Source organism: Azospirillum sp. TSH100 (assembly GCF_004923295.1).
GTDB lineage: Bacteria > Pseudomonadota > Alphaproteobacteria > Azospirillales > Azospirillaceae > Azospirillum.
Map to the genome: position 1 here is coordinate 114,546 of NZ_CP039634.1, position 54,960 is coordinate 169,505.

Sequence of the window (54,960 nt, forward strand, 5' to 3'; positions counted from 1 at the left end):
GCGGTGTCGGGCGAGGACCGCAAGGCCTTCCTGCAAGGGCTGGTGTCCAACGACGTGCTGCGGGTCACGCAAGACCATGCCGCCTATGCCCTGTTCCTGACCCCTCAGGGGAAGTTCCTGCATGACTTCACGCTTGTCGAGTCGGGCAGCGGAGAGGACGCCGCCCTGCTGCTCGACCCGGAGACGGACCGCCGCGCCGACCTGCTGCGCCGGCTGAAGATGTACAAGCTGCGCTCCAAAATCACCCTGGAGGACCGGGCGGAGCAGCTGCGCGTGGCCGTCGCCTTCGGCGTCGGCGCATTGGAAGCGCTGGGGCTGCCGGCCGAACCGGGCGCGGCGCGGCCCTTCGGGGGGGGCGTCGCCTTCACCGACCCTCGGCTGCCGGCGCTGGGCGCCCGCCTGTTCCTGCCGATTGACGGGATATCGGCGCTGGTGTCGTCCGGGTTAACGCAGCGTGAAGTGGCGGACTATGACCGTCTGCGCCTGTCACTCGGCGTGCCCGACGGCACGCTGGACCTGATCCCGGAGAAGTCGATCCCGCTGGAAAGCCGGATGGACGCGCTGAACGCCATATCCTGGGACAAAGGCTGCTATATGGGGCAGGAGCTGACCGCCCGCACCAAGTACCGCGCCCTCATCAAGAAGAAGCTGTTCCCGGTCACCTTCGACGGCACTGCGCCGGAGGCCGGCACCCCGGTGACGCTGGACGGCAAGGACGCCGGCGAAATCCGCAGTGGCCGCGATGGCGCGGCGCTCGCCCTGCTGCGGCTGGAGGATGTCCAACACGCGACCGAGTCCGGGCTGACCTTCCAGGCAGGGTCGGCAGCCCTGACGCCACGCGAACCCGAGTGGGACCATACCACGAAGGGTTAGTCCCTCACCGAAAGAATTCCCGGAAGGAGAGATCAAACTGGCTGCGCTCCTGTTGTTCTGATGTCTTCAGACACAACGCAAAAGGAGCCACCCCATGCGTCGCACCCTGATCGTCACCGCCGCCTCGCTGGCTCTGATGACCGGCGCCGCCGTCGCGCAGACCTCGTCGCCGACCGTGGGCAACCCGTCCTCGTCGACCTCCAGCATGTCGAACACCGCGTCGCCGGACAGCGCCACCAGCAGCGGCATGACCAAGTCCGGTCCGACGGGAGGCCAGCTCGCCAGCGCCGACGAGCTGATCGGCAAGAACGTCTACGGCCGCGACAACAACAAGATCGGCGAGGTCGACGACGTGATCCTCGACGCCAACGGCCAGGCCAAGCAGCTGGTGATCAGCTCCGGCGGCTTCCTCGGCATCGGCGAGAAGCAGGTCGCGGTCGATTACAGCGCCGCCAACTGGGATTCGCAGAACAACCGCCTGAACCTCGCCGGCATGAGCCGCGACGACGTCAAGGCGATGCCGGACTTCAAGTACGACGACACGATGACGTCGCTGAACAAGAACCGGAAGCCAGCGGAGAAGGAAACGGTCGCCCCTGGCGCCGCCCCGACCACCGGCAGCAGCACGGTGAAGTAACGTTCTTTACAGCTTGAGGTGGGGGCATGACGCCCCCGCCCATCATCCCCGCAGCAAATCCACGAACCGCCGGCAGGCCACGATCTCCGCGCGCACGTTCGCGCGGCGCTTCGTGGCCTCGGCGTCTTCGCCCCATTGCTCGATCTGGTAGGTCTCGTCCAGCTGCGAGACCTCGAACGCCTCTTCGGCACTCAAGCGGCCCTCCAGCAGAGCCAGCGCGACGATGATCGACCCGCAGACCCCGGTGGCGGTCTGGAGCGCCGACAGAGTCCAGTCGTCCGTGCGCTCCACGACCCGGCGCAGGGCGGCCAGCGCCTCCTCGGGCTGCGGCTTCGGCATCAGGCCGGCGCAGACATGCAGCGGTGCGTCATAGGTCAGCGCCGCCCAATCCAGCAACGGCTGCCAGACCTGGGCCTGCCGCTCCACCAGCGGCTGGGGATGCTCGGCGCGGTAGCACAGCAGATCGGTGCCGGCATAGGCGCTGATGGCATGCACGATGTCCGGCCGCTTGGCCGGGATCAGGTCGACGGCGGTGCTCGACAGCTGCATCAGCGGCATGGAATGGGCATCGATCTGGTCACCCTGTGCATCCCATTCATCCGCCACGCCCTGGGCCAGCGGCCGGCTGGGAAAGACCAGTGGCGCCTTGGCCGGGCTGCGCACCGGACGGCCGTCCAGCTCGACCCGGAAGCCGCCCTCGGCCTCGCCGACACCCGCCGCCTTGTAGAAACGCTTCATCGCTTACCCTTCCAAAAGCTCCAGCACCGCAGTGGCGACATCGCGCCCGCGGTGTACGATGCGGTCGGCCCCGGCCCTCTCCAGCTCCGGCACCGCATGATAGCCCCAGGAGACGCCCACCGATCGCACCCGCGCGTTGCGGGCCATCTGAATGTCGTAGGTGGTGTCGCCGATCACAACCGTTGCCGCCTCTTCCGCGCCGGTCTCGGCCAGCGCCCGCTGCACCATGTGCGGGTTCGGCTTGCCAGGACCGACGTCGGCGGTCTGCAAGGTGACGAAGCGGCCGGTCAGCCCATGGCCCTTCAACACCGCGTCCAGCCCGCGCCGCGACTTGCCGGTGGCGACCCCCAGCAGCACCCCCGCCGCCTCCAGCGCCTCCAGCGTGTCGAGGATGCCGGGGAACAGCGGCTCGTCCACCTCGCCCCGGCTGCGGGCGCCGGAGAAGGCGCGCTTGTAGCTCTCCGCCACCGAGACATGCAGTTCCGCATCGCGCTGCGGCAGCAGAAGGACCACCGCCTCGACCAGCGACAGCCCGACCATGCGGCGGACATCCGCCGGGTCGGGTTCGCCCAGCCCATGTTCGGCCCAGGCCTGCGTCATGGCGTCGATGATGGCGAACTGGCTGTCGACCAGCGTGCCGTCACAGTCGAACAGAGCCAGTCGCAGCGGCGATTTCCCTTCAGGCCCCATCACTCGAAATCCTCGAACGGGTCGTCGCGCAGGTTGGGGCTGAAGCCGAAATACTTCCAGGTCGCCTGCATGTGGTCGGGCAACGGCGCCGTCACGTCGATGGTCTTGCCGCCGCGCGGGTGGGGCAGGATCAGCCGGCGGGCATGCAGGTGCAGCTTCTTCGCCACCTCCGCCCCGGCCAGGAAGGCGCCCTGCCCGGCATATTTGCCGTCGCCCAGGATCGGCGTTCCGACGGCGGCCATGTGGACCCGCAGCTGGTGGGTGCGGCCGGTCAGCGGCCACATGGCGACGAAGGCCGCCTGCTTGCCGACATTCTCCTGCACCGAATAGACGGTGACGGCGCGCTTACCCTCTTCCTTGTTCTCCGCCACCCGCTCGCCATGCGGGCCGCCTTCCTTCGCCAGCGCCAGATCGATCTTGCCCTGGTAGGGCGTCGGCACGCCGACGGTGACTGCCCAATAGATCTTCCGCACGGCACTGCCGCGGAACAGCTCGGTCAGCTTGCTCGCGGCGAATGTGGTGCGGGCCAGCAGCAGGACGCCCGAGGTGTCCTTGTCCAGCCGGTGGACCAGCTTCGGCCGTTCCTTGCCGTCGAAGCGCAGGGCGTCCAGCATGGCGTCGAGATGCTTGGAGGTGCCGGTGCCGCCCTGCACCGCCAGACCGGCCGGCTTGTTGATGGCGATCACGTCGGCGTCGCGGTAGAGCACCAGCGCCTGCAGCTCTGCGATCTGCTTGTCCGACATGCCCTTGGGCTTGCCCGGTCCCTGGTTCGGCCCCTTGACCGGGGCGGCCCAGGCGGCCAGCGGCGGGATGCGCACGCCCTGCCCCGCCGCCAGCCGCGACGACGTCTCCGCCCGCTTGCCGTCGATGCGGACCTGACCGGTGCGCAGCAGCTTCTGCAGGTAGCTGTGGTTCACGTCGGGGAAATGCCGTTTGAACCAGCGGTCGAGCCGCATGTCGGCCTCGTCGGCCGTCACGATGCGGGTTTCAACCTTGCTGTCGCCCTTGGCTTCGGTCGAAGCGTTGTCGGCGGTATCGGGAGAGTCAGTCATCAGAGGGACACCGAAACAAGAGAACGCACGGCCCACAGGCCGGCAAAGAAGCCCACCACGCTGAACAGCGTCGAGGCGAGGAAGTAGCCCGCCGCCGCGGCGATCTCGTCACGGGCGACGAGGACGCCGATGTCCAGCGTGAAGGAGGAGAAGGTGGTGAAGCCGCCCAGGATGCCGACCAGAAGGAAGGCCCGCAGTTCCGGCGACGGCGACCATGTCAGCGCCGACAGTTCCGACAGCACCCCCATTACCGTGCAGCCGATGATGTTGACGATGATCGTCCCCACCGGAAAGCGGGTGCCGACGGACTGCGCGATCACCATCAGCAGCAGGTAACGCGCCACCGAACCGGTGGCACCGCCGACAGCGACGGCGAGCAATGACAGGGGGGATGCGAGCACGACGCCTCCGGACGAGCGCTGGAACGGGGAAACAGGGGTGAAGCGCCGGATTAGAGCCAGAAACCGGCGGACTTGTCACGCGATGGACAATCGCGGCAGGATCGCAGGTATGGAAACCTTGCCCCCCAACGCCGCATTGCTGATCGTCGACCTGCAAAAGGCCGTCGACGATCCATACTGGAGCCGGATCGGCCCGCGCAACAATCCGCAGGCGGAGGCCAACGTCGCCGCATTGCTGGCCGCCTGGCGACGGGAAGGACGACCGGTTGTCCACATCCGCCATGATTCTGTGGAGCCGGACTCCACCTACCGGCCCGGCGGCCCTAGCCATGCCTTCAAGGCGGAGGCGATGCCGTTGCCCGGAGAAACCGTGTTCGGCAAGCGGGTGAACAGTGCCTTTATCGGCACCGGGCTCGACGAATGGCTGCGCGGCCGCGGCATCGCCACGCTGGTGGTGGCCGGCGTCATCACCAACAACAGCGTCGAGGCCACTGTGCGGATGGCCGGCAACCTCGGCTACGACGTGCGTCTGGTCGCCGACGCCTGCTTCACCTTCGCCAGGCTCGACCGCTCGGGCCGGCTGCGCACGGCGAACGAGGTCCACGACCTGTCGCTTGCCAACATGGACGGCGAGTATGCGACGGTCGTGGACACGGCGGAGGTTCTGGGCTGAGGCCCTCTCCCAGAGAGGAGAGGGATATGTCAGGCCAGTTTCGCCTTCAGGAACTCCACCGTCCGCTTCCAGGCGAGATCGGCGGCGTCCTTGTTGTAGCGCTCGGCCGAAGTGTCGTTGTGGAAGGCGTGGTTGACGCCGTCATAGACGTAGATCTGGTGTTCCACACCGGCCTTCTTCAGCGCCTCGTCATAAGCGGGAATGCCCGCGTTGATGCGCTGGTCCAGCCCGGCATAATGCAGCAGCAGCGGCGACTTGACCGTGGTGACCAGCGCCGGGTCGGGAATCGGTCCGTAGAAGGCAACGCCGGCCTTCAGGTCGGGCGCCTTAATCGCCAACCGGTTGACCATACCGCCGCCCCAGCAGAAACCGACAGTCCCGACCTTGGCCGAGGAATAGCGGTAGGCCATCAGATAGCTCATGGCCGCGATCAGATTGTTGACCGTCTTGTCGGCGTCGAGCTGGCCGATCATGTCGCGGGCCTTGTCGGCGTCCTGCGGCGTGCCGCCCAGCGGCGACAGCAGGTCGGGCGCCAGCGCGACGAAGCCTTCGGTGGCAAGGCGGCGGGTGACGTCCTCGACATAGGCGTTCAGGCCGCGGTTCTCGTGGATGACCACCACCGCCGGCGCCTTGTCGGCCAGTTTCGGCCGGGCGAGATAGCCCGAAACATCGCCGGTTGCCCCTTGGAAAGAAACCTTCTCGGCCGCCAGACGGCTGTCATCTTCGGCAACCACGGCGGCGCGGGCATAGTTCGGTTCGATCGCCGCCAGAATAGCGGGAATGGCTGCCGCACTGCCGGCCAGCGCCGCCAGCCGTTCCAGGAAGACCCGGCGCGGCAGCGGCGCATGGGTGTATTCGTCATAGAGGTCGATAATCCGCTGATCCATCCCCGTTGCCCCCTGTTTTGCCTGATGCCGCAGCTCAGCCGGTGCGGTCGCGCAAGGAGAGTGGGGGCACGGCGCCGGCTTGGCAACCGGGGGGAGGCTCCGCTTTCGGCCTATGACGCTTCCGGAACGGCTTCGCTCAGCGGAACGAGCTCGGACGGCTGGTATTCGACCAGATGGCCGTCGCGCATCTCCAGCACCCGGTCCATGCGGCGGGCGAGGTCAAGATTGTGGGTCGCCACCAGGGCGCCGACCTTGGCCTGACGGACGATGGCCGACAGCATGGCGAAGACATGCTCTGCCGTGTGGGGGTCGAGGTTGCCGGTCGGCTCGTCGGCGATCAGCAGCGACGGGGCGTTGGCCAGAGCGCGGGCGATGGCGACTCGCTGCTGCTCGCCGCCGGACAGGCGGGCCGGGCGGTGGGTGCCGCGCTGCTCCAGCCCGACCATGCGCAGAAGCTCGTCAGCCCGCTGGCGGGCGACCGACTTCGACACCCCGGCGATCATCTGCGGCAGGACGATGTTCTCTCGCGCCGAAAATTCCGGCAGAAGATGATGGAACTGGTAGACGAAGCCGATGGAGCGGCGGCGCACCTCGGTCCGCTTGCCGTCGTCCAGGTTGGAGACGTCGGTGCCGGCGATGCGCACCGTGCCGCCGGTGGGGCGTTCCAGCAGGCCGGCAATGTGCAGCAGCGTCGATTTGCCGGCCCCCGACGGACCGACCAGCGCCACCAGTTCGCCGGCGCCGACGGTCAGATCGACACCGCGCAGCACCTCCAGCGTCTCGCCCGCCTGCTCGAAGCGGCGGACGATCCCCTTCAGTTCCAGCATCGGCTGCATGATCGCATCACTCATAGCGCAGGGCCTCCACCGGGTCGAGCCGGGCGGCGCGCCAGGACGGGTAGATGGTGGCGGCGAAGGACAGGCCCAGCGCCATCAGCGTCACCTGCACCACCTCGCTCCAGTCGATCTTGGCCGGCAGGTGGGACAGGAAATAGATCTCGGCGTTGAACAGGTTGGTTCCGGTCAGCCCCTGGATGACCTGACGGATGCTCTCGATGTTCAGCGCGAAGGACACGCCGAGCGCCAACCCCAGCAGTGTCCCCGTCACGCCGACGCTGGCGCCGGACAGGAAGAAGATGCGCATGATCATGCCGCGCGTCGCGCCCATGGTGCGCAGGATCGCGATGTCGCGCCCCTTGTCCTTCACCAGCATGATCAGGCTGGAAATGATGTTGAACGCCGCGACCATGATGATCAGAGACAGGATCAGGAACATCACGTTGCGTTCAACCTGGAGCGCCGTAAAGAAGCTGGCGTTGGACTGCTGCCAATCGACCACCCGGCCCTCGCCCGCCACCGCCGACTGGACGGCGGCGCGTGCGGCTCCGATCTGCATGGGATCGCTGACGAACACCTCCAGCGAGGTGACCGCGTCCCCGGTGCGGAAGAAGGCCTGCGCCTCCTCCAGCGGCAGGAAGATGAAGCTGTTGTCGTATTCGAACATGCCGACGTCGAAGATCGCGCCGATGGGATAGCTGCGCATCCGCGGCACCGTGCCGAAGGCGGTGACGTTGCCCTGGGGGGCGATCAGCGTGATCTGGTCGCCGACCGACAGGCCAAGCCGCTGGGCCATGCGCACACCGATGGCGACACGGTCCTCGCCGAATTCGTCGACCGAACCGCGGACGATGTTGCTGGCGAGCGTCGGGCGCACCTTGAAGTCTTCCGCCCGCACGCCGCGGATGACGGCACCGGACGCCGCGCCGCGCACCGACACCAGCGCCTGCCCCTCCACCGTCGGGGTGACGTTGACCACGCCCGGCGTGTTGCGCAGCTTGCCGGCCAGGATGTCGAAGTCCGGCAGCGGCCCGCCGCGCGAGCTGTAGACGTTGAGGTGGCCGTTGAGACCGAGCACCCGGCCCAGCAACTCCGCCCGGAAGCCGTTCATCACCGCCATCACGATGATGAGCGTCGCCACGCCGAGCGCGATGCCCAGCAGCGAGAAGCCCGCGATGACCGAGATGAAGCCTTCCTGGCGGCGCGCCCGAAGGTAACGCATCGCGACCATGCGTTCGAAGGCGTTGAAGATCATGCGGCTGGGATCCTGTGGGGAAGGTCCTGTGACGGGGCGGCCCGATGGATGGGCGGAACCGAAGCCCTACATAAGAACGTGGGCGTGGCGGGAAAAGGGCAAAGCCCGGATCGCCAGCTTCGGCGATCCGGGCTTCCTTTTCGGGCTAGGCCGATCAGCCCAGCAGCTTCGCCAGCGCCGCCTCGACCGGCAGCTCTTCCTTCTCGCCGGTGGCGCGGCGCTTCAGTTCGACGACGCCGTTCTTCAGACCGCGCGGGCCGACGACCAGCTGCCAGGGAACGCCGATCAGGTCCATATCGGCGAACTTGGCGCCGGGGCGCTCGTCGCGATCGTCATAGGCGACTTCCAGGCCGGCCGATTCGAGCTTGGCGTATAGCTCGGCGCAGACACGGTCGGTCTCGGCATCGCCGGACTTCAGGTTGATCAGGCCGACGTTGAAGGGAGCCACGGCGTCGGGCCAGATGATGCCGTTGTCGTCATGGCTGGCCTCGATGATCGCCCCCATCAGGCGCGACACGCCGATGCCGTAGCTGCCCATCTCAACCGGGATCGACTCGCCGTTCGGGCCGGCGACCACGGCGTTCATCGGCTTGGAGTATTTGGTGCCGAAGTTGAAGATGTGGCCGACCTCGATGCCGCGGGCCGATACCAGATCGGCGTCCGGAACCGGGCTGTTCGCCGGGTCGTGCTTCTCGTCCGTCGCCGCATAGATGGAGGTGATGCGGTCGAAGAAGGGCTGCAGGTCGTCCTCCATGCCGGGGGCGTCCTTCAGCACATCCAGGTTCATCCAGTCCTTGTGGCAGAAGACACCGCTCTCGCCGGTCTCGGCCAGGATGATGAACTCGTGGCTCAGGTCGCCGCCGATCGGGCCGGTGTCGGCACGCATCGGGATCGCCTTCAGCCCGATGCGGGCGAAGGTGCGCAGGTAGGCCAGGAACATCTTCTGGTAGGAGCGGCGGGCACCGGCCGGGTCGATGTCGAACGAATAGGCGTCCTTCATCAGGAATTCGCGGCCGCGCATCACGCCGAAGCGCGGGCGGATCTCGTCACGGAACTTCCACTGGATGTGGTAGAGATTAAGCGGCAACTGTCGGTAGCTCTTGACGAAGGACCGGAAGATGTCGGTGATCATCTCCTCGTTCGTCGGGCCGAACAGCATTTCGCGGTCGTGGCGGTCCGTGATGCGCAGCATCTCCTTGCCGTAATCGTCATAGCGGCCGCTCTCGCGCCACAGATCGGCCGACTGGATGGTCGGCATCAGCAGTTCCTGCGCGCCGGCGGCGTCCTGCTCCTCGCGGACGATCTGCTCGATCTTGCGCAGAACCCGATAGCCCAGCGGCAGCCAGGCATAGATGCCGGCGCTGGTCTGGCGGATCATCCCGGCCCGCAGCATCAGGCGGTGCGAGACGATCTGCGCCTCGGTCGGGGTCTCCTTGAGGGTCGGCATGAAGAAGCTGGACAGCCGCATGGCTCTGCTCTCGTGTGCGAGGTGTTCGACAAGGCCGAGGCACCCGCTGCTTCGCGAGGAAAGAGCGGACACGACGGCGGGTGAGCGACTTTAGGAAGGTCGCCCGCACTTGTCCACTGTAAGCCCCCCGCCGGGCCTGCCGTCCGCCCCTCTCGTCAGCGGGTGCGGCAATAGGCGTAGAGGCGTTCCTCGGCCCCCGGATCGATCGGCTGACCGTTCAGATAGAGCCGGTCGCCGACGACGCTGAGCCAGACCGCGGTGACGTCGTTGGGCAGAAAGGGCACCGACGGCAGAGCCACCCCCATGCGCCGGGCGAGATCGATCGACAGCGGCAGGTCGATGGGAATCGGCGGCTGCGCGCCGGCACTGCCCGGCAGATCGGCCGGAGCGACCGCGCGGCCATTCACATCCACACCCGGCCGGTATTCAACGTCGGCGGCCGGTACGTGGCGGGTAAGCCGCTGGCACAGCGACAGATCGACCACCGGCCGGTCGCGGCCAGTGTCGGGGGCCAGCGGGATCGGTCCCGGCAGCGGCGGCTGGGATCGAGACTGGGATTGGGCCGGGACGGGCGCCGCCATCGCGACGGAAAGAGCCAGCACCGTCACACCGGCGCACAGGACACTGCGCATGCTCACAGCGTGTGCCGTTCGGCCACCGGGGCCGGGTTGCGCATGGCCTTCCAGTAAAGCGACAGGTAGGGCATTCCTTTTTCCGCCTCCTCCTGGGTCCGCGCCGACTGGCGGATGTATTTGCCGATGAATGGCTTGTTGACGTGCTCCAGGTCGACCGCGGCCTTCAGCACCAGGAACTCGCCGATCTTGTCCGGCAGATTGTAATGCCATTTCTGAAGACAATCGGAGGTCACGCCCGGCTTCGCCTGTTCCGGTTCAGGCAGGTAGAATTCCTGGTGATGATACTGCGTGATTTCCTTCCACGCCTGCGCCACGCGGCCCGGCTTCAGGCGCGGCAAAGCCTTCAGGATGCGGACATCGTCATGGAACAGCGGCAGGAAGCCGCGCTTTTCCGCCAGTTCGGTCAGCATGGTGTGCAGGCCGGCCATCACGCCGCCTTCCACCCCCTCGCCACCGCTCCCCCCTGCCTTCTCCTCGCGGCGCCGGCCGAACAAGGCACTGAAGAACCCTTTCTTCGGTTTGGACTGTCCGCCGTTGCCGCCATCCTGCCCGACCTTCCGTTCGTCCCACAGCGAGTCCCAGGCATATTCCCAGGCGGTGAAGATGGCGTTCGACCGGTCATCCAGAACGGTCAGCAGATATTCCCGTCCTTCACGCGCCCAATCGACGTCACCGACGATGGCGCGCACCGGACGGCGGCTGAGCACCACCGGCAGGATGCCGACGCGAACCAGTTCCTGATAGAATTCGACAAAGGACGGGGTCTGGATAAAGGGCAGCATCGAGCATGGCTGTTGCTCAGGCGCCAGCAGCTCCATGCTTTTCTTGGTGCGCTCCAACAGTTCGGCCGCCACAACCGCCGCGAACTGATTGAAGCGTTCGTTTTCATTCGCGGCCATCGGCGTCTCGACTGTCGTCCCTTTCCTGCCGCCCGCGGAAGCGGGCAAAGGTCCAGCTGGATAAGCGGGCAAAGCGGAAAGCCCCCGGACGGCTTGGCCCCCGGTGGCGATCTGAATGCCCGGCTGATCGCCCCGATTGGGGAAAACCCCGATTAGGGAGCTAAGCCAAGCAACGCTACCAAGTAAACCGTTAACGTTTTCTGGAGCATCGACGGAAATTTCCTGTCCGCCTTACGCACCAGTCTGGCATCTGGCCCACCCCCTGCCCATCCCGCTCGCAGGCACGCTGAACTCTGACGGATAAAGAAAGGCCGCGCGGCAGAAGCGGCGCGGCCTGTCGAGTTTAGGGAGGAATCGCCACCAGGCGTCGGAAAGGGAGGAATATCCCCCCTCGTCACCACAAAAGAGTGGACCCGAGCCGGAACGATGGCAAGCCCAAAACAGAGGCAGAACCACCTCTTGCACAAAATTCTTGCATTTTTGCCCAATACTTCAGCGGATGCCGCAGTTTCGAGCGGGGTTTTGCCTATTCGATGAGCTGATATCCGCGATAGCCACCGTCGACAGCGGCTTTCCAGGGTGGACTTTGCGCCAGCACAGCCGCCTGGATCGGGCAATCAACCTGATGGGCACCCGGCAGATAGCCCAGGCTCATCAGGAATTCGCCGACGATCTCGCCACCAGTGAAACGGAAGGTACGGCCGAAAAGCTTCACCCACTCCGCCTTGGCCAACGGGTGATGGGCACGCAGCCAGCCGTCGAAGGAGCCAAAGCTTTCCCGCAGCGCGATGATGCGACGGGCATTTTCGATCACAGCATCGACCTTGAGGCGGTTGCGGATGATCCCGGCGTCGGCCAGCAGCCGCGCCCGCTCCGCCTCGCCATAGGCGGCGACCCGGTCGATATCGAAGCCGTCGAACGCGGCACGGAAGGCGTCACGCTTCTTGAGTATGGTCAGCCAGGACAGGCCGGCCTGGTTGATCTCCAGCACCAGACGCTCGAACAGCACCCGGTCGTCGCTGCTGGGAAAGCCGTATTCGCCATCGTGATAGGGACCGTGATGGGAATGGCCGGGCGCGGCGGCGCAATAGGTCAGGCTCACACGCCCTCTCCTCTGGTTCTTCAGAACATATCCCGTGCCATATCCCGGAAGGAGATGATGCCGGAGCGTTCGACGCCGAAAATCACCAGCCACACCAGCAGCGAAACCAGTGAGGTGATGACGAACTTGCGCAGGATGCGCGGTTCGACCGGCGCGGAGGAGGCCATGCCGGGTTCCGGTGTCTCCGGCGTCCGAACGCCCCAGGGTAGCACCGCGAAAAGCACCACCCACCACACGACGATGTAGACGAAGGCCCCAGTCACCCAATTGTCCATCGCCCCCTCCCCACTTCGGTCGATCAGGACCGGATCAGGCCTGTTCCAGTTCCACCAGCGTCCCGCAGAAATCCTTCGGATGCAGGAACAGCACGGGCTTGTCGTGGGCGCCGATCTTCGGTTCGCCGTCGCCCAGCACGCGGGCGCCCTGCGCCTTCAGCCGGTCGCGGGCGGCGAGGATGTCGTCGACCTCGTAGCAAATGTGGTGGATGCCGCCGGACGGGTTCTTTTCGAGGAAGCCGGCGATCGGCGACTTTTCCCCGAACGGGTGAAGCAGTTCGATCTTGGTGTTGGGTAGGGTGACGAAAACGACGGTGACGCCATGCGGCGGCAGATCGACCGGTTGCGACACCGCCGCACCCAGCGTATCGCGGTAGAGCGCCGTCGCCGCCGGAAGGTCCGGAACGACGATGGCGACGTGGTTGAGCTTCCCGATCATGCGTATCCTCTCGCTGGCTGTCCTTGGCCCGTTGGCGGGCTCTGATAAGCCTGTTATAGCTGAATTCCCTCAGACGCGGACCAGATGGACCTCCGTCACCGGCTTCTTGCCGTGGGACGCATTGAAGCAGCGGCGCACTGCGATCCGCGCAGCCTCCTTCACCTGGGCGTCGTCGGCGCGCGCCGATCTGGGCAGCATCGCCACCGACTCGCGCACGGCGTCCACCACGTCCAGCAGCAGGTCGCGGTCGGTTGCCTCGTCGATCAGCCCCATCACCGCTACCTGCGGCGCGGTCAGCAGTTCACCGGTCGCGGTCATCACCAACGTCACCACGGCGGCGCCGTTGTTCACCATTCGGTTGCGCGCCCGCATCATGCCGGTGTCGAGCGGCACCAGACGTTTGCCGTCCACCGCCATGCGGCCGGCCCGCACATGGGCTACCACCCGCGCACCCTCCGGCCCATCGAGCCGGATGACCTCGCCATTGGCCGGAACGATGCTGTGGGCCACCTGGCAATCCTCCGCCAGGGCTGCGTGGGCCTGCTGGTGGCGCTGTTCACCATGGACCGGCACGGCGATGCGCGGGCGCACCCACTGGTACATGCGGACCAGCTCGTCGCGCGCCGGGTGGCCTGAGACATGGACCGGCACCTCGTCGGCCGTCACCATCTCGACGCCCTGGGCGACCAGCTGGTTCTGCATGCGGCCGATGGCGCGCTCGTTGCCGGGAATCTCGCGGGACGAGAAGATCACCACGTCGCCGCGCGATAGCGTCACCTGCGGATGGTCGTTGGCGGCGATGCGGGCAAGGGCCGAACGCGGTTCCCCCTGGCTGCCGGTGCAGATCAGCACCAGCTTCTCGCGCGGCAGATAGCTGGCGTCATGCTCAGACAGGAATTTCGGCACGTCGGCAAGATAGCCGGTGGCCCGCGCCGCCTCGTTGATGCGCCACAAGGAGCGACCGACCAGCGCCACATGGCGGTCGTGCGCTGCTGCGGCGGCGGCGATGCTTTCCAGCCGCGCCACGTTGGTGGCGAAGCAGCTGACGGCGATGCGCCGGTCGCGGTAGCGGCCGAACAGCTCCATCAGGGCGGCCCGGACCGTCGCCTCCGACCCGGCGGCGCCGGGAACCAACGCGTTGGTGCTGTCGCCGACCAGCGCCAGAACCCCCTCGTCGCCGATGGCGCGCAGCCGCTCCTCGTCCGCCGTCTCGCCGACCAGCGGATCGGGGTCGAGCTTCCAGTCGCCGGTGTGCAGGACCGTACCGGCCGACGTGCGGATGGCGAGAGCATTCGGCTCCGGAATCGAATGCGTCATGGTGACGTATTCGACGGAAAAGGGACCGACTTCGATCGTGCCGCCCAGCGGGATCTCGTGGATCGGCACCGTGCTGCTCAAGCCCTTCTCATGCAGCTTGGCGCGCAGGAAGGCTGCGGTGAAGGGGGTGCAATAGACGGGGCAGCGCAGTTCCGGCCACAGATACTGGACGGCGCCCAGATGGTCTTCATGCGCGTGGGTCAGCACAAGACCGACCAGATCGTTGCGCCGCTCGGCGATGAAGGCCGGATCGGGCATGATGACGTCGAGCCCGGGCATGGTGTCGTCGGCGAAGGAGATGCCGAGATCCACCATCAACCATTTGCCCTGATGGCCGTAAAGGTTGAGGTTCATCCCGATCTCGCCGGAACCGCCGAGCGGGAGGAAATACAGTGCGCCATCCTCCGGAACGAAGGTGTCCGCCGGGGCTTCGGACATTCCGGCGGCGGTCTTGGAGGATTGTGTCATTGGACCGTGTTGCGCTTGTGGATCAGGAGGAGACCGCGGAGCGTCAGCTCATTGTCGGTGTGTTCGATGACATGGGTAGCCTTGGCGAAAAGAACAGCCAATCCCCCGGTGGCGACCACCCGCATCGGTTCGCCGTACTCCGCCCGGATGCGGGAGACCAGCCCTTCGATCAGACCGACATACCCCCAGAAGATGCCGGACTGCATGCAGGCGATGGTGTTCCTGCCGATCACCTCGGCCGGCGGCTGGATCTCCACCCGCGGCAACTTGGACGCCGCCATCTGCAGCGCCTCCAGCGACAGGTTCAGCCCGGGCGCGATGACGCCGCCACGGTAATTGCCGTCGGCATCCACCACGTCGAAGGTCGTCGCGGTGCCGAAGTCAATGACGATCAGCGGGGTCTTGTAGGTCGCGGCGGCCGCCACCGTGTTGACCAGACGATCGGCCCCGACCTCCTCGGGCCGGTCGACCAGTGCCTTTGCACCGAGATCGACGCCGGGTTGGCCGACGATCACCGGCTCGCAGCCGAAATGGTCCTTGCACAGCCGCTTCAGGTTGAAGGTGGCACCGGGCACCACGCTGGCGATGATCGCGCCATGAATGTCGACCGGCTTCAGCCCCTTCAGCGCCATCAGGTGGGTCAGCCACACCATGTATTCGTCGGAGGTGCGCTTGGGGTCGGTCGCCGTGCGCCAGATGCCGCGCTGTCGATCGCCGTCATAGATGGCGAACACCACGTTCGTGTTTCCGGCGTCGATGGCGAGCAGCATGGCAAGGTCCTGAAGGCGGTGGGCGTTTGAACTCGGCTGGCGAACTCAGCGTTCCGGAGGCGGCGCGAAGAAAATGTCGCCGGCGGCGATCCGCTGGCGCGGGCCGCCGTCCGTTGGATCAAGCAACAGAACGCCGTCGCTGTCCAGATCGGCGAAGGTGCCGGGGATCGTCCGATCGGCCAGCCTGACCAGGATCGGGCCGCCCAAGCCCTTGGCCCGCGCCAACCATGCATCCCGCACGGGGGCGAAGCCATGGGCGCGCCAAAGGCCGTACCAGCGCTCCAGTTGCTCGGCATAGACCTCCAGCAGCGCCCCCGGCCCCATCGGCGGAGCGCCCTCGGCGATCAGGGAGGTGGCGCCATAGTCGGCGGTCGCGGGAAAATGCCGCAGGTTGATGCCGACGCCCAGCACCACCCAGGCGACGTTGCCGTCGGCCGCCGGCTCCGACTCGAGGAGGATGCCGGACAGCTTGCGGTCATGCACCAGCACGTCGTTCGGCCATTTGCAGCGCACGCCGCCGGGATCGGGCAGCACCGACTCGGCAGTCGCAGCGATGGCCAGTGCGGCGACAAAGGAAACCTGGGCGGCTTCAGCCGGCGGCAGGCCCGGCCGCAGGATGGTCGTGCTGTAAAGATTGCCTTCGGGAGAGGTCCAGGCCCGGCCGCGGCGGCCGCGGCCGCTCTCCTGCCGGCGCGCCCAGACGATGGTGCCTTCCGGCGCCCCTGAACGCGACAAGGCCTTCGCCTCGTCGTTCGTGCTGCCGACGGAGTCGAAGGCCTTGACCTGGAAGCCCGGAGGCAGGCGCAGGCGCGCCGCCTCCGCTTCGAGCGATAACGTCATCGGTCCGATGTCACCCGGCGAACAGAGCAGCCGCGGCAGCAGCCGCACCGTTCAGGATCGGCGCCGGAGCGACGAAGAACAGCAGGGTGAACAGGCTGGTGATGACCAGGACGCCGGTCATGCCATCGTCGTCGACCTTGTCGACCACCACCGCAGGCTCATCGAAATACATGATCTTGATGATGCGCAGATAGTAGAAGGCGCCGACGACGCTGGTCAGCACACCGACAACGGCCAGCGTGTATTCCTGGGCGGCGATAGCCGCCAGGAAGACGTAGAGCTTGCCGAAGAAGCCGGCCATCGGCGGGATGCCGGCCATGGAGAACATGAAGATCGCCATGGTCGCGGCCAGCATCGGGTTGGTCTTGGACAGGCCGGAGAAGTCCTTGATCTCCTCCAGCATCCGGCCCTTCGCCTTCATGCTGAGGATGACCGCGAAAGCGCCGATGTTCATGGCGATGTAGAGCGCCATGTAGATCAGAACGCCGCGGACACCGTCCTGCGTTCCAGTGGTCAGGCCGACCAGCGCGTAGCCGACATGGCCGATCGAGCTGTAGGCCATCAGGCGTTTGATGTTGGTCTGCATGATGGCGACGAAGGAGCCGATCACCATCGACAGAATGGCGGTCGCCACCAGCACCTGATGCCACTGGGCGGCGAGATGGCCGAACGGCTCCATCACCACGCGGGTCAGCAGGGCAATGGCCGCCACCTTGGGGGCCGCCGCGAAGAAGGCGGTGACCGGGGTCGGCGCACCCTCATACACGTCCGGCGTCCACATGTGGAACGGAGCGGCCGAGACCTTGAATGCCAGGCCGGCCATCACAAACACCAGACCGATAACCAGACCCGGCGACACATGGGCGCCGCCGGCGAACAGCGCAGCCACCTTGTCGAAGGAGGTCGTGCCGGCGAAGCCGTAAACCAGCGATGCACCGTACAGCAGCATGCCCGAGGAGAGCGAGCCGAGAACGAAATACTTCAGGCCGGCTTCCGAGGACTTGCCGCTGTCGCGGCGGAAGGCGGCGATGACATAGAGCGCAAGGCTCTGGGTCTCCAGGCCGACATACAGCGAGATGAAGTCGTTGGCCGACACCATCATCAGCATGCCGAGCGTGGCGAAGATCATCAGCACCGGGAACTCGAAGCGGGCCATCTGCTCCCGCTCGTTGAAGCCGAGGCCAAGGATCACCGCGAAGGCGGCGGAGACCAGCACCAGCACCTTCATGAAGACGCCGAAGGCATCCATCACGAACATGCCGTTGAAGGTAACGACGCGGCCGGTGCCGTAGCCCATCGCCAGGATGGCGGCGAGCAGCATGCAGACGATCGACAGGTAGGACACGGGACGGGTGAATCCGTCGCCGCGAAACACGCCCAGCATCAGCAGGGCGACGCCCGAGAGCGCCAGGAAGATCTCCGGCAGGGCCGGCCAGATGTCGGGAAACACTGCGGTCATGTCGAAGAACCCCTTACCGAGCGGCGACCGAGACACCGGACGCGGCGTGCGACGCGGCCAGCTTGGTCTGGTAGGTCTGGATCAGCTGCTCGACCGATGCCGAGGTGACGTTCAGGAAGCTGCTGGGATAGACGCCCATCCACAGGACGACGGCGATCAGCGGCAGGAACACCGCGATCTCGCGCGGGGTCATGTCGAACATCGCCTTCAGGTCCGGCTTGGTCAGCTTGCCGTAGACGATGCGGCGATACAGCCACAGCGCATAGGCGGCGCCCAGAACCATGCCGGTGGCGGCGAGTGCGGCGACCCACGTGTTGTCGCGGAAGACGCCCATCAGCACCAGGAACTCGCCGACGAAACCGGCGGTGCCCGGCAGGCCGACCGACGCCATGGTCATGAACAGGAAGACGACCGCGTATTTCGGCATGTTCTTCACAAGACCACCATAGCGGGCGATCTCGCGGGTGTGCAGCCGGTCATAGACGACGCCGACGCACAGGAACAGCGCACCCGACACGACGCCGTGCGACAGCATCTGGAACACCGAACCTTCGATGCCCTGCTGGTTCAGCGCGAACATGCCGATGGTGACGAAGCCCATGTGGGCGACCGACGAGTAGGCGATCAGCTTCTTCATGTCCTCCTGGGCGAGAGCGACCAGCGAGGTGTAGATCACGGCGACGACCGACAGGGTGTAGATCAGCGGCGCGAAATACTCGGTGGCTTCCGGCAGGATCGGAATGTTGAAGCGCAGGAAGCCGTACCCGCCCATCTTCAGCAGCACGCCGGCCAGGATCACCGAACCGGCGGTCGGCGCCTCGACGTGGGCGTCCGGCAGCCAGGTGTGGACCGGCCACATCGGCACCTTCACCGCGAAGGAGGCGAAGAACGCCAGCCACAGCCAGAGCTGCATGTTGCGCGGGAACTGGGTGGCGGTGATGGTCGGGATGTCGGTGGTGCCGGCCACGTAATACATGGCCAGGATCGCCAGCAGCATCAGGACCGAGCCGAGCAGCGTGTAAAGGAAGAACTTGAAGGCGGCATAGACGCGGCGCGGGCCGCCCCAGATCCCGATGATCAGGAACATCGGGATCAGGACACCTTCGAAGAACATGTAGAACAGCACGAAGTCCAACGCGCAGAACATCCCGATCATCAGGGTTTCCAGCGCGAGGAATGCGATCATGTATTCCTTCAGGCGGACCTGCACCGACTCCCAGCTCGCCAGGATGCACAGCGGCATCAGGAAGCCGGACAGGACGACGAACAGCACCGAAATGCCGTCGACGCCCATGTGGTAGTTGATGCCGAATTCGGGGATCCAGCCCGCCTTCTCGACCATCTGGTAGCCGGGATTGCGCAGATCGAAGTTGGCCCAGATCAGCAAGGTCAGGACGAAGGTGACGAGGGTCGTCCACAGCGCGATATACCGCACGTTCCGCTGAACGTCCGGGGAGTTGCCCCGGCAGAACAGCAGGATCAGCGCGACGCCCACGAGCGGCAGGAAGGTCGCGAACGACAGGATCGGCCAGCTAGCCATTGTTGTTGTTCTCCTTCGAAACCGCTCAGCCGAAGACCGACAGCCAGGCGACGAGCAGGACGACCCCGATCACCATGGCAAAGGCGTAGTGATAGACGTACCCCGACTGCAACCGGCTGGCGCGTGCCGCGACGTCGCGGGTGGCGGCGGCAACGCCGTCCGGACCCACGCCATCGATCACGGCCCCGTCGCCCGACTTCCACAGGCCATTGCCCAGGGCCTTGGCCGGACGGGTGAACAGCGCGTCGTACAGCTCGTCGAAGTACCACTTGTTGTAGAGGAACTGGTGGATGCCGCGGAAAGTGGCGGCAATCTGGCCCGGCAGGCGCGGCATCATCACATAGCCGATGTAGGCCATGGCGATACCGATCAGGCCAACCACCAGCGGAGCGATCGCGACCCAGCCCGGGGTGTGGTGGTGCGCCGCCTCGATGGCGTCATGGCCATGCAGCGTCATGATCGCCTTGCCCCAGAACTCCGCCCGATCGTGACCGATGAAATACTCGTGGAAGCCGACACCGGCGAACAGGGCGCCCAATGTCAGGACCGCGAGCGGCACCAGCATGACGACCGGCGACTCATGGGCGTGGTCGTAGACTTCCTTGTCCATCCGCGGCGTGCCGTGGAAGGTCATGAACAGCAGGCGCCAGGAGTAGAAGGCGGTCAGCAGAGCCGCCGCGATACCCAGGGCGAAGGCGAAGCGCCCCACCCCGCTGCCCGAGGCGAAGGCCGCCTCCAGGATCATGTCCTTGGAATAGTAGCCGGCGAAGAAGGGCAGACCGGCAAGCGCCAGATTGCCGATCCACATCACCGCGTAGGTGAAGGGGATCTTGCGCCAGACACCGCCCATCTTGCGCATATCCTGCTCATGGTGCAGGGCATGGATGACAGAGCCGGCGCCAAGGAACAGCAGGGCCTTGAAGAAGGCGTGCGTGAACAGGTGGAACATGGCCGCGCCGTAGGCCGAGACGCCGGCGGCGAAGAACATGTAGCCGAGCTGCGACATCGTCGAATAGGCGATGACGCGCTTGATGTCGAACTGGGTGAAACCAATGGTCGCCGCGACGAAGGCGGTCAGGCCGCCGACCACCGTCACCACTTCGAGCGCCGTCGGGGCGTATTCGAAGACGGGCGACAGGCGGCAGACCATGAAGACGCCGGCGGTGACCATGGTGGCCGCGTGGATGAGCGCCGACACAGGGGTCGGGCCTTCCATCGCGTCCGGCAGCCAGGTGTGCAGGCCAAGCTGAGCCGACTTGCCCATCGCGCCCATGAACAGCAGCAGGCAGGCGATGGTCAGGCCGTTGAAGTCCCAGCTGAGGAAATGCAGCGTCTGGCCGGTCAGCGTCGGGGCCTTGGCGAAGATCGTGTCGAACTGGACCGAGCCGGTCAGCACGAAGATCGCGAATATGCCAAGCGCGAAGCCAAAGTCGCCGACGCGGTTGACCAGGAAGGCCTTCATGGCGGCGGCGTTGGCCGAGGGCTTCTCGTACCAGAAGTTGATCAGCAGGTAGGAGGCCAGACCGACGCCCTCCCAGCCGAAGAACAGCTGGACGAGGTTGTCCGCCGTCACCAGCATCAGCATTGCGAAGGTGAACAGCGACAGATAGCCCATGAAGCGCGGCTTCTGCGGGTCATCGGCCATGTAGCCGACCGAGTAGACATGCACGCAGGCCGAAACCGTGTTGACGACGATCAGCATGACCGCGGTCAGTTGGTCGACGCGCAGCGCCCACTTCACGTCGAGCGTGCCGCTCTGGATCCAGGTCATCAGCTCGATCGTGCGCGGATGACCGTGCACGGCGACATCGAAGAACAGGATCCAGGACAGGACCGCCGAGACAATGACGGCGCCCGCGGTCACGAACTGCGCGACGCGGTCCCCCACGGTCGGCGGGCCTGCGACGACATGGTGGTCGTCATGCGCATCGTCGTGCGCGTGGTCCAACTCGTCGTGCGAGATGTGGTGGGCATGATCATCATGGCCGTGGGCGATCTGGGCGTGCCCGTGATCGTCATTGCCATGACCGTGGCTTCCGTGACCCGCGGCCGCCGGCGCGGCCTTCGGCCCGCCGAACAGCGCGATCGATCCGGCGACGAGGAACGCCAGGAGCGGAAGGAATACGACTAGCACTTCCATGGCGCCGCCTCAGCCCTTCATCATGTTGATGTCTTCGACTCGGATCGAGCCGCGGTTGCGGAAGTAGACCACCAGGATGGCGAGGCCGATGGCCGCCTCGGCGGCGGCGACGGTCAGGATGATCATGGCGAAGATCTGGCCGACCAGATCGTGCAGGAAGGTCGAGAAGGCGACGAGGTTCAGGTTCACCGCCAGCAGCATCATCTCGATCGACATCAGGATGATGATGACGTTCTTCCGGTTCAGGAAGATGCCCAGCACACCCAGCGTGAAGATGATGGCCGAGACCGTCAGGTAATGTCCGAGACCGATCTCCATGATCACACGCCCTCCCCGGTCGTGACCTTGCGGATGGCGACCACCTCTTCCCGGCGACGGGCAATCTGGGCGCCAATGTTCTGTTTGCGCACGCCCGGACGGTGCCGCAGCGTCAGTACGATCGCGCCGATCATGGCAATCAGCAGGACGATGCCGGACGCCTGGAACAGGTAGACGTACTGAGTGTACATCAGCCGGCCCAGCGCCTGGGTGTTCGAGACCTGATCGATCGACGGGGTCGGCGCGCCGGCGATGGCGGCGACGTTCGGCGCCACGATCCAGCCGCCGAGGACGGCAGCCAGTTCGGCCAGCAGGATCAGCCCGACCAGCGCGCCCAGCGGCAGCGCCTCCATCGCACCCTGGCGCAGTTCGCGGAAGTTGATGTCGAGCATCATCACCACGAACAGGAACAGCACGGCGACGGCGCCGACATAGACGATGACGAGGATCATCGCGATGAACTCCGCCCCCATCAGGAGGCAGAGACCAGCCGCTTGGAAGAAGGCGAGGATCAGGAAAAGGACGGAGTGAACGGGGTTCCGCGCCGAGATGACCATCACACCGGAGGCCACCAGCAGCGCGGCGAACACGTAGAAGGCGATGCCTTGGAGTATCATCGTTTTTCTCGCTTCCGCTTACCGGTAAGGAGCCTCGGCCGCGAGGTTCTGGGCGATTTCCGCCTCCCAGCGGTCGCCGTTCGCCAGCAGCTTCTGCTTGTTGTAGAAGAGCTCTTCCCGGGATTCGGTGGAGAACTCGAAGTTCGGCCCCATGACCACCGCATCGACCGGGCAGGCTTCCTGGCACAGGCCGCAATAGATGCACTTGGTCATGTCGATGTCGTAGCGCGTGGTGCGGCGGCTGCCGTCGTCACGCGGTTCGGCTTCGATGGTGATGGCGAGAGCCGGGCACACCGCTTCGCAGAGCTTGCACGCGATGCAGCGCTCCTCGCCGCTCGCATAGCGGCGGAGCACATGCTCGCCGCGGAAGCGCGAGCTGATGGGGCCCTTCTCATAGGGGTAGTTCAGGGTGACCTTGGGCTTGAACATGTAGCGCAAGGTCAGCGCCATGCCGCCCAGCAGCTCGGTCAGGAACAGGCTGCGCGCCGCGCGGTCGAGGAACGCCATGGCCTCTTCGTCTCCTTCCTCGCCGGCGGCCATCCGTTTCGTCGGTTGGCTCGCCGGCACTCAAATCGACACGTCAATGGTGGGTTCGGTGCAGGCTGGCTCTTGCGGGAAACCCGCTTATTTCGGCAGCCAGCCGAAGGTCACCAGGACACCGGCGGTCAGCACGACCCAGAACAGCGACAGCGGCAGGAAGACCTTCCAGCCCAGCCGCATCAGCTGGTCATAGCGGTAGCGCGGCACGGTGGCGCGAACCCAGACGTAGGTGAACAGGCAGAACGCGATCTTCAGGGCGAACCACACGATGCCCGGCACCCAGGTGAAGGGGGCGAAGGGCAGCGGGGGCAGCCAGCCGCCGAGGAACAGGATGCTGGTCATCGCGCTCATCAGGATCATGTTGGCGTATTCGCCAAGGAAGAAGAGCGCGAAGGGAGCGGAGCTGTACTCGACCATGAAACCGGCGACCAGTTCTGACTCGCCTTCCGGCAGATCGAAGGGCGCGCGATTGGTTTCAGCCAACGCCGAGATGAAGAACATCACGAACATCGGCAGCAGCGGGATGCAGAACCAGACCTTCTCCTGGGCCCGCACGATCTCGGTCAGGTTCAGCGAGCCGACGCACAGCAGCACGGTGATGATGATGAGGCCCATCGAGACCTCGTAGGACACCATCTGCGCGGCGGAGCGCAGCGCCCCGAGGAAGGCGTAGCGCGAGTTCGAGGCCCAGCCGGCCATCACGATGCCGTAGACGCCCAGCGAGGAGATCGCGAACAGGTACAGCACGCCGACGTTGATGTTGGACAGCACCACCCCGTAGTCGAACGGGATGACCGCCCAGGCGATCAGCGCCAGGAAGAAGGTCAGCATCGGCGCGATGTAGAACACCACGCGGTTGGCGCCTTCCGGCAGGATCTGCTCCTTGGCGAACAGCTTCAGGCCGTCGGCGAAGGGCTGCATCAGGCCGAATGGACCGACGATGCTCGGGCCCTGACGCATCTGCATCGCGCCCATGATCTTGCGCTCGGCATAGGTCATGAAGGCGACGGCCACCAGCAGCGGCACGGTGATCGCCAGGATCTGCAGGACCATAATGATCAGCGGCAGGAGAAAGCCGCTCCAGAACTCAGCCATGGGTGCCAGTCCTCTCCTGAGCAGGGCCCACCAGCGCTTCCGTGCAGTTGGCCATCGTCACCGACGCCCGGCTGATCGGGTCGGTCATGTAGAAGTTGGTGATCGGCGTCACGAAGGGGGCGGCGTCGACCGGGCCCTGCGCGCCGAACGGCGCCCAGCTGGCCGGAGTCATCTCGCCGACCGCGCCGAAGATCGGGTTGGCCGCCATCAGCCGCTGGCGCAGCTGGCCGTGGGTGTCGAAGGGCAGCGTGGTGCCCAGCACTTCCGACAGGGCGCGGACGATCTTCCAGTCCTCGCGCGCTTCGCCAGGCGGGAACACCGCGAGGCGGGCGAGCTGCGGACGGCCTTCGGTGTTGACGTAGACCGCGTTCTTCTCGGTGTAGGCGGCACCCGGCAGGATGACGTCGGCGCGATGGGCGCCGGCATCGCCATGGTGGCCCTGGTAGACGACGAAGGCATTGCCGAGCTTGGCCATGTCGATCTCGTCGGCACCCAGCAGGTAGACGAAGTCGATCTCGCCCTTCGACGCGCCGTCGAGGATGCCGTGGATGTCGCGGCCGCCCTCGCCCGGCAGGAAGCCGGCCTCGATGCCGCCGACGCGCGCCGCGGCGGTGTGCAGCACGTTGAAGCCGCTCCAGTCGTCGCGGAACATGCCGTAGACCTCGCCGACCAGACGGGCGGCGGCCTGGACCGCGAGACCGTCGGCGCGCTGGAAGGCGCCCATGCCGACGATGATCATCGGGTTCTTGGCGGCGCGCAGCGTCTCGGAGAACGGGTGGCTGCCGTCGATCAGCTGCTGGAGCGTATCCGGACCGGAGCCGATCACGCTGTAGGGATAGGTCAGGTCACGCTGCTCGCCGATCGAGGCGATGGTGACGCCGCCGGCCAGATAGCGCTTGCGGATGCGGGCGTTGACCAGCGTGCCTTCCCAGCGCGGGTTGGTGCCGACCAGCAGGATGACGTCGGCCTTCTCGATGCCGGCGATGCCCGAATTGAACAGGTAGCCGGCGCGCACCGAGGTGTCGAACCGCGCACCGTCCTGGCGGCAATCCAGGTTGGCCGAGCCCAGGCGCGACAGCAGCTCCTTGAGCGCGAACTGCGCCTCGACATCGACCAGATCGCCGGCGATGGCGGCGACGCGGTTGCCGGACAGGCCCTTCAGGCGCGCCGCGATGGCGGTGAAGGCCTCGGCCCAGCTGGCCGGAACCAGCTTGCCGTTCTGGCGGATGTAGGGGCGGTCCAGGCGCTGGCGCTTCAGACCGTCATACGAGTAGCGGCTCTTGTCGTTCAGCCACTCCTCGTTGATGTCGTCGTTGACGCGCGGCAGGACGCGCATCACCTCGGGCCCACGGGCGTCGACGCGGATGTTCGAGCCGACCGCGTCGAGGACGTCGATGGTCTCGGTCTTGCGCAGCTCCCACGGGCGGGCCGTGAAGGCGTAGGGCTTGTGGGTCAGGGCACCCACCGGGCAGACGTCGGCGAGGTTGCCCGACAGCTCGGAGCCGATTGCCTTCTCGACGAAGGTGGTGATCTCCATGTGCTCGCCGCGATAGACGGCGCCGACATCGGGAACACCGGCCACTTCGTTGATGAAGCGGATGCAGCGGGTGCAATGGATGCAACGGGTCATGATGGTCTTGATGACCGGACCCATATACTTGTCCTTGACCGCCCGCTTGTTCTCGCCATAGCGGCCGCGGTCGAAGCCATAGGCCATGGCCTGGTCCTGGAGATCGCACTCGCCGCCCTGATCGCAGATCGGGCAATCCAGCGGGTGGTTGATCAGCAGGAATTCCATGACGCCCTTGCGGGCCTTCAGGACGGTCTCGCTGTTGGTGCGGACGACCATTCCGTCGCCGCAGGGCATGGCGCAGGACGCGACCGGCTTGGGCGCGCGCTCCATCTCCACGAGGCACATGCGGCAGTTGGCCGGCACGCTGAGGCGCTCATGGTAGCAGAAGCGCGGAATCTCGATCCCCAGCTGCTCGCAAGCCTGGAGGATCGAGGTACCCGGCTCGACCTCGATCTCGATCCCGTCGATGGTCAGTTTCGGCATGGGAACGGGAACTCCTTACTCGGCCGCCAGCGGGGCGCTGTTGCGGTAGGCCTGGATGCGCCGCTCGACTTCCGGGCGGAAGTGGCGGAACAGGCCCTGAATCGGCCAGGCGGCAGCGTCGCCGAGCGCGCAGATGGTGTGGCCTTCGACCTGCTTGGTGACCTGCAGCAGCATGTCGATCTCTTCCATGCGCGCGTTGCCGGTGACCATGCGCTGCATGACGCGGCTCATCCAGCCGGTGCCTTCGCGGCACGGTGTGCACTGGCCGCAGGATTCATGCGCATAGAAGGACGACAGGCGGGCGATGGCCTTCACGATGTCGGTGGACTTATCCATCACGATCACCGCGGCGGTGCCAAGGCCCGACTGCACTTCGCGCAAGGAGTCGAAGTCCATCAGGACGGTGTCGCAGATCGACTTCGGCAGGACCGGAACCGACGAGCCGCCGGGGATGATGCCCAGCAGATTGTCCCAGCCGCCGCGCACGCCGCCGGCATGCTTCTCAATCAGCTCCTTCAGCGGGATGCCCATCTCCTCTTCCACGTTGCACGGCTTGTTGACGTGCCCGGAGATGCAGAAGAGCTTGGTGCCCGAGTTCTTCGGACGGCCGAGGCCGGCAAACCACGAAGCGCCGCGACGCAGGATGGTCGGAACGACGGCGATCGATTCGACGTTGTTCACCGTGGTTGGGCAGGAATAGAGACCGGCCTGGGCGGGGAACGGCGGCTTGTTGCGCGGCTGCCCCTTCTTGCCCTCGATCGACTCGATGAGCGCGGTTTCCTCGCCACAGATATACGCGCCCGCACCCCGGTGGATGTAGACGTCGTAATTGTAGCCGGTGCCGCAGGCGTTCTTGCCGATCAGCCCCGCCGCATACGCCTCGTCGATGGCGCGCTGGACGTTGGAGCCCTCGTTGTAGAACTCGCCACGGATGTAGATGTAGCAGGCGCTGGCGCCGATGGCGAAACCGGCGATCAGGCAGCCCTCGATCAGCTTGTGCGGATCGTGGCGCAGGATATCGCGGTCCTTGCAGGTGCCGGGCTCGCCCTCGTCAGCGTTGATGACGAGATAGACGGGCTTGTCGGTCACGTTCTTCGGCATGAAGGACCACTTCATGCCGGTCGAGAAGCCGGCGCCGCCACGGCCGCGCAGCCCCGATTCCTTCACCTGCTCGATGATCCAGTCCCGGCCATTGGCCAGGAAGGACGCCGTGTTGTCCCAGTCACCGCGCTTGCGGGCCGCCTCGAGACCGAAGTCCTGGTAGCCGTAGAGGTTGGTGAAGATGCGGTCCTCATCGCGAAGCATCGCTGTCCCCTCCCCCTCAATCGTCCGCTTGCGCGGTGTTGGCGTCCGCTTGCGCGGTGGTAAAGGCCTTCAGCGTCGTCGGGCCGCCGACCGGCTCCGAGGACTGACGGCCGGTCTGCGAGCCGGGCTTCGGCGTCTCGCCGCGCGCCAGCGCGTCGAGGATGCGCTCCATATGCTCCGGGGCAACGTCTTCGTAGTAATCGTCACCGATCTGCACAACCGGCGCGTTGACGCAGGCGCCCGAGCACTCGACCTCGCCGAGCGTGAACTGGCCGTCGGCCGTGGTCTCGCCCACCTCGATGCCGAGCTTCTTCTTGCAGGTGTGGACGATGTCGTCCGACCCGCGCAGCCAGCAGGGGGTGGTGGTGCAGACCTGGATATGGTGCCGGCCGACCGGGTTCTTGTTGTACATCGTGTAGAAGGTCGCGACCTCGTACACGCGGATGCGCGGCATCCCCAGCAGGTCGGCCACGGCGTCCATGGCGACGCGCGGCAGCCAGCCGCCGTGCTGACGCTGGGCGACGTCCAGCAGCGGCATGCAGGCGCTGGCCTGCTTGCCGGCCGGGTACTTGGCGATGATGCGCTTCGCCAGCTCCAGATTTTCCGGAGTGAAGGTGAAGCTGGTCGGCTCGGCGTGGCCGTGATCGGAAGCGGGCGCGCTCATCGATCGATTTCTCCGAAAACGATGTCCATCGAGGCGATGTTGGCGACGGCGTCGGCCAGCATGTGACCCTTCGACATGAAGTCCAGGCCCTGAAGATGGGCGAAGCCCGGCGCGCGGATCTTGCAGCGGTAGGGCTTGTTGGTGCCGTCGGACACCAGATACACGCCGAACTCGCCCTTGGGCGCCTCGATGGCGGTGTAAGTCTCGCCGGCGGGAACGTGGAAGCCCTCGGTGAAGAGCTTGAAGTGGTGGATCAGCGCTTCCATCGAGCGCTTCATCTCGCCGCGCGGCGGCGGGGATACCTTGCGGTCCTCGATCTTGTAGGGACCGGCCGGCATCTCCTTACAGCACTGACGGATGATGCGCAGCGACTGCTTCATCTCCTCCATGCGAACCAGATAGCGCGCCCAGCAGTCGCCGGTCAGACCGACCGGGACGTCGAACTCCATGCGGTCGTAGACCTCGTAGGGCTGCGACTTGCGCAGATCCCAGGCAACGCCGGAGCCGCGCAGCATCGGGCCGGTGAAGGCCCAGTCGAGCGCCTGCTCCTTGGTGACGATGCCGATGTCGACCGTGCGCTGCTTGAAGATGCGGTTCTCGGTCAGCAGGCTTTCGAGGTCGTCCATGAACTTCGGAAAACGCTCGGTGAAGGCCCAGATGTCGTCCAGCAGGCCGTCCGGGATGTCCCAGGCGACGCCGCCCGGCCGGAAATAGTTGGCGTGCAGGCGGGCACCCGACACACGCTCGTAGAACTCCATGAGGATTTCGCGTTCCTCGAAGCCCCACAGCGCCGGAGTGATCGCGCCGACGTCGAGCGCACCCGTCGTGATCGACAGGATGTGGTTCAGGATGCGCGTGATTTCCGAGAACAGCACGCGGATGTACTGGGCGCGCAGCGGTGCCTTGATCTGCAACAGGTTCTCGATGCCGAGCACATAGGCGTGCTCCATGCACATCGGGCTGACATAGTCCAGCCGGTCGAAATACGGCACGGCCTGGATGAAGGTCTTGTACTCGATCAGCTTCTCGGTGCCGCGGTGCAGCAGGCCGATGTGCGGATCGCAACGCTCCACCACCTCGCCGTTCAGCTCCATCACCAGACGGAGCACGCCGTGGGCGGCCGGGTGCTGCGGCCCGAAATTCATCGTGTAGGGCTTGATCTGCGTCTTGTTCTCCGGACCGGAGGCGCTGATGGCCGCACCCGGACCAGTAGCGACGACGCCGGTCGCCGAGTCGGTCGAAACGGTCATGCTCACGGCTTCTTGCTCCCGTCCTGGAGGGCCGCCTTCTCATCGCCGGGCAGCATGACGTTGGTCATGCCTTCCCACGGGCTAAGGAAGTCGAAGGCGCGGAAATCCTGGGTCAGACGGACCGGCTCGTAGATCACGCGCTTCTGGTCCTCGTCGTAGCGGGCTTCGACGTAGCCGGTCAGCGGGAAGTCCTTGCGGAAGGGATGCCCCTCGAACCCGTAGTCGGTGAGGATACGGCGCAGGTCCGGATGATTCTCGAAGAAGATGCCGAACAGGTCCCACACCTCACGCTCGAACCAGTTCGCCGCGCTGAAGACGGCAACGGCCGACGGGACGGGCGTGTCCTCGTCGGTTGCCAGCTTCACGCGCATGCGCCGGTTGTGGGTGTAGCTGAGCAGCTGGTAGACGACCTCGAACCGCTCCGCACGGTCCGGGTAATCGACCGCGGTAATGTCGGTCAGCTGCTCGAACCGGGTGGCCGGATCGTCGCGCAGCGCGGTCAGCACCGCCAGGATGGCGGGCCGATTGACCGTCACCATCAGTTCGCCGAGCCTCACCTCGACCTTCAGGACGTCGCCGCCGATCTTGGCGGCGATAACGTCCCCGAGTTCCTTCAACGCCTGTTCGGACATGGGTGGGACCCTGCCTTCCTACTTGTCTTCAGCGCGCTTGTCGTTCGTCCCGCCTCCGGCGGCCGGAGGCGGGACGGGACGCCGTGGTCAGCGGGCGATTCGATTGCCGCGCTTGATCTTCTTCTGGAGCTGGAGGATGCCGTAAATCAGCGCCTCCGCCGTCGGGGGGCAGCCCGGCACATAGATGTCCACCGGCACGATCCGGTCGCAGCCACGCACCACCGCGTAGGAATAGTGGTAGTAGCCGCCACCATTGGCGCAGGAGCCCATCGAGATGACCCAGCGCGGCTCCGGCATCTGGTCGTAGACCTTGCGGAGGGCCGGGGCCATCTTGTTGGTCAGGGTGCCGGCGACGATCATGCAGTCGGACTGGCGCGGGCTGGGACGCGGGATCACGCCGAAACGATCCAGGTCATACCGGCTCATATAGGCGTGGATCATCTCCACCGCGCAGCAGGCCAGACCGAAGGTCATCGGCCACAGCGAGCCGGTCCGGGCCCAGGCCAGCAGATCCTCGTACTTCGCCAGCACGAAGCCCTTGTCCTGGATCTCGTCGGAGACCGCGCGGATGTAGGCGTCCTGTTCCGGTCCGGGCGGAATCGGCGCCAGCGGCTTGGCGACCTCTACTCCCATTCCAGAGCTCCTTTCTTCCACTCATAAATGAAGCCGATGGTCAGGATGCCCAGGAACAGCATCATAGACCAGAAGCCGAACAGCCCGATGTCACCGAGCGCGACCGCCCACGGGAACAGGAAGGCGACTTCCAGGTCGAAGATGATGAACAGGATCGAGACCAGGTAGAACCGCACGTCAAACTTGGTGCGCGCGTCCTCGAACGGCTCGAAGCCGCATTCGTAGGGGGAGACCTTCTCGGCGTCCGGGTTCTTCGGGCTGATGACGTAGGATGCCCCCACCATCACCGCGGCCAGCGCGATGCCGATCAGCAGAAACACCAGGATCGGAAGATACTCAATGATCAGCGGAGTCGACACCGCGTTCCTCCCATAAGCCCACGACCACGGGCGCCGTTCCGGCCGGGAAATCGGCGGAAGCGCAAAGCCGTGGCAGCCATGCCTTGGATTAGCCCATCAGACGGGCCGGAATATATGCCGAGACCGTGGGCAAGGAAAGCGCTTTGAATCGCTTTTCACCACGCGGAAGGACAAGCAGGTCCCCGCGGAAGAGCTTGGTAATACCACGTTTTTAAAATCGGGGAAAGGAAAGACAATGGGCATGCGAAAAAGGACCCGCAATTTGCGAGTCCTTTGAGACATACTGGCGATTGACGCCGAATTTCAAAGAGAAAGTGGCGCGAGTGACGGGACTTGAACCCGCGGCCTCCGGCGTGACAGGCCGGCGCTCTAACCAACTGAGCTACACCCGCGCAGAGCGACTTGTTAGAAACACTGGACTGCCTGACAGCCAAAGGCTTGGACCAGCTAGTGTTTTTCACCGGAACCGTTTGAGGCCCCCGTCGTTCGGTGGGCGGTTTGTAGTCGCCCGGGACGCCGCCTGTCAATCACCAAATTGCAAAAAAATCACCGGCTGCGGCACCTGTTGTCCGGGACCGGGACGCCGACCGGCTTATGGCAGGCGGTGGGCGGCATGGCGCATCGCTTCCAATTGCTCAAAGGCCTGCAGCATGCCGGCCGACAACTCGCGATGGTCGACCGCATCGGGTCCGCCGAAACGGGTCAGCGTCTCCTCCAATGCGCGGGCGAGATGTTCAGCAACATCGAGGTGCTTCTGTTCCAGCGCCAGTTCCAGCGCGGCGAGAATGCGGTCGCCGAGCCGCCGATCGTTTGAAGTCATGCGTTTCCTCACCCAGATCCCCAACCGGTCGGCGGGACGCCGCCGCGGTCGCGTTATATGCCCGACCATACCAGCTTCGCCGCCGCCGTGCGGCGTGATTCGCGGTGCTGCGACATTTCGGAGGCAGCCCTTCCGGAGCGCCCTACCCCGTGCGATAGTCGCGCCATGCCGATCCGCGATTCACTCCCTCTTCCAATGACCGTCCTTCTGCCAGTCGCAGCCTTCCTCGCCGCAGGTCCGGCGATGGCAGCGGCCAACGTCTCCGCCGCGCAGGCCGAGGCGAAGGAGATCGCCAAATCGATGGGCAACTGCACGCCGGCCAAGGTCGAGGTGCTGCGCTACACCGTCGGGCGGGAGGGAGCGACCACCTTCAAGGTCGGCTGCACCGAGGACAAGGACGCCTTCGTTGTTGTGCAATGCCGGTCGCGCATCTGCACGCTGCTGCGCTGAGGCCATCCCCAGCGGTGAATTCACCGCTTGTTAACCGCGATCACGTGCAGTGTGCAGAAACGGATGCGGCGCATGCGTAGCAACGGGAACGGCTGATATGGTGGGCGCGGGCATGGTCGCAGGGTTGGTCGCGAGGGGAAATGTCCGGATGCGGGGCTGGATCGCCGTTTCGCTTGCGATTCCGATGATGATACTGGCCGGCTGCACCTCCCCGCTGGGGCTGGCGGCGGCGGGTGCCGATGTCGTGACGCTGAACGCCACCAAGAAGACCATTGGCGACCACATCGTCTCGACCGCCACCGGTCGCGATTGCTCGATTCTGAGCTTCGAGAAGGACGGCGATTATTGTCCGGACAAGGTCGAGGTCGACCGGTCGCGCCTCTATTGCTACCGCACGCTGGCCGACGTGGAATGCCACCACATTCCCGACCCTTACCGCAACGGCAACACCGCGCTGGCCAGCCCGCCGCCGGATATCCGCACCCTGCCGCGCAAGAAGGGCTGGTTCGACGAGCCGACGCCCTATGTCCCGAACAACGGGTCGTGACGGCGTCTCAGCGCACCTTTTTGGCGACGAAGGCCTTGGCGATCGCCATCATCGCCTTTTCATGATTCGGCCCCCGTCTGGGGCATTGTGGATGGTGGCGCCCTTCGCCGCTCCAGCCGAGGCCTTGCCGGCTGGCGCTGTCCGCTGCGGGACGGCCTTTTCGTCCGGCTCACGGCCCAGCTGGTTCAGCAGATTCTCAAGGGCATCACGGCTGAGGCCGGAAGCGGACGGACGCCCTCCCCCAGCACCGCCTGCGGCGGCCGGGCGGGCGGCGGGCCTGCTGCTGGGGGGACGGCCGGCACGCTCGATGGCGGCGGCGGCAATCGCCTTCAGAAAGGGCTGGGCAATCCCGCGCAGCAGATCGGGATCCTCGACGGCCCAGGCCATCAGGATCTTCTGCGCATTCATCCGGCTGCCCTTGGCCGCCAGGATCGCTTCGCGCACCTTGGCGTCGACGTAGGAATTGCTCATCGGGAATCGCCCACCGGGATATGTCCGCCGGCCGCAGGGTGACGGACGGAGCCACTGCGGACTGTCGGGCAAACTCGGTTAACAAACGGTTGCAGGTCATGTGGGACAGAAGAAGCGGTTGCTCCATTCCGGGCGCACGCCGATAGTGGCGGCATGCTGATCGAAACCTTCGCCGACCTGATCTGCCCCTGGTGCTACATCGGCAAGCGCCGGCTCGACCGTGCGCTGACGCAGCGGCCCAACCTGCGCCCGGAACTCCGCTGGCAGCCGTTTCAACTGAACCCGGACATGCCGCGCGGCGGGATGTCGCGCGACGACTATCTGGCCGCCAAGTTCGGCGGGACGGAGCGGGCGCGGCAGATTCACCGGGTGGTGGAGGACACGGCGACGCGCGATGGGCTGCCGCTGGCGCTCGACCGCATCCAGCGCACGCCCAACAGCTTCGACGCTCACCGGCTGGTCCGCATCGCCAGCCGCCAGGGGCTGGGCAATGCGATGGCCGACGCGCTGTTCGCCGCCTATTTCGTCGAAGGCGTAGACATCGGCGATCCGGACGCGCTGGCCAGCGTCGCCGCCGGGCTGGGGATGAATTTCGTCGAGACACGGCGCCAACTGTCCAGCGACGCCGAATCGGCCGCTGTCCAGGCCGCCGATGCGCTGGCCCGCCAGATGGGGCTGCAGGCGGTGCCCTGCTACATCTTCAACAGACGCTATGCGCTGTCCGGCGCTCAGGAGCCGGCAAGCTTCCTGCCGCTGCTCGACCTCGGCAGCGAGGAGCCGGAAAACCTGTCGGTCGTCTCAGGCTGATCGCCGTCCGGAAATGAAAAGGGCGGCCCGCAGGCCGCCCCTTCCCTGTTCGACGCCTCAGGCCGGCGTGCCGCCGGTCTTGGCGTAACCCAGCGTCTTCAGCGCCTCGGCGATCTCCGGCAGGATGCCCGGATCGTCGATGGTGGCCGGCATCTTGTAGTCCTGGCTGTCGGCGATCTTCTGCATGGTGCCGCGCAGGATCTTGCCCGAGCGCGTCTTCGGCAGGCGGTCGACCACCAGGGCGCGCTTGAAGTCGGCGACCGGGCCGATCTGCTCACGCACCAGCTGAACGACCTCCTTGACGATCTCCTCATGCGGGCGGGTGACACCGGCCTTCAGGCAGACGAAGCCCAGCGGCACCTGCCCCTTCAGGTCGTCGGCCACGCCGATCACCGCGCATTCGGCGACGTCCTTGTGGCTCGACAACACCTCTTCCATCGCGCCGGTGGACAGGCGGTGGCCGGCGACGTTGATGATGTCGTCGGTGCGGGCCATGACATAGACATAGCCGTCATCGTCGATGAAGCCGGCGTCGCCCGTCTGGTAGTAGCCGGGATAGTCGGCGAGGTAGGACTTCTTGAAGCGCTCGTCGGCGTTCCACAGCGTCGGCAGCGTACCCGGAGGGAGCGGCAGCTTCACGCAGATGGCGCCGATGTCGCCGCGCGGAACCTCCTTCAGCTCGGCGTTCAGCACGCGTACGTCCCAGCCCGGCATTGGACGGGTGGCCGAACCGTACTTGATCGGGAACAGGTGGACGCCCAGCGGGTTGCCGGAGATCGCCCAGCCGGTCTCGGTCTGCCACCAGTGGTCGATCACCGGGACCTTCAGATTGTCCTCGGCCCAGTGCAGCGTGTCGGGGTCGGACCGCTCACCGGCCAGGAACAGGGCGCGGAAGTGCGACAGGTCGTACTTCTTCAGGTAATTGGCGTCCGGATCCTCGCGCTTGATGGCGCGGAAGGCGGTCGGAGCGGTGAACAGGGTGCCGACCTTGTGCTGCTCGATCACGCGCCAGAAGGTGCCCGGATCGGGGGTACCGACCGGCTTGCCCTCGAACACCACCGTCGTGCAGCCGGTCAGCAGCGGCGCATAGACGATGTAGGAGTGGCCGACGACCCAGCCCACGTCCGACGCCGCCCAATACACCTCGCCCGGCTTGACGTTGTAGATGTTGGTCATGGTCCAGCGCAGCGCCACCGCGTGGCCGCCATTGTCGCGCACCACGCCCTTGGGCTGGCCGGTCGTGCCGGAGGTGTAGAGGATGTAGAGCGGGTCGGTCGCCTTCACGGCCACGCATTCCGCCGGTTCGGCCATCGCCACCGCCTCGGCCCAATCGACATCGCGGCCGGCGATCAGGGTCGCCGTCTCCTGAGGGCGCTGCCAGACGATGACGCTGGAGGGCTTGTGCGCCGACTGCTCGATGGCGGCGTCCAGCATCGGCTTGTACTTGACGATGCGGTTCGGCTCGATGCCGCAGGAGGCCGAGACGATGGCCTTCGGCTTGGCGTCGTCGATGCGCGTCGCCAGTTCGTGCGGGGCGAAGCCGCCGAAAACCACCGAATGGACCGCCCCCAGGCGGGCACAGGCCAGCATGGCGACCAGCGACTGCGGGATCATCGGCATATAGAGAAGGACGCGATCACCCTTCTCCACCCCCTGGGCGCGCAACGCGCCAGCGAAGCGGGCGACCTGATCCTGCAACTCGGCGTAGGTGATGGTCTGGACGGTCTGGGTGACCGGGCTGTCATAGATGATCGCCGCCTGGGCGCCGCGCCCGCCTTCCACATGGCGGTCCACCGCGTTGTAGCAGGTGTTCAGCTCCCCGCCGGTGAACCAGCGGTAGAAGGGGGCGTTGCTGTCGTCCAGCACCTTGTCCCACGGCTTGAACCAGGAAATGTCCTTCGCCGCCTCGCCCCAGAACCCCGCGGGGTCCGACAGGGAGCGGGCATGCATCTGGTCGAAAAGCTCTGCAGTCGTGGCGCTGGCAGTCGGGCTCATGGCGGGGCGTCCCTCGTTCTATTTTGGTACTATTCGGTGCGCGTTTCCTCTCGGCCGCGAAACGATCCGTTACGCAGCCTCCACAATCTGCGACAAAAGCATAAGTGCAGGCAAATGTCTGAAGGTCGGGGGTGCGGCGAGCTGTCGCATTCCCCGTTGATGAAACGCCGTTCCGCTGCTTGGAATTCAAAAGGAAACGCAGACCGGCCGCACGACCAGCGCGACCGACTGCTGGTGGTAGCGCGCCTTGTACAGATCGACGATTTCACGGATCAGCCGCAGCGTCGCCGGATCGCCATCGGCCAGCAGCGTCAGGATTTTGCTGGGTTCCCGCACCAGTCGCCCGGTCTCGGCGTCGCGCCAGTGGCCCGAGCCATCGGTGACGGTCAGGCCGTTGGGAAAGCGCGGCGTCACCTCGGCATTCAGGAAATCAGCCCAGTCGCGCTCGCTGACGCCAAGCGCGTCGCTGATGTTGCGACCAAAGAACAATTGCGCCTCGATCATCGCGCCGGCGGCGTACGTCTCGCAGACGAACGACGGCGCCGCCGGTATCTGGGTCGGGGCCGGCGCCAGCTGGGCCGTTGCCGGATTGGCCAGCAGAAGGATCGACAGGACGGCGGACGACAGGCTCGGGACAATCCGCGGGATGGGCATCGTGATGGGGCGCATCGGCAGGTCTCCATTCGGACGGGAGATGGAGCGTGCGGCAGTGCGGTCAGCGACGCTCTGGTCAGGACGCCCCCGGACCGTTATGCATGGAACATGGCCGCCGATCCACCCATCACCGGAATCCGCCCGATCCTGACCGTCGTTCACGGCAACGGCGAGCGGCTGATCGTGGCCCGCCTGACCAACCTGGGTGGCGGCAGCCAGTCCAACCGCTTCGTCCTTCGCCGCGCCGACTTCCGTCCGCCCTGGGAGCAGCCGGACAAGGGATATTTCGGCTATGCCGAGGTCGCCCGTGCCCTGGATGCCAATGGCTGGCGCGGCTGCGCCATCGAAGCGATGGCGACCACCGACATCGAGGAGCGCCGCTCCCGACAGCTCGCCCGCAAGAAGCTGCACCTGCAATGCGTGGAGGCGGCGATCCGGCGGGCGCAAGAGGGCGAGTAGGGAGAGCGAGCAGGCACAGGGGATCAGGCCCCCACCTCCGCCATCAGCAGCCCGGCGGCGATGGCCCACATCACCAGGGCGATGCCGCCGTCCATCACCCGCCAGGCGGTGGGCCGGGCGAACAGCGGGCGCAACAGCCGGGCGCCATAGCCGAGCGCGAAGAAGAACAGGCAGGATGCCGTCATCGCCCCCAGAGCGAAGGCTCCCCGCCCCTCGGCGAAGCGGGCGGAGACCGAGCCCACCAGCACCACCGTGTCCAGATAGACATGCGGGTTCAGCCAGGTCAGCGCCAGACAGGTCAGCAGCGCCGGCAGCAGTCCGCCCGGCTCGCGGTCGGCCGGGTTCAGCCCGCCGCTGCCACCCTGCCAGGCCGAGTGGGCGCTGCGCAGCCCGTAGACCAGCAGGAAGGCGGCGCCGGCATAGCGCATCAGCGGCTCCAACCACGGCCAGCGCGCCGCAACGGTGGCGAATCCGCTCACCCCCGCCAGAATCAGCACGGCATCCGACACGGCGCAGGTGGCGCAGATCGCCAGCACATGCTCGTTGCGCAGACCCTGGCGCAGCACGAAGGCATTCTGCGCCCCGATGGCGACGATCAGGCTGAAGCCGAGGAACAGGCCCGGGAGGAAGGCGGGGAGGAAGTCGATCATTGCGGCGGTTCCGAAGTCGGTGGATGCCATTCCGCTACCACCCAATGTTCCTTTGCCGTACTTAATCCTCCTTGCCCCAATGAAGCGACGCTAATTCATGCTGGACTATCCGCTGCTGGCGGCGCTGGCCGCCGTGATCCGCACCGGCAGTTTCGAACGCGCCGCCCGGCAGTTGCACGTCACCCCGTCGGCGGTATCGCAGCGGGTGAAGCTGCTGGAGGAGCGGCTGGGTACCGTGCTGGTGGTGCGCGGCCAGCCCTGCACCGGCACCGCCGCCGGCCAGCGCCTGTGCCAGCATGTGGAGCAGGTGGCCCTGCTGGAAAGCGAGCTGCGCGGCGCCCTGCCCGGTCTCAGCCTGGAGGACGGGCCGGTCACCCTGCGGATCGCGGTGAATGCCGACAGTCTGGCCACATGGTTCGTTGCCGCGATGGCCGAGCTTTCCGGCTGCCTGTTCGATCTGGTGCTGGACGACCAGGATCACAGCGCCGAATGGCTGCGCAAGGGCGAGGTTCTGGCTGCCGTCACCGCCAGCGCGGCCCCGGTCCCCGGCTGCAACAGCCATCCGCTGGGCGCGCTGCGCTATCGTGCCACCGCCAGCCCGGCCTACCTGCGCCGCCATTTCGCCGATGGGGTGACGGCGGAGAATCTTGCCGCAGCGCCCTGCCTGACCTTCAACCGCAAGGACCAGCTGCAAGTACAGTGGCTGCGCCTGGCACTGAGCGATCACGAGTCGGCGCCGGTGCCCAGTCCGCCAACCCATTGGCTGCCCTCCACCCACGCCTTCGTCGACGGCGCGCTGGCCGGGATGGGATGGGGGATGAACCCGGAGCCGCTGGTGGCCGATCATCTGGCGGCCGGCCGTCTGGTGGAACTGGTGCCCGATCTGCCGCTGGACGTGCCGCTCCATTGGCAGCAGAGCCGCATCGCCGGTACCGCGCTGGCAGAGTTGTCGCGCGCGGTCCTTCGTGCCGGACGGCAGGCTCTGCACCACGTCGGCGCCGACACCGGAAGCACGCCCGCCGGATGAAGGCTTTGCCCGCGCCGCGTGCGCGCTTATATGGATCCAACAAATCTCTGGAGGGATTCGATGACCAGCAGCGCCGCAACGGCCGCAAACGACACCCCCGATCTGGGGGCGCTTCCCACCTGGGACCTGAGCGACCTCTACCCCGGCACCGAGTCGCCCGAGCTTAAGGCCGACCTCGACCGGATGGAGCGGGACTGCAAGGCCTTCCGCGAGCGCTATGCCGGCAAGCTGGCGACGCTGTCCGGCGACGATCTGGCCGCGGCGATCCGCCAGTATGAGGACATCGACGAGACGCTGTCGCGCGTCATGTCCTATGCCGGGCTGGTCTACAACGGCAACATGGTCGACCCGGCCGTCGCCAAATTCTACCAGTCGGCGCAGGAGCGGGTGAACGACATCTCCGCCCACCTGATCTTCTTCACGCTGGAGATCAACCGGCTCGACGAGACGGAATTGACCGCCAAGCAGAAGGCGTCCTCGGCGCTGCGCCATTACGAACCCTGGCTGCGCGACGTCCGCCTCTACCGCGACCACCAGCTGTCGGACGAGATCGAACGGCTGCTGCACGAAAAGCATGTGGTCGGCCGCGCCGCCTGGAACCGCCTGTTCGACGAGACCATCGCCAGCCTGCGCTTCCCGATGGGCGGGAAGGACCTGACCTGCGCGGAGGCGCTGAACCGCCTGTCGGACCGCAACCCCGCCGTCCGCCGCGAGGCCGGCGAGGTGGTGGGCAAGGTTTTGGGCGAGAATGCGCGGCTGTTCGCCCTGGTCACCAACACGCTGGCCAAGGACAAGGAGATCGAGGACGAGTGGCGCAACTACCCGACGCCGACCTCCGCCCGCAACCTGTCCAACCGGGTCGAGGATGAGGTCGTCGACGCGCTGGTCTCCGCCGTCAAGGGCGCCTATCCGGACCTGTCCCACCGCTATTACGCGATGAAGGCCAAGTGGTTCGGCCAGGACCATCTGGACTACTGGGACCGCAATGCTCCCCTGCCGGAGGATGCCGACCGCAGCATTCCCTGGACCGAGGCGCGCGACATCGTGCTGGGTGCCTATGGCCGCTTCTCCCCCGACCTCGCCAGCCTCGGCAAGCGCTTCTTCGACAATCCCTGGATCGACGCGCCGGTCCGCCCCGGCAAGGCGCCGGGCGCCTTCGCCCACCCGACGGTGCCCAGCGTCCACCCCTATCTGCTGGTGAACTACCAGGGCAAGACGCGCGACGTGATGACGCTCGCCCATGAGCTGGGGCATGGCGTCCACCAGATCCTGGCCGGCAAACAGGGCCATTTCCTGTCCGACACCCCGCTGACCCTGGCGGAGACCGCGTCGGTGTTCGGCGAGATGCTGACCTTCCGCGCCCTGCTGGCGGCCGAGACCGACCCCAAGCGCCGCCGCATCATGCTGGCCGGCAAGGTCGAGGACATGCTGAACACGGTGGTGCGCCAGATCGCCTTCTTCGATTTCGAACGGCGCGTCCACACCGAGCGGCGCGAGGGCGAACTGACGTCGGACCGCATCGGCGAGATCTGGATGGCGGTGCAGACCGAGAGCCTGGGACCGGCGCTGCGCTTCGACGAGGGATACCGGCACTACTGGTCCTACATCCCCCACTTCATCCACTCGCCCTTCTACGTCTATGCCTACGCCTTCGGCGACTGCCTGGTGAACTCGCTCTACGCGGTGTATCAGGACGCGGAGACGGGCTTCGCCGAGAAGTATCTGGCGATGCTGTCGGCCGGCGGCACGCTGCGCCACAAGGAACTGCTGGCCCCCTTCGGCCTCGATGCCTCGGACCCGGCCTTCTGGCAGAAGGGACTCGGCGTCATCCGCGGCTTCATCGACGAGCTGGAAGCCGGCGAGGCGAAAACCTGACGATTCGGACGTCTTGACCACCGTCAAGAGACCATGAATGGCGTGCGGGTATGGTGGCCTTCGGAGCGTTGTCTCCGAAGGCCATCCTTTTTGGAAGCGACCATCATGCTTGCCACCACCACGCCCGCCGCCCCCGCGGCTGATGTGCCTGCCACCGACGTCCCCCTCCTCGGCTACGCGGTGATGGACCAGGACCATGTCGATTCGGTCGTCCTGCTGCGGGCGGCCTGCGACGCCCCGGCCGGCCAGCTTCAGGCCCCCTTCGCCGCCTTCGCCAAGCATCTGCGCGAGCATTTCTCCCGCGAGAACGCGCTGATGACCCGGTATGGCTTCTTCGCCCTGCATTGCCACAAGGACGAGCATGCCCGCGTGCTGAAGGTGGTCGCGACCATGGAGGCAGAATTGGAAGAGGGCAAGGAAGCCCGCGCCCGGCTCTACGTGACCGAGCTGTTCCCCGACTGGTTCCACACCCATCTGGCGACGATGGACCGGGTGACCGCGGATTTCCTGGCACAGGTGGAGGGGTAAGGAGCGGGCAGCCCAGCAGTGGGCTGGATCAGGCCCGACACACGCCCGAAAATGGAAAGGGGCCGGAACCTGCTCGGTTCCAGCCCCTTATGGATGGTGGGCGCACAAGGACTCGAACCTTGGACCCGCTGATTAAGAGTCAGCTGCTCTACCAACTGAGCTATGCGCCCATCCGTAGGAAGGTTTCAAGAGATGGTGGGCGCACAAGGACTCGAACCTTGGACCCGCTGATTAAGAGTCAGCTGCTCTACCAACTGAGCTATGCGCCCATCTCTCGATGCGGTGAACCTGACTGAAATCTTTGCCGAAACCAGCCGACTGTTCATCGCGCCGGCCAAGCCGTTGTCCCGGCCGGTGTGGCGCGGTTTATAGCGAAGGGCTTTGGGCCTGTCGATAGCAAAATCGCACCCCATGTGAATTTTTTGGCGCGCGCTTTTCGGTGGCCGGACTCCATCCCCGGCGGCTACACCGGCGCTGTCGAAATGGGGCATCGGAACGGGAGATCAGGGATGGGCGGCTGGACCGAAGGCTATGTCGGCGGCATCGACTATATCCGCGCCGTTTATCGCGACTGGTCGCCGGCCATGCTCTGCTTCGCCCTGACTCTGCGCGGCTGGCGTCCGCCCGAGGCGCTGCGCCATGGCCGCTTCACCATGGCGGAGCCCGGCTGCGGCCACGGCCTGACCAGCGCGCTGCTGGCCGGTGCCCATCCAACGGCCCGGTTCGAGGCGATGGACTTCAACCCCTCCCACATCGCCGGCACCCGCCGACTGGCCGCCGATGCAGGGCTGGGAAATGCCGCGTTCCTGGAGGAAAGCTTCGCCGAGTATGCACGGCGCGACGGGCCGATGCTGGACGCGGTCGCGCTGCACGGCGTCTGGTCCTGGGTCAGTGCGGAGAACCGGGCGATCCTGCTGGAGGTGCTGCGCCGCCGGCTGGCGCCGGGCGGCGTGGTCTTCGTCAGCTACAACGCCCTGCCAGGCACGCTGGCCCACATGCCGCTGCGCCGCCTGCTGGTGGAGCGTTGCGCCGAGGGCGACGGCCCCCTGCCCGAGCGGATCGCCGCCGCGGTGGAGTTCGCCGCCCGGATGGCGGCGCAGGGCGGCGGCTGGTTCGCCAACACCGATGGCGTGGTCGAGCGGATCGAGCAGCTTCGCCACAAATCACCGAACTACATCGCCCACGAATATCTGAACGGCGACTGGACCGCCTTCTACCATGCCGACGTGGCGCGTGAGCTTGCGGCCGCCAAGCTGGAATTTGCCGGCGCCGCCGTGCCGATGGAACAGTTGGACGATCTCATCCTCTCCCCCGCCCAGCGGGCGATGGCGGATGAGGCGCGCGATCCAGCCAAGGCGGAGACCCTGCGCGACGTGATGACCAACCGCAGCTTCCGCCGCGACCTGTTCGTGAAGGGCGGCGAGCGGCTGGGGCTGGCCGAACGACGCCTGCTGCTGGGAGAAACCCGGTTCACCCTTCTGGTGACGGCCGACGATTTGCCGGAGGTGGCCTCCACCCCGGCCGGCCGCCTGCCCTTCCCGCAGTCCCTCTACCATCCGCTGGGCGAGGCGCTGGCCGAAGGCGCCCAGAGCTTCGACGCACTGCTCGCCCGCCCGGCCCTGGCGGCACAGGGGGAAGACGCGGTGCTGCGCGCCTTGGTCCTGCTGACCAGCCTGTCCTTGGCGGCGCCGGTGATGCCCGAGGATGGCTTTACCGAACGGAGGGTCTCCTGTGACCGCTTCAACGCCGCGGTTCTGGATCGCCACCGCTTCGCCGACACGCCGGGACAACTCGCCTCGCCGCTGTTGGGCGCCGGGGTGCCGGTGTCGCGGGTCGAGGCGCTGTTCCTACTCGCCGCCCGTCTGAACGAAGAGCCTGCCGCCTTCACTTGGCGCCATCTGTCGGCCGACGGCATCGTGCTGGGCCGCAACGGCGAGCGCTGCGAGGGGGATGACGCCAGCCGTGCGGAACTTACGCGCCGCCATGCGTTCTTCGCGCAACGACGCTTGCCACTGCTGGAAAGTCTGGGGGTGGCTTGAGCGCCCTCAGCGCTCCGGCACGGTCTTCGGCAGCTTCTCGGCGATTCCGTAGAGCGCCTCACGCCGGCGGATCTCGGCGAAGACATCGTCTGGATGGATGTTCAGCGTCGCCCACAGCACCGACAGGTTATAGAGCAGGTCGGCGCTTTCGTTGATCACGCCCTCGCGATCCTCGTTCATGGCGTCCAACGCCACTTCGACCGCCTCCTCGCCAACCTTCTTGGCGATCTTCTTGGGCCCGGCAGCGATCAGCCGTGCGGTCTTGGACTGCGCCGGGTCCATCTGCTGGCGGTCGAGGATGGCGGCATAAAGGCGGATCAGGTCGTCGGTCATCAGGTGGATAATGTCTCGTGTGCGGGCGACGGAAGCATCGTCATGCTAACGTGATCGCTCCGCAACGGAATTGCTATCCCCCTTAGGCGTGGTGATGCGCCGCAAGATGGCCCTGTGCCGTGCGGCGCCCCCGTTTCCGCCCGCTGTCAGCCCACCGGATCGTAGGAATGGTCGGCCTTCGGACGCTGGTCCAGCAATGTCTGGCCGGTGCTGACGAAATAGACGACCTCGGCGATATTCGTGGCGTGGTCGCCGATGCGCTCCAGATTCTTCGCGATCATCATCATGTGCATGTGGGCCGTGAACTGCTCAGGCGCAGCCAGTGCGGACCGCTCCACCTCGGCAACGAGGCTGGTGTACAGCGCGTCCACCTCGTCGTCGGTGCGCCAGATCCGCAAGGCGGCCTCGCCGTCATTGTCGACATAGGCGTCGATCACGGCACTGAGCCGTTCGCGCACCAGCCGGCCCAACTGCGGCAGCCCCGCCAGCGACCCGGAGTCCGACAGGCTGAAGATGGCGACGGCGCGCTTGGCGGTGTTGGCGGCATGGTCGCCGATGCGTTCCAGGTTACCGGCGATCTTCAGCGCCGCGATCACTTCGCGCAGGTCGTCGGCCACCGGCTGGCGCAAAGCCAGCAGGCGCATGCAATGGGCTTCGATGTCGTGCTCGAAGGAGTCGAGTCGGGCATCCGACTCCACGATTTCCCGCGCAAGCTCGGGATTGCGCTGGGCCAGGCAGGTCAGAGCCTGGTCGATCTGCGTCTCCGCAGCGCCGGCCATCTGAACGATGGCGGATTTCAGCCGCTTCAGCGCGTCCTCGAACGCGGACACGATGTGCGGAGCGGAGGTCTTCATGGTCGCCAAACCCTTCCCGGCGGTCTCTTCCAAATGCCTCACCATAGCGCCGGGACGTTACGGTACGATGACAGCGCCTATGACCAAAGGCGGTTCCCCAGCCCCTATTCCCACCCTTGCGCGCGCCGTCGAAACTGCCCGATTGATTTTGCGGCGCAGCATTGCGACACATGTTCCCCTGCCCCGCTCCCCCAACGACATGCCGAACCCGCCATGATCGAACGCCGCTTTGAACAGGTCATCTTCGCCAGCCGCTGGCTGCTCGCCCCCTTCTATCTGGGGCTCGTCGTCTCTCTCGGCGCCCTGCTGGTGAAGTTCACGCAAGAGATCCTGCACATCATCCCGCATGTACTGGAAATGAGCGAGAAGGACGTGCTGCTGGCCGTTCTGACGCTGATCGACCTGTCCTTCGCGGGCAACCTTCTGCTGATGGTGATCTTCGCGGGATACGAGAACTTCGTCTCCAAGATCGACGTCGCCAATCACGAAGACCGGCCGGACTGGATGGGCAAGGTCGATTTCGGTGGATTGAAGCTGAAACTGATCGCCTCCATCGTCGCCATCTCGGGCATTCACCTGCTGAAGGCCTTCATGAACCTGTCGCAGACCTCGCGCGACGAGTTGATGTGGCTGGTGATCATCCACATGACCTTCGTGATTTCCGGTGTCCTTCTCGCTTGCATGGACCGGCTGGAAGGTCATCATGGGCCCGCACACAAACCGGCAGAGAAAGCCGGCGCGAAATCATCGGCGGATCATCACTGATAAGTCACCGCGATCCATCATCTGGTCTGTCAAAAGTCTATTGCGACGCAGCATCGACAGCGATAGACACTTCACCGTCACACCGGCCTGCGGGGTTTTCGGCGAATTGGAACGGGCTTGACCGTCGGGCTTCCGCCCGTTGACGGAATATTAACCCTAACCAGCCAATGTCCCCATCACCAGACGCTGTGCCGCGACGGTCGCCGGTTCGCCGAAGACCCTGTCCGCGGCAGGTATCAGGGATGCCGGGCGCACTCTCCGCTTGAGCGTGCGGGCGCATTCGACTATGGAACCGTTGGCGGGCATGCCATGCCAGCCCGCCGGCTCGGCCGTCTCAACCGCTTTGATAGAGTTCGTCAGCTCCATGCTCTCCAAACTGCTCGGCGTTCTGTCCGCCGACATGGCGATCGATCTGGGGACGGCCAACACCCTGGTCTATGTCAAGGGCCGCGGCATCGTCCTGAACGAACCGTCCGTCGTCGCCATCGCCAACGTGCGCGGCAAAAAGCAGGTTCTCGCCGTCGGTGACGAGGCGAAGATGATGCTTGGCCGTACCCCCGGCAACATCCAAGCCATCCGGCCGCTTCGCGACGGCGTCATCGCCGATTTCGAAGTCGCGGAGGAAATGATCAAGCATTTCATCCGCAAGGTTCACAACCGCCGCAGCTTCGCCAGCCCGCAGGTCATCATCTGCGTGCCGTCGGGGTCGACCGCGGTCGAACGCCGGGCGATCCAGGAATCGGCGGAGGCCGCAGGCGCCCGCCGCGTCTTCCTGATCGAGGAACCGATGGCTGCCGCGATCGGCGCCGGCCTGCCGGTGACCGAACCGACGGGCTCGATGGTCGTCGACATCGGCGGCGGCACCACAGAGGTGGCCGTGCTGTCGCTGGGCGGCATCGTCTATTCCCGGTCGGTCCGCGTCGGCGGCGACAAGATGGACGAGGCGATCATCGGCTACATCCGCCGCAGCCACAATCTGCTGGTCGGTGAAGGCTCGGCCGAACGGATCAAGAAGGAAATCGGCTCCGCCTGTCCGCCCGAGGACGGTGAAGGCCGCATCCTGGAGATCAAGGGTCGTGACCTGATGAACGGCGTGCCGAAGGAGCTGATCATCTCCGAACGGCAGATCGCCGAGTCGCTTGCCGAACCGGTTTCTGCCATCGTCGAGGCGGTGAAGGTGGCGCTGGAGCACACCGCTCCGGAACTGGCCGCCGACATCGTCGACAAGGGCATCGTGCTGACCGGCGGCGGCGCCCTGCTGGGCAACCTGGACTTCGTCCTTCGCCACGCCACCGGCCTGCCGGTGTCGATCGCCGACGATCCCCTCTCCTGCGTGGCGCTCGGCACCGGCCGCGCACTGGAGGAGATGAAGACGCTGCGAAACGTCTTGGTCAGCGCCTACTGATTGGTGTATCCCTGGTTGGAAGGCCTCCGGTCCCCCGTCCACCCTGGCGGTGAGGACCGGAGACGGACCGCGTATCTGGACGGGAATTTCCTGTGAAGCCACGCTCATCCGGCTCCGTCATCCGCCTTGCCGCCCCCTTGCGGGCTCTTGCGCAGCGTTTCTCCTTCCTTCTGCTGGTCCTGGCCTCCGTCGCGCTGATGATGATCGGCAAGATCGAGTCTGTCTCGGTGGACAGCGCGCGCGCGCGCGTGACCGATGCCTTCGCTCCCATCCTCGATGCCATTTCCCGCCCCGCCGCCACTGCGGCACGCGTGGTTGAATCGGCAGTGGAGCTTGAGAACGCCTTCGACGAAAACCAGCGGCTGAAGGCCGAGAACGCCCGCCTTCTGCAATGGAAGCAGGCAGCCTTGCGGCTGGAGGCTGAGAACAACAGCCTGCGCAGCCTGCTGCGGGTCCGTCCCGAGCCGTCGGTCAACTACATCGCCGCCCGTGTCATCGCGACACCAGGCAGCTCCTTCGTCCGCACCCTGGTGGTTACCGCCGGCAAGCGCGACGGGGTGCGCAAGGGCCAGGCCGCACTCGCCGGGGCCGGTCTGGTCGGCCGGGTGATCGAGGTCGGCGAATGGTCGTCCCGCGTCCTGCTGCTGACCGACATCAACGCCCGCATCCCGGTGATCCTGTCCAACACGCGGCAGCGCTCGATCCTGGCCGGTGACAACTCCGATCAGGCCAAGCTCCTGTATCTGCCACCCGACTCACCGATCCAGGTGGGCGAGCGGGTGGTGACCTCGGGTGATGGCGGACTGTTCCCGCCCGGTCTTCCGGTGGGTGTGGTGACCGCCGTGAGCGAGCGCGGCGTCCGCGTGCTGCCCAGCGCCGACCTGTCGCGCGTGGAGCATCTGCGGCTGGTCGATTTCGGCCTGCCGAGCACCGATCTGGACCCGTCACCAGAGTGGAAATGAGCCGGTTGTGGAAGTGATCCGGGCGGAGGATCCGCCGGCCGGGGACTCGCCGACATGACGGCGACCTTTTGGCAGAAGGTGGACAAGACCGGGCGCAATCTGGCGCCCTTCGCCGTCACGGTGATGATGGTGCTGGTCGGCATGATTCCGGTACCGGCCCCAGGCTATGCCCCGGTTGCGCCGAACCTGACGCTGGTCTCCGTCTATTACTGGACGATCCACAGGCCTGACCTGATGCGTCCGGGGGTGGCCTTTCTGATCGGACTGCTTCAGGATTTCCTGATCGGCGGACCGCTGGGCGTCAATGCCCTCCTGCTGGTTGTCGCCCAATGGGCGGTTCTGAACCAGCGCCGGGTGTTTCTGGCCAGCACCTTCGCCCTGCTGTGGGTCGGCTTCACGATGGTGATGGCGGGTGCTGTGCTGCTGCAATGGCTGGCCTTCTCCGTGCTCGACGCCGCCACGCTGTCAATTCTGCCGGCCTTGTTCCAGGGCCTGCTGACGGTGGCGGTGTTTCCAGCGGTGGGCTGGCTGCTGATCCGCGTCCACCGCGCGTTCCTGAATGGGTAAAGGGTCCCGACGGGTCTCATGAGTTCGATTGATCGCGACACCGACCGTTCCCGCCTTCTGGCGCGCCGCGCCCTGGTACTTGGCGGAATCAAGCTGGCCGGCCTGTCCGCGCTGGTCGGTCGCCTCTATTACCTGCAGGTCGTCGAGTCGGCGCGCTACACCATGCTGGCGGAGGAGAACCGCATCAGCCTGCGGCTGATCGCCCCGTCGCGCGGCAACATCGTCGACCGCTTCGGTGTGCCGCTGGCGGTCAACCAGCAGAATTACCGCGTCGTCGTCGTGTCGGAGCGCACCCACAACATCCAGGAGACGCTCGACAAGATCTCCCGCATCGTGCCGCTGACCGACGGCGACCGCCGCCGCGTGCTGCGCGAACTGCACCGAAAGCGCCGCTTCGTGCCGGTAACCGTTCGCGAGAACCTGAGCTGGGAACAGGTGGCGACGCTGGAGACCAACACCCCCGACCTGCCCGGCGTGGCGATCGAGGTGGGTGAACTGCGCTATTACCCGCAGGCGGATGCGACCGCCCATATCCTGGGCTATGTCGGCGCAGTGTCGGAGTCGGAACTGAGCGGCAACAGCGATCCCGTGCTGTCCCTGCCCGGCTTCCGCATCGGCAAGGCCGGCATCGAGAAGTTCCATGAGAAGGTGCTGCGCGGCACCGCCGGCACCAGCCAGTTGGAGGTCAATGCGGTCGGCCGCGTCATCCGTGAACTGTCGCGCGACGAGGGGCAGTCCGGACGCGAGGTGCAGCTGACCATCGACATGGCGTTGCAACGCTTCGTGCAGGAACGGCTGTCCCAGGAGGTCAGCGCCTCGGCCGTGGTGATGGACGTCCACACCGGCGGCATCTATGCCCTGTGCTCGCACCCCAGCTACGATCCCAACCAGTTCACCATGGGAATCAGCGCCGAGCTGTGGGAGGAGCTGCTGTCCAATCAGGCGACGCCGCTGAACAACAAGGCGGTGGTCGGGCAATATCCGCCAGGCTCCACCTTCAAGATGATGGCGGCGCTGGCGGCACTCGAATCGGGAGTGGTCAGCAACCGGCACACCGTGTTCTGCCCCGGCCATCTGGAGCTGGGCGACCACCGCTTCCACTGCTGGAAGCGGGGCGGGCACGGTACCGTCGACTTCGTCGGCGCGCTGCGCCATTCCTGCGACGTCTTCTTCTATGATGTGTCCCGCCGCATCGGCATCGACCGCATCGCCGAGATGTCCAACCGATTCGGGCTGGGCAATCGCACCGGCATCGACCTGCCGCACGAACGGGCGGGCCTGATTCCCTCCATCGCCTGGAAGAAGGCGACGCTGGGCAAGAACTGGGACATGGGCGAGACGCTGGTCGCCTCCATTGGCCAGGGCTATGTGCTGGCGACGCCGTTGCAGCTGGCGGTGATGACCTGCCGGCTGGCCAACGGCGGCTATGCGGTGAAGCCGCACCTGACCAAACAGATCAAGACGGTCAGCGGCGAACAGACCGCCTGGCCCAGCATCGGCGTGAAGAAGGAGAACCTCGACATCGTGCTGCGCGGCATGACCGAGGTGACCAACGCCCCCAACGGAACCGCCTTCAAGTCGCGAATCACCGAGGTCGGCTATGAGATGGCCGGCAAGACCGGTTCGGCCCAGGTCCGCCGCATCACCATGGCCGAGCGCAACAACGGCGTGAAGAAGAACGAGGACCTGCCCTGGCGCGAGCGCGACCATGCACTGTTCGTCGCCTTCGCGCCGATCCAGGCGCCGCGCTATGCCTGCGCGGTCTTTGTCGAGCATGGCGGCGGTGGTTCCACCGCGGCAGCCCCCATCGCCCGCGACATCCTGCTGGAAACCCAGAAGCGCGACCCCGGCCGCGCCGCCGTTGCCGAAACCCCGCCGAACGGCATGCCGGAACCGCGGGGCTGAGTTTTCCTGATCGGAGCGACGCTTCCAGGGAGAGCCCGCGCCGGCGTCCTGTTCCCTCAGGCCACTTGCAGCCCGAACACTGCGGCGCCGAGAAGACGGGCATCGCTGTTGCGAGGATCGATCGTCACAGGGCGGACGGCATCGGGCGCGTCGATCCAGAGGGTCAGAAGACCGTCTTGCCTGTCCTCGCGCCGGGGGATCGGTAGGGCCACCGATACGGTTTGACCGAAAGCCAGCTTGACCTCGACCGGCGCGGCAAAGTTCAGGGACAGAAAGACCGACTGCCGCCCGTAATAGGGAAGACCTGCCAGCGTGACAAGCAGCGACTGGCAGGCGGTCTCCGGAACGCGCAGGACGACGACCGCCTGCCTGCTGGTCCAGATCCAATGTTCTTCATGGCAATGGAAGCCGCTCCAACCGGACAGAATGGAGCCGAGACCAAGCGCCACCGGATATTCCCGTCCACGCAGCAGTGTGGCGATCGGCGGGATTGCCGGAATGTGGCGCCGACTCGCATCATTCACGCCCGCCTCCCGAGGAGCCGAAGCGGCATGCGTTCCGGTAAGGCGGTTGCGGGATCGCATCCAATGGTCGGTTTGTGCCAGGAAATCAGCGTTCCAGCGCGCCTCGGTCGCGGCCGCCAGCACCGGATCGAGCATTCCCTGGGCACGCAGCCAGACGAGATCGCGCAGGCGCTGCGCACAGACCATGAGCTTCAAGGCAGCGGAGTGTTCCTGGCAGGCGAGATCGGACCCCTGCCACCCGCTGACCCGGTGGCTGTTGCCGGCATGTTGCCGCCAGCCGACCAAAGGACGCGACCGGTAATGATGGCTTCCCAGCAGCGTTGCCCGGAAACCGGTAAGAAGATCGAGGCCATAGGGGCAGAGTTCGGGGTCGAGCGGCGGAAATGCCTCGATCACCGAACGATGATAAGCCGACGACGCGCCAAGCCAGCAGGGTTCCATCTGCCGGTCAACCAAGGTGACGGGGTCGTCGAAGACGGTGTCCGGCATTTCCGCGCCGCTGAGCGAGATCGGGATGCCATTCTCGCTCAGCAGGACCGCATTGGACGTGAACAGCCGGCAACCGGGATGGGCGGCGAAATGACCGATGATCGTGTCAAGCCGGCCCGGGAGGGTGATGTCGTCGCTGTCCGCCTGGATGAGCAACGGCGCCCGCGAGAAGGCGACGAGACTGGGCAGCATGCCATGACCGATCGCCTCGCCATTCCGCATCACCGTCGCGGCCACGTCCGGCCGGCCGGCCAATCGTTCCAAGGCCACGGAAAGACTGCCGTCATCGGACCCGTCATCGATCAGAACGAGTTCGATGTCCGACCGCCACTGCGAAAACAGGCTGTCCAGTTGCTGGCCGATCCAGACCGCATGGTTGCGCAATGGAATGAAGACCGTCGCCGCAAAGCTCTGATGCGGAGCGGCCGGCGGTTGGACGGGGGTATCCCCGGCCCAGCGCTCGATGGCGCCGGCGATCTCGTCCGCACCATAATAGCTGCTGACGTCCGGATGGGCATAGATCGCCTCCAACGCTGGACGGGGCAGGCGAAACCGTCTTTTCAGAGCGCGATAGATCTCGCTCGTCGGTTTGGTCGTGCCGTCGTTGGAATGCGGCAGGTGGAACTCCATCCCCGGGAAGAGTTCGGCCAGTCCGTTCTGGATCGCCGTCGGTGCGCTCTCGTGGCGGAACAGCAGAAGGCGCACATTCCCCTTGGTCAGGATCGAGTAGCCGCGCTCCCGATCGAACGCATGCGCCCGCAGATCGAAACCGAAGGGCTTCTCGATCTCTTCCCGGAACCAGATCAGGGGAGCACGGATCATCCGCTCCAGATAAAGGCGATTGGGATCGCCGTCAGGCGTGTCGCGGAGCCACAGATCACCGATGCGCGCAGCGAGAGCCTCCGCCGTCGCCTCCGCCGTGGCGCCAAGGCAGTCCGCGAAGTCGGCTTCGAGGTTCTGCATAGCGACCGAAATCGAGCGGGCGATGGGGTCGCGGACACCGCTGACGATGGTCACGGTCTCGTCGGCGGCCATGGCCTCGGCCAAGCGACGGGCGATCCCGGGCGCCTCCGTGTGGAATAGCGGCATGTCCTGCTGCGCCGTCGCCCGCAAGGCGAGAGCATCCGCCAGAGGCTCGTGCAGCCAGGATTCGAGCCCGTGACTGTTGAAGACCTCACCCGGAAAGCGCGCGGCCAGCAACTCGGTTATGGAGGTTGTGCAGACCTTGGCATAGGTAAGGACAAGGATCATGGTCTGGCTCATGTGACGGCGGCAGGCAGGGTAATTGGATGGCCGCCTGGCTGGGGCATTTCCCTATGGATCACTCGCCTTTGCGTGCAGTTCTCGCAAAGGTAAGACGGTTTCGGATGGATGTCGGACGATTGCAGATGGCGATCGACCCGTCGGGCATGTCATTTCGGATGACGGCATTGACGCCGATCCGGCAATCGTCGCCGATGCTGACTCCGGCATGGATGCGTGCGCCCATTCCGATCATGCAGCGCTTGCCGATCCGCACATCGCTCGCCACCGTCGCATGGGGCAGGACGACGCTGAAATCGCCAACCGCGACCCGCGCGCCCAGGACATTGTGCGCGAAGAGATGAACATGCCTGCCGAGATCGACATCGGTGACAAGTGCGAAGGGGCCGATATAGCACCCCTCACCCATCTGAGCGTGGGAAGAAACCACCGAGGACGGATGGATGATTCGCGGCCAACGGCAGCCACGCAGGGCCGGACGCTCGCGTATGGATTGAGCATGATCGGGATCGGCAACGGTCAGGAGTGCATCGACCGTCGCACCGTCCACATCATCGATGAAACCAACCTCATGCCCGAGAACCGATCCGGCAGGCCGGTCATCCACAACCCCACCGACGGTAATTCCGGCCGTTTCCAGAATACAAATAAGATTGCGGGCATTTCGCCCCCCGCCAACCAGCAGCAAGCCTTCAGCTACAGGAGAAACGGAAGCACTGATTCCCATTTCAATTCTTATCTTTCGCGTGCGTTCTTTATTATCCAACTCCACTCTACCAGTTCGCATTCCTGCGGACAACATGTTGAAGCCGAACCGGTACACAGCCCCTATTTCCAATGCAGGGCTCTTGATTCCATTGGGTAAATCGCGCCCTCGCGCTCTGGTTGGGCTAGAGCGAAAAGACGACGGCGCCAAAGGCATATCGCCAAAAGGAAAAGCGCGCCCCCGAAGGGGCGCGCCTTCCATCAAAACCGACAGGCTTGCGCCGGATCAGTTCTTCGACTTGTCAACCAGACGGCGCTCGGCGATCCACGGCATCATGGCGCGCAGCTTCTCGCCGACCTTCTCGATCTCGTGCTCGGCGTTGCGGCGGCGGATCGCCTTGAAGGACGGCTGGCCGGCCTTGCATTCCAGCATCCAGTCGCGGACGAAGCGGCCTTCCTGGATGTCGGTCAGCACGCGCTTCATCTCGGCCTTGGTCTCGGGCGTGATGATGCGCGGGCCGGTGCGGTAGTCGCCGTATTCGGCTGTGTTGGAGATCGAGTAGCGCATGTTGGCCATGCCGCCCTCGTACATCAGGTCGACGATCAGCTTCACTTCGTGCAGGCACTCGAAGTAAGCCATCTCGGGGGCATAGCCCGCCTCGACCAGCGTCTCGTAGCCGGCGCGGATCAACTCGGTCAGGCCGCCGCAGAGCACGGCCTGCTCACCGAACAGATCGGTCTCGCACTCTTCCTTGAAGGTGGTCTCGATGATGCCGGCACGGCCGCCGCCATTGGCCGAGGCGTAGGACAGGGCGATGTCCAGCGCGTTGCCCGAGGCGTTCTGGTGAACGGCGACCAGCGACGGCACGCCACCGCCACGCTGGTATTCGCTGCGCACGGTGTGGCCGGGGCCCTTCGGCGCGATCATGAACACGTCGAGGTCGGCGCGCGGCTCGATCAGGTTGAAATGGACGTTCAGGCCGTGCGCGAAGGCCAGGGCGGCGCCCTGCTTCATGTTCGGGGCCAGATCGTCCTTGTACAGGTCGGCCTGCAGTTCGTCCGGGGTCAGAACCATCACGACGTCGGCCCAGGCGGCGGCTTCGGCCGGGGTCATCACGGTGAAGCCGGCGGTCTCGGCCTTCTTGATGGTGGCCGAACCCGGGCGGAGCGCGATCCGCACGTCCTTCACGCCGCTGTCACGCAGGTTGTGGGCGTGGGCGTGGCCCTGGCTGCCGTAGCCGACGATGACGACCTTCTTGCCCTTGATCAGGTTGACGTCGGCATCACGATCGTAATAGACGCGCATGGAGATGGTTCCTTGAATTCGCAACGAACGAAGACTGAGTGCGTTTCCTGCGGCGGATTACTCCATTGAGCAAAGCCGACCGTCAAGGGAAACAATTGCTCGACCGGGCGACGGAGCGCAGAGCTTCCTTGCGTTTTTGTCGCCCCGATCTTGCGTAGAATACCAAAAGGCCTTAACTGGCGAGACCTTAGAACGCCGCCGGCCCCTTCGACATGGCGACCACGCCGGTGCGGCTGGCCTCGACAAGGCCGAGCTGAGTCATCAGGCCGACGAAGTCGTCGACCTGCTCGGTGGTGCCGGTCAACTCGAAGACGAAGCTGGTGAGCGTTGCATCCACCACCTTGGCCTTGAAGATGTCGGCGAGGCGCAGCGCCTCGATCCGGCGGTCTCCGGTGCCGGCCACCTTGACCAGCGCCAGTTCGCGCTCCACCGACGGCCCCTCGTCGGTCAGATCATGGACGCGGTGGACCGGAACCAGCCGGCCGAGCTGCGCCTTGATCTGCTCGATGATCATCCGGGTGCCGGAGGTGACGAGCGTGATGCGCGACAGGTGGTCGGCGTTGTTCACCTCCGCCACCGTCAGGCTTTCGATGTTGTAGCCGCGGCCGGAGAACAGCCCGATGACGCGGGCGAGAACGCCCGGCTCGTTGTCCACCAGCACGGCGATGGTGTGCTTTTCGATCGCGTTTTCCATGAG

The 54,960-nt window shown here is 65.7% G+C and carries 57 protein-coding genes and 3 tRNA genes (1 of these 60 cut by a window edge); 16 read left to right on the plus strand and 44 right to left on the minus strand.

Going from position 1 to position 54,960, the window contains the following annotated elements:
* Positions 1-873, plus strand: partial view of a folate-binding protein YgfZ gene (locus tag E6C72_RS00530; RefSeq protein ID WP_109086248.1) — the 3' portion only. Its footprint begins 42 nt before the window's first position; the window shows 873 of its 915 coding nt (coding positions 43-915); its start codon lies off the left edge, out of view; its stop codon occupies positions 871-873.
* 94 nt (positions 874-967) lie between these two features.
* Entirely contained in the window at positions 968-1,510 is a 543-nt protein-coding gene (locus E6C72_RS00535; RefSeq protein ID WP_109086249.1) for a PRC-barrel domain-containing protein, read from the plus strand.
* A 42-nt stretch (positions 1,511-1,552) separates the two neighbouring features.
* Here E6C72_RS00535 and E6C72_RS00540 read toward each other — a convergent pair whose 3' ends face one another.
* The 4 genes from E6C72_RS00540 to crcB are packed head-to-tail and all read right to left on the minus strand — an operon-like array spanning position 1,553 to position 4,391.
* A complete protein-coding gene (locus tag E6C72_RS00540) occupies positions 1,553-2,248 on the minus strand; it encodes an ATP12 family chaperone protein (RefSeq protein WP_109086250.1) in 696 nt (231 codons plus the stop codon).
* 3 nt (positions 2,249-2,251) lie between these two features.
* Positions 2,252-2,938: an HAD-IA family hydrolase gene (locus tag E6C72_RS00545; RefSeq protein WP_109086251.1), complete on the minus strand. Its 687-nt coding sequence runs from the start codon at positions 2,936-2,938 to the stop codon at positions 2,252-2,254.
* Complete coding sequence (locus E6C72_RS00550) at positions 2,938-3,990, minus strand: RluA family pseudouridine synthase (protein ID WP_109086252.1); 1,053 nt, start codon at positions 3,988-3,990, stop codon at positions 2,938-2,940. The genes E6C72_RS00545 and E6C72_RS00550 overlap by 1 nt, the downstream gene beginning before the upstream one ends.
* Positions 3,990-4,391: a fluoride efflux transporter CrcB gene (gene crcB, locus E6C72_RS00555; protein ID WP_109086253.1), complete on the minus strand. Its 402-nt coding sequence runs from the start codon at positions 4,389-4,391 to the stop codon at positions 3,990-3,992. Before crcB ends, E6C72_RS00550 begins: the two co-directional genes overlap by 1 nt.
* Positions 4,392-4,500: 109 nt before the next feature.
* On the opposite strand from crcB, the gene E6C72_RS00560 reads away from it, so the two are divergent.
* Positions 4,501-5,064 carry a cysteine hydrolase family protein gene (locus E6C72_RS00560; RefSeq protein ID WP_109086254.1) on the plus strand — a complete coding sequence of 188 codons (564 nt, stop codon included), beginning with the start codon at positions 4,501-4,503 and terminating at the stop codon, positions 5,062-5,064.
* A 29-nt stretch (positions 5,065-5,093) separates the two neighbouring features.
* On the opposite strand, the gene E6C72_RS00565 is transcribed toward E6C72_RS00560, so the two are convergent.
* From E6C72_RS00565 to E6C72_RS00700, 28 genes are all read right to left on the minus strand, one after another.
* Positions 5,094-5,951, minus strand: a complete 858-nt coding sequence (locus tag E6C72_RS00565) for a dienelactone hydrolase family protein (RefSeq protein WP_109086255.1) — start codon at positions 5,949-5,951, stop codon at positions 5,094-5,096.
* A gap of 110 nt (positions 5,952-6,061) precedes the next feature.
* The gene (locus E6C72_RS00570; protein ID WP_109086256.1) at positions 6,062-6,802 is read right to left on the minus strand and encodes an ABC transporter ATP-binding protein; all 741 of its coding nucleotides are present in this window, start codon (positions 6,800-6,802) and stop codon (positions 6,062-6,064) included.
* Entirely contained in the window at positions 6,795-8,042 is a 1,248-nt protein-coding gene (locus tag E6C72_RS00575) for a lipoprotein-releasing ABC transporter permease subunit (protein ID WP_109086257.1), read from the minus strand. The genes E6C72_RS00570 and E6C72_RS00575 overlap by 8 nt, the downstream gene beginning before the upstream one ends.
* Positions 8,043-8,196: 154 nt before the next feature.
* A complete protein-coding gene (proS, locus tag E6C72_RS00580) occupies positions 8,197-9,510 on the minus strand; it encodes a proline--tRNA ligase (protein WP_109086258.1) in 1,314 nt (437 codons plus the stop codon).
* Positions 9,511-9,665: 155 nt separating this feature from the next.
* Complete coding sequence (locus E6C72_RS00585; protein ID WP_247875758.1) at positions 9,666-10,142, minus strand: hypothetical protein; 477 nt, start codon at positions 10,140-10,142, stop codon at positions 9,666-9,668.
* Positions 10,143-10,144: 2 nt separating this feature from the next.
* Positions 10,145-11,044 carry a hypothetical protein gene (locus E6C72_RS00590; RefSeq protein ID WP_109086260.1) on the minus strand — a complete coding sequence of 300 codons (900 nt, stop codon included), beginning with the start codon at positions 11,042-11,044 and terminating at the stop codon, positions 10,145-10,147.
* A 526-nt stretch (positions 11,045-11,570) separates the two neighbouring features.
* Positions 11,571-12,146: a DNA-3-methyladenine glycosylase I gene (locus tag E6C72_RS00595; protein WP_109086261.1), complete on the minus strand. Its 576-nt coding sequence runs from the start codon at positions 12,144-12,146 to the stop codon at positions 11,571-11,573.
* 20 nt (positions 12,147-12,166) lie between these two features.
* Positions 12,167-12,421 (minus strand): DUF1467 family protein, encoded by a 255-nt coding sequence (locus E6C72_RS00600; protein ID WP_109086262.1) that lies wholly within the window; start codon positions 12,419-12,421, stop codon positions 12,167-12,169.
* 34 nt (positions 12,422-12,455) lie between these two features.
* Positions 12,456-12,860 (minus strand): methylmalonyl-CoA epimerase, encoded by a 405-nt coding sequence (gene mce, locus E6C72_RS00605; RefSeq protein ID WP_109086263.1) that lies wholly within the window; start codon positions 12,858-12,860, stop codon positions 12,456-12,458.
* Positions 12,861-12,929: 69 nt separating this feature from the next.
* A complete protein-coding gene (locus tag E6C72_RS00610; RefSeq protein ID WP_109086264.1) occupies positions 12,930-14,615 on the minus strand; it encodes a ribonuclease J in 1,686 nt (561 codons plus the stop codon).
* Between the two features lie 26 nt (positions 14,616-14,641).
* Complete coding sequence (locus E6C72_RS00615; RefSeq protein WP_109086265.1) at positions 14,642-15,415, minus strand: type III pantothenate kinase; 774 nt, start codon at positions 15,413-15,415, stop codon at positions 14,642-14,644.
* A gap of 45 nt (positions 15,416-15,460) precedes the next feature.
* A complete protein-coding gene (locus E6C72_RS00620; RefSeq protein WP_109086294.1) occupies positions 15,461-16,255 on the minus strand; it encodes a biotin--[acetyl-CoA-carboxylase] ligase in 795 nt (264 codons plus the stop codon).
* A 10-nt stretch (positions 16,256-16,265) separates the two neighbouring features.
* Entirely contained in the window at positions 16,266-17,714 is a 1,449-nt protein-coding gene (gene nuoN, locus E6C72_RS00625) for an NADH-quinone oxidoreductase subunit NuoN (protein ID WP_109086266.1), read from the minus strand.
* Between the two features lie 13 nt (positions 17,715-17,727).
* Positions 17,728-19,254: an NADH-quinone oxidoreductase subunit M gene (locus E6C72_RS00630; RefSeq protein WP_136700620.1), complete on the minus strand. Its 1,527-nt coding sequence runs from the start codon at positions 19,252-19,254 to the stop codon at positions 17,728-17,730.
* 25 nt (positions 19,255-19,279) lie between these two features.
* Complete coding sequence (gene nuoL / locus E6C72_RS00635) at positions 19,280-21,394, minus strand: NADH-quinone oxidoreductase subunit L (RefSeq protein WP_109086268.1); 2,115 nt, start codon at positions 21,392-21,394, stop codon at positions 19,280-19,282.
* A 9-nt stretch (positions 21,395-21,403) separates the two neighbouring features.
* Positions 21,404-21,712 (minus strand): NADH-quinone oxidoreductase subunit NuoK, encoded by a 309-nt coding sequence (nuoK, locus tag E6C72_RS00640; protein ID WP_014248409.1) that lies wholly within the window; start codon positions 21,710-21,712, stop codon positions 21,404-21,406.
* A gap of 2 nt (positions 21,713-21,714) precedes the next feature.
* Positions 21,715-22,329 carry an NADH-quinone oxidoreductase subunit J gene (locus E6C72_RS00645; RefSeq protein ID WP_109086269.1) on the minus strand — a complete coding sequence of 205 codons (615 nt, stop codon included), beginning with the start codon at positions 22,327-22,329 and terminating at the stop codon, positions 21,715-21,717.
* Between the two features lie 18 nt (positions 22,330-22,347).
* The gene (nuoI, locus tag E6C72_RS00650) at positions 22,348-22,836 is read right to left on the minus strand and encodes an NADH-quinone oxidoreductase subunit NuoI (RefSeq protein ID WP_042693501.1); all 489 of its coding nucleotides are present in this window, start codon (positions 22,834-22,836) and stop codon (positions 22,348-22,350) included.
* A gap of 117 nt (positions 22,837-22,953) precedes the next feature.
* Positions 22,954-23,964, minus strand: a complete 1,011-nt coding sequence (gene nuoH, locus E6C72_RS00655) for an NADH-quinone oxidoreductase subunit NuoH (protein WP_109086270.1) — start codon at positions 23,962-23,964, stop codon at positions 22,954-22,956.
* Entirely contained in the window at positions 23,957-26,020 is a 2,064-nt protein-coding gene (gene nuoG / locus E6C72_RS00660; RefSeq protein WP_109086271.1) for an NADH-quinone oxidoreductase subunit NuoG, read from the minus strand. The genes nuoH and nuoG overlap by 8 nt, the downstream gene beginning before the upstream one ends.
* A 15-nt stretch (positions 26,021-26,035) precedes the next feature.
* Positions 26,036-27,325, minus strand: coding sequence for an NADH-quinone oxidoreductase subunit NuoF (gene nuoF / locus E6C72_RS00665; protein WP_014248414.1), 1,290 nt, complete (start codon positions 27,323-27,325; stop codon positions 26,036-26,038).
* A gap of 16 nt (positions 27,326-27,341) precedes the next feature.
* Entirely contained in the window at positions 27,342-27,989 is a 648-nt protein-coding gene (gene nuoE, locus E6C72_RS00670; protein ID WP_109086272.1) for an NADH-quinone oxidoreductase subunit NuoE, read from the minus strand.
* Positions 27,986-29,134 (minus strand): NADH-quinone oxidoreductase subunit D, encoded by a 1,149-nt coding sequence (locus tag E6C72_RS00675; RefSeq protein ID WP_247875759.1) that lies wholly within the window; start codon positions 29,132-29,134, stop codon positions 27,986-27,988. The genes nuoE and E6C72_RS00675 overlap by 4 nt, the downstream gene beginning before the upstream one ends.
* Before the next feature lie 107 nt (positions 29,135-29,241).
* On the minus strand, positions 29,242-29,871 hold the full coding sequence (locus tag E6C72_RS00680) for an NADH-quinone oxidoreductase subunit C (protein ID WP_109086274.1): 630 nt from the start codon (positions 29,869-29,871) through the stop codon (positions 29,242-29,244).
* Positions 29,872-29,958: 87 nt separating this feature from the next.
* The gene (locus E6C72_RS00685) at positions 29,959-30,504 is read right to left on the minus strand and encodes an NADH-quinone oxidoreductase subunit B family protein (RefSeq protein ID WP_174470176.1); all 546 of its coding nucleotides are present in this window, start codon (positions 30,502-30,504) and stop codon (positions 29,959-29,961) included.
* Positions 30,495-30,863 carry an NADH-quinone oxidoreductase subunit A gene (locus tag E6C72_RS00690; protein ID WP_045580751.1) on the minus strand — a complete coding sequence of 123 codons (369 nt, stop codon included), beginning with the start codon at positions 30,861-30,863 and terminating at the stop codon, positions 30,495-30,497. The genes E6C72_RS00685 and E6C72_RS00690 overlap by 10 nt, the downstream gene beginning before the upstream one ends.
* 315 nt (positions 30,864-31,178) lie before the next feature.
* Positions 31,179-31,255: transfer RNA gene (locus E6C72_RS00695), tRNA-Asp, on the minus strand.
* A gap of 200 nt (positions 31,256-31,455) precedes the next feature.
* Positions 31,456-31,683, minus strand: coding sequence for a hypothetical protein (locus tag E6C72_RS00700; RefSeq protein WP_109443821.1), 228 nt, complete (start codon positions 31,681-31,683; stop codon positions 31,456-31,458).
* A gap of 195 nt (positions 31,684-31,878) precedes the next feature.
* Between E6C72_RS00700 and E6C72_RS00705 the strand changes: the two genes are divergently transcribed.
* Together E6C72_RS00705 and E6C72_RS00710 are read left to right on the plus strand one after the other, a co-directional pair.
* Positions 31,879-32,133 (plus strand): hypothetical protein, encoded by a 255-nt coding sequence (locus tag E6C72_RS00705; protein ID WP_109443822.1) that lies wholly within the window; start codon positions 31,879-31,881, stop codon positions 32,131-32,133.
* A gap of 148 nt (positions 32,134-32,281) precedes the next feature.
* Positions 32,282-32,680, plus strand: coding sequence for a hypothetical protein (locus tag E6C72_RS00710; RefSeq protein ID WP_247876035.1), 399 nt, complete (start codon positions 32,282-32,284; stop codon positions 32,678-32,680).
* Between the two features lie 48 nt (positions 32,681-32,728).
* On the opposite strand, the gene E6C72_RS00715 is transcribed toward E6C72_RS00710, so the two are convergent.
* Positions 32,729-33,151: a hypothetical protein gene (locus tag E6C72_RS00715; protein ID WP_247882060.1), complete on the minus strand. Its 423-nt coding sequence runs from the start codon at positions 33,149-33,151 to the stop codon at positions 32,729-32,731.
* A gap of 153 nt (positions 33,152-33,304) precedes the next feature.
* Here E6C72_RS00715 and E6C72_RS00720 point away from each other — a divergent pair, with 153 nt between their 5' ends.
* Positions 33,305-33,958, plus strand: coding sequence for a DsbA family oxidoreductase (locus tag E6C72_RS00720; protein ID WP_109443825.1), 654 nt, complete (start codon positions 33,305-33,307; stop codon positions 33,956-33,958).
* 57 nt (positions 33,959-34,015) lie between these two features.
* Here E6C72_RS00720 and E6C72_RS00725 read toward each other — a convergent pair whose 3' ends face one another.
* Complete coding sequence (locus E6C72_RS00725) at positions 34,016-35,953, minus strand: propionyl-CoA synthetase (RefSeq protein WP_109443826.1); 1,938 nt, start codon at positions 35,951-35,953, stop codon at positions 34,016-34,018.
* 186 nt (positions 35,954-36,139) lie between these two features.
* A complete protein-coding gene (locus tag E6C72_RS00730) occupies positions 36,140-36,622 on the minus strand; it encodes a DUF3574 domain-containing protein (protein WP_109443827.1) in 483 nt (160 codons plus the stop codon).
* Positions 36,623-36,715: 93 nt separating this feature from the next.
* Here E6C72_RS00730 and E6C72_RS00735 point away from each other — a divergent pair, with 93 nt between their 5' ends.
* Positions 36,716-37,066, plus strand: coding sequence for a hypothetical protein (locus tag E6C72_RS00735; protein ID WP_109443828.1), 351 nt, complete (start codon positions 36,716-36,718; stop codon positions 37,064-37,066).
* A 23-nt stretch (positions 37,067-37,089) separates the two neighbouring features.
* Here the strand turns inward: E6C72_RS00735 and E6C72_RS00740 are convergent, their stop codons facing one another.
* Positions 37,090-37,746, minus strand: a complete 657-nt coding sequence (locus E6C72_RS00740) for a LysE/ArgO family amino acid transporter (protein WP_247876036.1) — start codon at positions 37,744-37,746, stop codon at positions 37,090-37,092.
* A 67-nt stretch (positions 37,747-37,813) separates the two neighbouring features.
* Between E6C72_RS00740 and E6C72_RS00745 the strand changes: the two genes are divergently transcribed.
* From E6C72_RS00745 to E6C72_RS00755, 3 genes are all read left to right on the plus strand, one after another.
* Positions 37,814-38,743 (plus strand): LysR family transcriptional regulator ArgP, encoded by a 930-nt coding sequence (locus tag E6C72_RS00745; RefSeq protein ID WP_109443829.1) that lies wholly within the window; start codon positions 37,814-37,816, stop codon positions 38,741-38,743.
* Positions 38,744-38,803: 60 nt separating this feature from the next.
* On the plus strand, positions 38,804-40,618 hold the full coding sequence (locus tag E6C72_RS00750) for a M3 family oligoendopeptidase (RefSeq protein ID WP_109443830.1): 1,815 nt from the start codon (positions 38,804-38,806) through the stop codon (positions 40,616-40,618).
* A 105-nt stretch (positions 40,619-40,723) separates the two neighbouring features.
* Positions 40,724-41,146 carry a bacteriohemerythrin gene (locus E6C72_RS00755; RefSeq protein WP_109443832.1) on the plus strand — a complete coding sequence of 141 codons (423 nt, stop codon included), beginning with the start codon at positions 40,724-40,726 and terminating at the stop codon, positions 41,144-41,146.
* 94 nt (positions 41,147-41,240) lie between these two features.
* Here E6C72_RS00755 and E6C72_RS00760 read toward each other — a convergent pair.
* Positions 41,241-41,316 (minus strand) — tRNA-Lys (locus E6C72_RS00760).
* A gap of 23 nt (positions 41,317-41,339) precedes the next feature.
* A tRNA-Lys gene (locus tag E6C72_RS00765) sits at positions 41,340-41,415 on the minus strand.
* 240 nt (positions 41,416-41,655) lie between these two features.
* Between E6C72_RS00765 and E6C72_RS00770 the strand changes: the two genes are divergently transcribed.
* The gene (locus E6C72_RS00770) at positions 41,656-43,185 is read left to right on the plus strand and encodes a class I SAM-dependent methyltransferase (protein ID WP_109444126.1); all 1,530 of its coding nucleotides are present in this window, start codon (positions 41,656-41,658) and stop codon (positions 43,183-43,185) included.
* Between the two features lie 6 nt (positions 43,186-43,191).
* Here E6C72_RS00770 and hisE read toward each other — a convergent pair whose 3' ends face one another.
* The gene (gene hisE / locus E6C72_RS00775; protein WP_109444127.1) at positions 43,192-43,518 is read right to left on the minus strand and encodes a phosphoribosyl-ATP diphosphatase; all 327 of its coding nucleotides are present in this window, start codon (positions 43,516-43,518) and stop codon (positions 43,192-43,194) included.
* 146 nt (positions 43,519-43,664) lie between these two features.
* Positions 43,665-44,372, minus strand: coding sequence for a phosphate signaling complex protein PhoU (gene phoU / locus E6C72_RS00780; RefSeq protein ID WP_109444128.1), 708 nt, complete (start codon positions 44,370-44,372; stop codon positions 43,665-43,667).
* Positions 44,373-44,585: 213 nt separating this feature from the next.
* Between phoU and E6C72_RS00785 the strand changes: the two genes are divergently transcribed.
* From E6C72_RS00785 to mrdA, 5 genes are all read left to right on the plus strand, one after another.
* A complete protein-coding gene (locus E6C72_RS00785; protein ID WP_109444129.1) occupies positions 44,586-45,137 on the plus strand; it encodes a TIGR00645 family protein in 552 nt (183 codons plus the stop codon).
* 364 nt (positions 45,138-45,501) lie between these two features.
* The gene (locus tag E6C72_RS00790; protein ID WP_012974729.1) at positions 45,502-46,542 is read left to right on the plus strand and encodes a rod shape-determining protein; all 1,041 of its coding nucleotides are present in this window, start codon (positions 45,502-45,504) and stop codon (positions 46,540-46,542) included.
* Between the two features lie 92 nt (positions 46,543-46,634).
* Entirely contained in the window at positions 46,635-47,504 is an 870-nt protein-coding gene (gene mreC / locus E6C72_RS00795; RefSeq protein WP_109444131.1) for a rod shape-determining protein MreC, read from the plus strand.
* Between the two features lie 54 nt (positions 47,505-47,558).
* Positions 47,559-48,071, plus strand: a complete 513-nt coding sequence (mreD, locus tag E6C72_RS00800) for a rod shape-determining protein MreD (RefSeq protein WP_109444132.1) — start codon at positions 47,559-47,561, stop codon at positions 48,069-48,071.
* A gap of 18 nt (positions 48,072-48,089) precedes the next feature.
* On the plus strand, positions 48,090-49,976 hold the full coding sequence (gene mrdA / locus E6C72_RS00805) for a penicillin-binding protein 2 (protein WP_109444133.1): 1,887 nt from the start codon (positions 48,090-48,092) through the stop codon (positions 49,974-49,976).
* Positions 49,977-50,032: 56 nt separating this feature from the next.
* On the opposite strand, the gene E6C72_RS00810 is transcribed toward mrdA, so the two are convergent.
* The 4 genes from E6C72_RS00810 to ilvN form a co-directional block, all read right to left on the minus strand.
* On the minus strand, positions 50,033-52,240 hold the full coding sequence (locus E6C72_RS00810; protein ID WP_158280236.1) for a putative capsular polysaccharide synthesis family protein: 2,208 nt from the start codon (positions 52,238-52,240) through the stop codon (positions 50,033-50,035).
* A 70-nt stretch (positions 52,241-52,310) separates the two neighbouring features.
* Positions 52,311-53,075, minus strand: a complete 765-nt coding sequence (locus E6C72_RS00815) for an acetyltransferase (RefSeq protein WP_158280237.1) — start codon at positions 53,073-53,075, stop codon at positions 52,311-52,313.
* Between the two features lie 168 nt (positions 53,076-53,243).
* Positions 53,244-54,263, minus strand: coding sequence for a ketol-acid reductoisomerase (gene ilvC, locus E6C72_RS00820; protein WP_012974735.1), 1,020 nt, complete (start codon positions 54,261-54,263; stop codon positions 53,244-53,246).
* 187 nt (positions 54,264-54,450) lie between these two features.
* Positions 54,451-54,957, minus strand: coding sequence for an acetolactate synthase small subunit (gene ilvN / locus E6C72_RS00825; RefSeq protein ID WP_085089969.1), 507 nt, complete (start codon positions 54,955-54,957; stop codon positions 54,451-54,453).
* Positions 54,958-54,960: the final 3 nt, after the last annotated feature.

What these genes read in the sequence shown, in the direction of transcription:
- E6C72_RS00535 (WP_109086249.1), top strand. Translation starts at nt 968, where the DNA reads ATGCGTCGCACCCTGATCGTCACCGCCGCCTCGCTGGCTCTGATGACC.
- E6C72_RS00540 (WP_109086250.1), bottom strand. Translation starts at nt 2,248, where the DNA reads ATGAAGCGTTTCTACAAGGCGGCGGGTGTCGGCGAGGCCGAGGGCGGC.
- E6C72_RS00545 (WP_109086251.1), bottom strand. Translation starts at nt 2,938, where the DNA reads ATGGGGCCTGAAGGGAAATCGCCGCTGCGACTGGCTCTGTTCGACTGT.
- E6C72_RS00550 (WP_109086252.1), bottom strand. Translation starts at nt 3,990, where the DNA reads ATGACTGACTCTCCCGATACCGCCGACAACGCTTCGACCGAAGCCAAG.
- E6C72_RS00560 (WP_109086254.1), top strand. Translation starts at nt 4,501, where the DNA reads ATGGAAACCTTGCCCCCCAACGCCGCATTGCTGATCGTCGACCTGCAA.
- E6C72_RS00565 (WP_109086255.1), bottom strand. Translation starts at nt 5,951, where the DNA reads ATGGATCAGCGGATTATCGACCTCTATGACGAATACACCCATGCGCCG.
- E6C72_RS00570 (WP_109086256.1), bottom strand. Translation starts at nt 6,802, where the DNA reads ATGAGTGATGCGATCATGCAGCCGATGCTGGAACTGAAGGGGATCGTC.
- E6C72_RS00575 (WP_109086257.1), bottom strand. Translation starts at nt 8,042, where the DNA reads ATGATCTTCAACGCCTTCGAACGCATGGTCGCGATGCGTTACCTTCGG.
- proS (WP_109086258.1), bottom strand. Translation starts at nt 9,510, where the DNA reads ATGCGGCTGTCCAGCTTCTTCATGCCGACCCTCAAGGAGACCCCGACC.
- E6C72_RS00585 (WP_247875758.1), bottom strand. Translation starts at nt 10,142, where the DNA reads ATGCGCAGTGTCCTGTGCGCCGGTGTGACGGTGCTGGCTCTTTCCGTC.
- E6C72_RS00590 (WP_109086260.1), bottom strand. Translation starts at nt 11,044, where the DNA reads ATGGCCGCGAATGAAAACGAACGCTTCAATCAGTTCGCGGCGGTTGTG.
- E6C72_RS00600 (WP_109086262.1), bottom strand. Translation starts at nt 12,421, where the DNA reads ATGGACAATTGGGTGACTGGGGCCTTCGTCTACATCGTCGTGTGGTGG.
- mce (WP_109086263.1), bottom strand. Translation starts at nt 12,860, where the DNA reads ATGATCGGGAAGCTCAACCACGTCGCCATCGTCGTTCCGGACCTTCCG.
- E6C72_RS00610 (WP_109086264.1), bottom strand. Translation starts at nt 14,615, where the DNA reads ATGTCCGAAGCCCCGGCGGACACCTTCGTTCCGGAGGATGGCGCACTG.
- E6C72_RS00615 (WP_109086265.1), bottom strand. Translation starts at nt 15,415, where the DNA reads ATGCTGCTCGCCATCGACGCCGGAAACACGAACGTGGTGTTCGCCATC.
- E6C72_RS00620 (WP_109086294.1), bottom strand. Translation starts at nt 16,255, where the DNA reads ATGACGTTATCGCTCGAAGCGGAGGCGGCGCGCCTGCGCCTGCCTCCG.
- nuoN (WP_109086266.1), bottom strand. Translation starts at nt 17,714, where the DNA reads ATGACCGCAGTGTTTCCCGACATCTGGCCGGCCCTGCCGGAGATCTTC.
- E6C72_RS00630 (WP_136700620.1), bottom strand. Translation starts at nt 19,254, where the DNA reads ATGGCTAGCTGGCCGATCCTGTCGTTCGCGACCTTCCTGCCGCTCGTG.
- nuoL (WP_109086268.1), bottom strand. Translation starts at nt 21,394, where the DNA reads ATGGAAGTGCTAGTCGTATTCCTTCCGCTCCTGGCGTTCCTCGTCGCC.
- nuoK (WP_014248409.1), bottom strand. Translation starts at nt 21,712, where the DNA reads ATGGAGATCGGTCTCGGACATTACCTGACGGTCTCGGCCATCATCTTC.
- E6C72_RS00645 (WP_109086269.1), bottom strand. Translation starts at nt 22,329, where the DNA reads ATGATACTCCAAGGCATCGCCTTCTACGTGTTCGCCGCGCTGCTGGTG.
- nuoI (WP_042693501.1), bottom strand. Translation starts at nt 22,836, where the DNA reads ATGGCGTTCCTCGACCGCGCGGCGCGCAGCCTGTTCCTGACCGAGCTG.
- nuoH (WP_109086270.1), bottom strand. Translation starts at nt 23,964, where the DNA reads ATGGCTGAGTTCTGGAGCGGCTTTCTCCTGCCGCTGATCATTATGGTC.
- nuoG (WP_109086271.1), bottom strand. Translation starts at nt 26,020, where the DNA reads ATGCCGAAACTGACCATCGACGGGATCGAGATCGAGGTCGAGCCGGGT.
- nuoF (WP_014248414.1), bottom strand. Translation starts at nt 27,325, where the DNA reads ATGCTTCGCGATGAGGACCGCATCTTCACCAACCTCTACGGCTACCAG.
- nuoE (WP_109086272.1), bottom strand. Translation starts at nt 27,989, where the DNA reads ATGAGCGCGCCCGCTTCCGATCACGGCCACGCCGAGCCGACCAGCTTC.
- E6C72_RS00675 (WP_247875759.1), bottom strand. Translation starts at nt 29,134, where the DNA reads ATGAATTTCGGGCCGCAGCACCCGGCCGCCCACGGCGTGCTCCGTCTG.
- E6C72_RS00680 (WP_109086274.1), bottom strand. Translation starts at nt 29,871, where the DNA reads ATGTCCGAACAGGCGTTGAAGGAACTCGGGGACGTTATCGCCGCCAAG.
- E6C72_RS00685 (WP_174470176.1), bottom strand. Translation starts at nt 30,504, where the DNA reads ATGGGAGTAGAGGTCGCCAAGCCGCTGGCGCCGATTCCGCCCGGACCG.
- E6C72_RS00700 (WP_109443821.1), bottom strand. Translation starts at nt 31,683, where the DNA reads ATGACTTCAAACGATCGGCGGCTCGGCGACCGCATTCTCGCCGCGCTG.
- E6C72_RS00705 (WP_109443822.1), top strand. Translation starts at nt 31,879, where the DNA reads ATGACCGTCCTTCTGCCAGTCGCAGCCTTCCTCGCCGCAGGTCCGGCG.
- E6C72_RS00710 (WP_247876035.1), top strand. Translation starts at nt 32,282, where the DNA reads ATGCGGGGCTGGATCGCCGTTTCGCTTGCGATTCCGATGATGATACTG.
- E6C72_RS00715 (WP_247882060.1), bottom strand. Translation starts at nt 33,151, where the DNA reads ATGAGCAATTCCTACGTCGACGCCAAGGTGCGCGAAGCGATCCTGGCG.
- E6C72_RS00720 (WP_109443825.1), top strand. Translation starts at nt 33,305, where the DNA reads ATGCTGATCGAAACCTTCGCCGACCTGATCTGCCCCTGGTGCTACATC.
- E6C72_RS00725 (WP_109443826.1), bottom strand. Translation starts at nt 35,953, where the DNA reads ATGAGCCCGACTGCCAGCGCCACGACTGCAGAGCTTTTCGACCAGATG.
- E6C72_RS00730 (WP_109443827.1), bottom strand. Translation starts at nt 36,622, where the DNA reads ATGCGCCCCATCACGATGCCCATCCCGCGGATTGTCCCGAGCCTGTCG.
- E6C72_RS00735 (WP_109443828.1), top strand. Translation starts at nt 36,716, where the DNA reads ATGGCCGCCGATCCACCCATCACCGGAATCCGCCCGATCCTGACCGTC.
- E6C72_RS00740 (WP_247876036.1), bottom strand. Translation starts at nt 37,746, where the DNA reads ATGGCATCCACCGACTTCGGAACCGCCGCAATGATCGACTTCCTCCCC.
- E6C72_RS00745 (WP_109443829.1), top strand. Translation starts at nt 37,814, where the DNA reads ATGCTGGACTATCCGCTGCTGGCGGCGCTGGCCGCCGTGATCCGCACC.
- E6C72_RS00750 (WP_109443830.1), top strand. Translation starts at nt 38,804, where the DNA reads ATGACCAGCAGCGCCGCAACGGCCGCAAACGACACCCCCGATCTGGGG.
- E6C72_RS00755 (WP_109443832.1), top strand. Translation starts at nt 40,724, where the DNA reads ATGCTTGCCACCACCACGCCCGCCGCCCCCGCGGCTGATGTGCCTGCC.
- E6C72_RS00770 (WP_109444126.1), top strand. Translation starts at nt 41,656, where the DNA reads ATGGGCGGCTGGACCGAAGGCTATGTCGGCGGCATCGACTATATCCGC.
- hisE (WP_109444127.1), bottom strand. Translation starts at nt 43,518, where the DNA reads ATGACCGACGACCTGATCCGCCTTTATGCCGCCATCCTCGACCGCCAG.
- phoU (WP_109444128.1), bottom strand. Translation starts at nt 44,372, where the DNA reads ATGAAGACCTCCGCTCCGCACATCGTGTCCGCGTTCGAGGACGCGCTG.
- E6C72_RS00785 (WP_109444129.1), top strand. Translation starts at nt 44,586, where the DNA reads ATGATCGAACGCCGCTTTGAACAGGTCATCTTCGCCAGCCGCTGGCTG.
- E6C72_RS00790 (WP_012974729.1), top strand. Translation starts at nt 45,502, where the DNA reads ATGCTCTCCAAACTGCTCGGCGTTCTGTCCGCCGACATGGCGATCGAT.
- mreD (WP_109444132.1), top strand. Translation starts at nt 47,559, where the DNA reads ATGACGGCGACCTTTTGGCAGAAGGTGGACAAGACCGGGCGCAATCTG.
- mrdA (WP_109444133.1), top strand. Translation starts at nt 48,090, where the DNA reads ATGAGTTCGATTGATCGCGACACCGACCGTTCCCGCCTTCTGGCGCGC.
- E6C72_RS00810 (WP_158280236.1), bottom strand. Translation starts at nt 52,240, where the DNA reads ATGATCCTTGTCCTTACCTATGCCAAGGTCTGCACAACCTCCATAACC.
- ilvC (WP_012974735.1), bottom strand. Translation starts at nt 54,263, where the DNA reads ATGCGCGTCTATTACGATCGTGATGCCGACGTCAACCTGATCAAGGGC.
- ilvN (WP_085089969.1), bottom strand. Translation starts at nt 54,957, where the DNA reads ATGGAAAACGCGATCGAAAAGCACACCATCGCCGTGCTGGTGGACAAC.